Annotated in this window: 37 protein-coding genes and 1 tRNA gene; 24 read left to right on the top strand and 14 right to left on the bottom strand. The window is 63.9% G+C overall.

Translation table 11 applies throughout. From position 1 onward, the window contains the following. Nucleotides 1-45 precede the first annotated feature (45 nt). From AB5Y81_RS20530 to uvrB, 3 genes are all read right to left on the bottom strand, one after another. The gene (locus AB5Y81_RS20530) at nt 46-699 is read right to left on the bottom strand and encodes a DedA family protein (RefSeq protein ID WP_005300347.1); all 654 of its coding nucleotides are present in this window, start codon (nt 697-699) and stop codon (nt 46-48) included. Nucleotides 700-865: 166 nt separating this feature from the next. After that, on the bottom strand, nt 866-1,123 hold the full coding sequence (locus AB5Y81_RS20525; RefSeq protein ID WP_279484408.1) for a YkvA family protein: 258 nt from the start codon (nt 1,121-1,123) through the stop codon (nt 866-868). Further along, nucleotides 1,120-3,132 (bottom strand): excinuclease ABC subunit UvrB, encoded by a 2,013-nt coding sequence (uvrB, locus tag AB5Y81_RS20520; protein WP_005300340.1) that lies wholly within the window; start codon nt 3,130-3,132, stop codon nt 1,120-1,122. Before uvrB ends, AB5Y81_RS20525 begins: the two co-directional genes overlap by 4 nt. A 137-nt stretch (nt 3,133-3,269) precedes the next feature. On the opposite strand from uvrB, the gene AB5Y81_RS20515 reads away from it, so the two are divergent. From AB5Y81_RS20515 to AB5Y81_RS20490, 6 genes are all read left to right on the top strand, one after another. Then, nucleotides 3,270-3,345 (top strand) — tRNA-Asn (locus tag AB5Y81_RS20515). Between the two features lie 774 nt (nt 3,346-4,119). Then, nucleotides 4,120-5,805: an aspartate:alanine antiporter gene (locus tag AB5Y81_RS20510; protein WP_010634129.1), complete on the top strand. Its 1,686-nt coding sequence runs from the start codon at nt 4,120-4,122 to the stop codon at nt 5,803-5,805. 196 nt (nt 5,806-6,001) lie between these two features. Beyond that, nucleotides 6,002-7,516 (top strand): lytic transglycosylase F, encoded by a 1,515-nt coding sequence (locus AB5Y81_RS20505; protein ID WP_279484409.1) that lies wholly within the window; start codon nt 6,002-6,004, stop codon nt 7,514-7,516. 230 nt (nt 7,517-7,746) lie between these two features. After that, nucleotides 7,747-8,712 (top strand): tripartite tricarboxylate transporter substrate binding protein, encoded by a 966-nt coding sequence (locus tag AB5Y81_RS20500; RefSeq protein ID WP_279484410.1) that lies wholly within the window; start codon nt 7,747-7,749, stop codon nt 8,710-8,712. Nucleotides 8,713-8,769: 57 nt separating this feature from the next. Then, nucleotides 8,770-9,231, top strand: a complete 462-nt coding sequence (locus tag AB5Y81_RS20495) for a tripartite tricarboxylate transporter TctB family protein (RefSeq protein WP_005300329.1) — start codon at nt 8,770-8,772, stop codon at nt 9,229-9,231. 9 nt (nt 9,232-9,240) lie between these two features. Continuing rightward, nucleotides 9,241-10,773 (top strand): tripartite tricarboxylate transporter permease, encoded by a 1,533-nt coding sequence (locus AB5Y81_RS20490; RefSeq protein ID WP_017765438.1) that lies wholly within the window; start codon nt 9,241-9,243, stop codon nt 10,771-10,773. Nucleotides 10,774-10,851: 78 nt separating this feature from the next. Here AB5Y81_RS20490 and AB5Y81_RS20485 read toward each other — a convergent pair whose 3' ends face one another. The 4 genes from AB5Y81_RS20485 to AB5Y81_RS20470 form a co-directional block, all read right to left on the bottom strand. Next, nucleotides 10,852-11,517: a response regulator gene (locus AB5Y81_RS20485; protein WP_017780091.1), complete on the bottom strand. Its 666-nt coding sequence runs from the start codon at nt 11,515-11,517 to the stop codon at nt 10,852-10,854. After that, nucleotides 11,518-13,101, bottom strand: coding sequence for a sensor histidine kinase (locus AB5Y81_RS20480; RefSeq protein WP_279484411.1), 1,584 nt, complete (start codon nt 13,099-13,101; stop codon nt 11,518-11,520). Then, nucleotides 13,098-14,309 (bottom strand): ROK family transcriptional regulator, encoded by a 1,212-nt coding sequence (locus AB5Y81_RS20475; RefSeq protein WP_005300317.1) that lies wholly within the window; start codon nt 14,307-14,309, stop codon nt 13,098-13,100. The genes AB5Y81_RS20480 and AB5Y81_RS20475 overlap by 4 nt, the downstream gene beginning before the upstream one ends. A 130-nt stretch (nt 14,310-14,439) precedes the next feature. Next, on the bottom strand, nt 14,440-16,107 hold the full coding sequence (locus tag AB5Y81_RS20470) for a methyl-accepting chemotaxis protein (protein ID WP_005300314.1): 1,668 nt from the start codon (nt 16,105-16,107) through the stop codon (nt 14,440-14,442). A 119-nt stretch (nt 16,108-16,226) separates the two neighbouring features. On the opposite strand from AB5Y81_RS20470, the gene AB5Y81_RS20465 reads away from it, so the two are divergent. The 4 genes from AB5Y81_RS20465 (at nt 16,227) to glpC (ending at nt 21,085) form a co-directional block, all read left to right on the top strand. Further along, complete coding sequence (locus tag AB5Y81_RS20465; RefSeq protein WP_368146800.1) at nt 16,227-16,694, top strand: YchJ family protein; 468 nt, start codon at nt 16,227-16,229, stop codon at nt 16,692-16,694. 187 nt (nt 16,695-16,881) lie between these two features. Then, entirely contained in the window at nt 16,882-18,561 is a 1,680-nt protein-coding gene (glpA, locus tag AB5Y81_RS20460) for an anaerobic glycerol-3-phosphate dehydrogenase subunit A (RefSeq protein WP_279484413.1), read from the top strand. Next, nucleotides 18,551-19,831 carry a glycerol-3-phosphate dehydrogenase subunit GlpB gene (gene glpB / locus AB5Y81_RS20455; protein ID WP_279484414.1) on the top strand — a complete coding sequence of 427 codons (1,281 nt, stop codon included), beginning with the start codon at nt 18,551-18,553 and terminating at the stop codon, nt 19,829-19,831. Before glpA ends, glpB begins: the two co-directional genes overlap by 11 nt. A 51-nt stretch (nt 19,832-19,882) precedes the next feature. After that, nucleotides 19,883-21,085, top strand: coding sequence for an anaerobic glycerol-3-phosphate dehydrogenase subunit GlpC (gene glpC / locus AB5Y81_RS20450; protein WP_368146797.1), 1,203 nt, complete (start codon nt 19,883-19,885; stop codon nt 21,083-21,085). A 111-nt stretch (nt 21,086-21,196) separates the two neighbouring features. On the opposite strand, the gene AB5Y81_RS20445 is transcribed toward glpC, so the two are convergent. Next, nucleotides 21,197-31,864: a retention module-containing protein gene (locus AB5Y81_RS20445; protein WP_368146795.1), complete on the bottom strand. Its 10,668-nt coding sequence runs from the start codon at nt 31,862-31,864 to the stop codon at nt 21,197-21,199. 720 nt (nt 31,865-32,584) lie between these two features. Here AB5Y81_RS20445 and nrfA point away from each other — a divergent pair. The 9 genes from nrfA (at nt 32,585) to pbpG (ending at nt 42,211) form a co-directional block, all read left to right on the top strand. Then, a complete protein-coding gene (nrfA, locus tag AB5Y81_RS20440) occupies nt 32,585-34,030 on the top strand; it encodes an ammonia-forming nitrite reductase cytochrome c552 subunit (protein ID WP_219325839.1) in 1,446 nt (481 codons plus the stop codon). A 51-nt stretch (nt 34,031-34,081) separates the two neighbouring features. Continuing rightward, entirely contained in the window at nt 34,082-34,675 is a 594-nt protein-coding gene (gene nrfB / locus AB5Y81_RS20435) for a cytochrome c nitrite reductase pentaheme subunit (RefSeq protein WP_017780082.1), read from the top strand. Continuing rightward, a complete protein-coding gene (gene nrfC, locus AB5Y81_RS20430) occupies nt 34,672-35,346 on the top strand; it encodes a cytochrome c nitrite reductase Fe-S protein (protein ID WP_017780081.1) in 675 nt (224 codons plus the stop codon). The genes nrfB and nrfC overlap by 4 nt, the downstream gene beginning before the upstream one ends. A gap of 90 nt (nt 35,347-35,436) precedes the next feature. Continuing rightward, on the top strand, nt 35,437-36,390 hold the full coding sequence (nrfD, locus tag AB5Y81_RS20425) for a cytochrome c nitrite reductase subunit NrfD (RefSeq protein WP_279484416.1): 954 nt from the start codon (nt 35,437-35,439) through the stop codon (nt 36,388-36,390). Between the two features lie 173 nt (nt 36,391-36,563). After that, complete coding sequence (nrfE, locus tag AB5Y81_RS20420; RefSeq protein WP_279484417.1) at nt 36,564-38,525, top strand: heme lyase NrfEFG subunit NrfE; 1,962 nt, start codon at nt 36,564-36,566, stop codon at nt 38,523-38,525. Then, a complete protein-coding gene (locus AB5Y81_RS20415; RefSeq protein ID WP_279484418.1) occupies nt 38,522-39,109 on the top strand; it encodes a DsbE family thiol:disulfide interchange protein in 588 nt (195 codons plus the stop codon). The genes nrfE and AB5Y81_RS20415 overlap by 4 nt, the downstream gene beginning before the upstream one ends. Then, nucleotides 39,106-40,296, top strand: coding sequence for a heme lyase NrfEFG subunit NrfF (nrfF, locus tag AB5Y81_RS20410; protein ID WP_368146793.1), 1,191 nt, complete (start codon nt 39,106-39,108; stop codon nt 40,294-40,296). The genes AB5Y81_RS20415 and nrfF overlap by 4 nt, the downstream gene beginning before the upstream one ends. Nucleotides 40,297-40,433: 137 nt before the next feature. Continuing rightward, nucleotides 40,434-40,889, top strand: a complete 456-nt coding sequence (locus AB5Y81_RS20405) for an NUDIX pyrophosphatase (protein WP_279484419.1) — start codon at nt 40,434-40,436, stop codon at nt 40,887-40,889. A 401-nt stretch (nt 40,890-41,290) separates the two neighbouring features. After that, on the top strand, nt 41,291-42,211 hold the full coding sequence (gene pbpG, locus AB5Y81_RS20400) for a D-alanyl-D-alanine endopeptidase (protein ID WP_211050663.1): 921 nt from the start codon (nt 41,291-41,293) through the stop codon (nt 42,209-42,211). A 107-nt stretch (nt 42,212-42,318) separates the two neighbouring features. Here pbpG and AB5Y81_RS20395 read toward each other — a convergent pair whose 3' ends face one another. Further along, nucleotides 42,319-43,704 (bottom strand): tryptophanase, encoded by a 1,386-nt coding sequence (locus AB5Y81_RS20395; protein WP_279484421.1) that lies wholly within the window; start codon nt 43,702-43,704, stop codon nt 42,319-42,321. Nucleotides 43,705-44,174: 470 nt separating this feature from the next. On the opposite strand from AB5Y81_RS20395, the gene AB5Y81_RS20390 reads away from it, so the two are divergent. From AB5Y81_RS20390 to AB5Y81_RS20380, 3 genes are all read left to right on the top strand, one after another. Continuing rightward, nucleotides 44,175-44,339, top strand: coding sequence for a DUF2256 domain-containing protein (locus tag AB5Y81_RS20390; RefSeq protein ID WP_279484422.1), 165 nt, complete (start codon nt 44,175-44,177; stop codon nt 44,337-44,339). Continuing rightward, nucleotides 44,339-45,859: a cryptochrome/photolyase family protein gene (locus tag AB5Y81_RS20385; RefSeq protein WP_279484423.1), complete on the top strand. Its 1,521-nt coding sequence runs from the start codon at nt 44,339-44,341 to the stop codon at nt 45,857-45,859. The genes AB5Y81_RS20390 and AB5Y81_RS20385 overlap by 1 nt, the downstream gene beginning before the upstream one ends. A 151-nt stretch (nt 45,860-46,010) precedes the next feature. Further along, on the top strand, nt 46,011-47,264 hold the full coding sequence (locus AB5Y81_RS20380; RefSeq protein ID WP_005300281.1) for a D-amino acid dehydrogenase: 1,254 nt from the start codon (nt 46,011-46,013) through the stop codon (nt 47,262-47,264). Between the two features lie 131 nt (nt 47,265-47,395). On the opposite strand, the gene AB5Y81_RS20375 is transcribed toward AB5Y81_RS20380, so the two are convergent. Then, nucleotides 47,396-48,523, bottom strand: coding sequence for an HPP family protein (locus AB5Y81_RS20375; protein WP_279484424.1), 1,128 nt, complete (start codon nt 48,521-48,523; stop codon nt 47,396-47,398). A gap of 284 nt (nt 48,524-48,807) precedes the next feature. Here AB5Y81_RS20375 and AB5Y81_RS20370 point away from each other — a divergent pair, with 284 nt between their 5' ends. Next, nucleotides 48,808-49,929, top strand: coding sequence for a glycosyltransferase family 9 protein (locus AB5Y81_RS20370; RefSeq protein WP_279484425.1), 1,122 nt, complete (start codon nt 48,808-48,810; stop codon nt 49,927-49,929). 72 nt (nt 49,930-50,001) lie between these two features. On the opposite strand, the gene AB5Y81_RS20365 is transcribed toward AB5Y81_RS20370, so the two are convergent. Together AB5Y81_RS20365 and metE are read right to left on the bottom strand one after the other, a co-directional pair. Then, nucleotides 50,002-50,667, bottom strand: coding sequence for an ABC transporter substrate-binding protein (locus AB5Y81_RS20365; protein WP_279485544.1), 666 nt, complete (start codon nt 50,665-50,667; stop codon nt 50,002-50,004). A 425-nt stretch (nt 50,668-51,092) separates the two neighbouring features. Beyond that, nucleotides 51,093-53,357 carry a 5-methyltetrahydropteroyltriglutamate--homocysteine S-methyltransferase gene (gene metE / locus AB5Y81_RS20360; RefSeq protein WP_164464956.1) on the bottom strand — a complete coding sequence of 755 codons (2,265 nt, stop codon included), beginning with the start codon at nt 53,355-53,357 and terminating at the stop codon, nt 51,093-51,095. 182 nt (nt 53,358-53,539) lie between these two features. Between metE and AB5Y81_RS20355 the strand changes: the two genes are divergently transcribed. Next, entirely contained in the window at nt 53,540-54,460 is a 921-nt protein-coding gene (locus tag AB5Y81_RS20355) for a LysR substrate-binding domain-containing protein (protein ID WP_019838694.1), read from the top strand. 149 nt (nt 54,461-54,609) lie between these two features. Here the strand turns inward: AB5Y81_RS20355 and AB5Y81_RS20350 are convergent, their stop codons facing one another. Together AB5Y81_RS20350 and AB5Y81_RS20345 are read right to left on the bottom strand one after the other, a co-directional pair. Then, a complete protein-coding gene (locus AB5Y81_RS20350; protein ID WP_279484426.1) occupies nt 54,610-55,416 on the bottom strand; it encodes a siderophore ferric iron reductase in 807 nt (268 codons plus the stop codon). A 38-nt stretch (nt 55,417-55,454) separates the two neighbouring features. Continuing rightward, a complete protein-coding gene (locus AB5Y81_RS20345; RefSeq protein WP_279484427.1) occupies nt 55,455-57,599 on the bottom strand; it encodes a TonB-dependent siderophore receptor in 2,145 nt (714 codons plus the stop codon). Nucleotides 57,600-57,671: the final 72 nt, after the last annotated feature.

Here is a 57,671-nt window from a genome sequence, read left to right as displayed (position 1 = left end):
AGGGAGCCTGCGGCTCCCTCTCATGACACGGCCAACAAGGCTGACTCAGGAAGCCACCTTGCCGGCGTTGAGCTTGGCTTTCACCATGCCGATCACCATGGGCAGCAGCGAGATACCGATGATGCCGAAGATGAGCAGGGTAAAGTTCTGACGCACCACCGGCAGGTTGCCGAAAAAGTGGCCGGCGTAGACAAAGGAGATCACCCACAAGAGCCCTCCCACCAGATTGAACGCCAGGAAGCGCGGATAGGTCATGGCCCCCATGCCCGCCACGAAGGGGGCGAAGGTGCGCACTATGGGCAGGAAGCGGGTGATGATGATGGTCTTGCCACCGTGTCTGGCGTAGAAGGCGTGGGTCTTGTCCAGATAGTCCCGCCGGAAGATCTTGGAGTCCGGGTTGCGAAACAGCTGCTCACCGAAGAAGTGGCCTATGGTGTAGTTCACCACGTTGCCGAGCACGGCAGCGATGATCAGCACGGCCGCCAAGGTGTGCACGTCCAGTACGCTGCCCACGGTGAGGGCACCGGCGGCAAACAGCAGGGAGTCACCCGGCAGGAAGGGGGTGACCACCAGTCCGGTCTCGCAGAAGATAATGAGAAACAGGATGGCGTAAACCCAGATACCGTAGTTTTCAAACAGCTCTTTCAGATGCACGTCAACGTGCAGGATAAAGTCGATTGCAAAGAGGATCAGATCCATTTTTCCATACTCATGATGTGAACGGCGTGGAGTCTACGCCAATGCCAGGCAGGCCACAATCGCTGTGGACTGCCTCCTGTTCTCGCCGTCAGGCGTCGCTCGAATGAAACCCTTTATCCCGCCTCAGCCTCCCCCCGATATCGCAAACCTGTCGTGCCCTGACCGCTCAGGAGGCGCTCTCCAGATCCTTGCGCACCGGCGCCGGCAGACAGCGCTCCCAACCCCACAGGAGGAGCAACAGCAGGGTGGCATCATCAAGCCAACCGACAAACGGTAGCAGATCCGGCACCAGATCCACCGGGCTGATGCCGTAGAGCAGCACCAGGATCACCAGCCCCCTGGCCCACCAGGGGGTGGCAGGATGGCGAAAGCCCTGATAGAGGCGACGCAGGCGCCGCCAGATGAGCCAGCGTCTGGCGCTCATGACTCGATCAGCTCGCCGCGCAGCCGCTGGATCTGATCCCGCAGCGCCGCTGCCTGCTCGAACTCCAGATCCCGCGCATGCTGGAACATCTGCTCCTCCATTCGTTTGATCTCCTTGGCGATCTCGCTGGCGGAGCGGGCGTGGTACTCCCCTTGCGGCTCGGCAGCCTTGCGACTCCCCTTGCCGGCCTTGCCCGCGGTGCGGCTGCCCCCCATGTCCATCACATCGCCGATGGACTTGTTGAGCCCCTTCGGCGTGATGCCGTGCTCCAGGTTATGGGCGTGCTGCAGGGCGCGGCGCCGCTCGGTCTCTTCAATCGCCACCTTCATGGAGTTGGTGATGGTATCCCCGTAGAGGATCACCTTGCCGTTGAGGTTGCGCGCCGCCCGGCCTATGGTCTGGATAAGCGAACGGGTGGAGCGCAGGAAGCCCTCTTTATCTGCATCCAGGATGGCCACCAGGGAGACCTCCGGCATGTCGAGCCCTTCGCGCAGCAGGTTGATGCCCACCAGCACGTCGAACTTGCCAAGGCGCAGGTCGCGGATGATCTCCACCCGCTCCACGGTGTCGATGTCGGAGTGTAGATAGCGCACCCGCACCTCGTGATCTGCCAGGTATTCGGTCAAGTCTTCCGCCATCCGCTTGGTAAGCGTCGTGACCAGCACCCGCTCCTCCACGGCGACCCGCTTGCGGATCTCGGAGAGCAGATCGTCCACCTGGGTGCTGACCGGCCGCACTTCCACCTCGGGGTCAAGCAGACCAGTGGGGCGCACCACCTGCTGCACCACATCGCCGCCGGATTTGTCCAGCTCGTAGGGACCCGGGGTCGCCGAGACGAACACCGTCTGCGGCATCAGCGCCTCGAACTCGTCGAACTTGAGCGGCCGGTTGTCCAGCGCCGACGGCAGCCGGAAGCCGTACTCCACCAGGGTCTCCTTGCGGGATCTGTCCCCTTTGAACATGGCGCCGATCTGCGGCACGGTAACGTGGGATTCGTCGATGATGAGCAGGCCGTCCCCCGGCAGATAGTCAAACAGGGTGGGTGGCGGCTCCCCCGGCGCCCGGCCGGAGAGGTAGCGGCTGTAGTTCTCGATGCCGGAGCAGTAACCCAGCTCCTGCATCATCTCCATGTCAAACTGGGTGCGCTGGCTGATGCGCTGCTCTTCCACCAGCTTGTTGAGGGACAACAACTGCTCGCGCCGCCCCTTGAGCTCCTCCTTGATGTGCTCGATGGCCCCCAGGATGGTCTCGCGCGGGGTGGCGTAGTGGGTCTTGGGGTAGATGGTGTAGCGCACCACCGTCTGCTCGATGGCGCCGGTCAGCGGATCGAACAGGGAGAGCCGCTCCACCTCCTCGTCAAACAGCTCCACCCGCAGGGCCAGTTTGTCAGACTCGGCGGGGTAGATGTCCATCACCTCCCCCCGCACCCGGAAGGTGCCGCGCTGGAAGGCCATGTCGTTGCGGGTGTATTGCAGCTCGGCGAGGCGGCGCAATATGTCCCGCTGGTTGATGACGTCCCCCACTTTGAGATGCAGCATCATGCTGAGGTAGGCCTGCGGATCCCCCAGGCCGTAGATGGCCGACACCGAGGCGACGATCACCACGTCGCGCCGCTCCAGCAGCGCCTTGGTGGCCGACAGCCGCATCTGCTCGATGTGATCGTTGATGGAGGCATCCTTCTCGATGAAGGTGTCGGTGGTCGGCACATAGGCCTCGGGCTGGTAGTAGTCGTAATAAGAGACGAAATACTCCACCGCGTTGTCGGGGAAGAACTCCTTCATTTCCCCATAGAGCTGGGCCGCCAGGGTCTTGTTGGGAGCCAGGATCATGGTGGGACGGTTGAGGGTCGCGATGACGTTGGCCATGGTGAAGGTCTTGCCCGAACCGGTCACCCCGAGCAGGGTCTGATGGGCGAGGCCAGACTCGATGCCGTCGAGCAGCTGGGCAATGGCCCTCGGCTGATCCCCGGCGGGTTGAAACTGGCTGGCCAGCTTGAATAACTTGCTCATGACGACTCCCGGCAAAAAAATACGCAAGAGCAGAAGTGTACTCCGAGATGGGGTGGCCTGGGTATCTACTCTGGCAGCAGAAGCGGCTATTGACCTCGAAATGCGACCTCTGTATGATGCTCCTCCTTGCCTGATGTTCCCCCGTAGTTCAGTCGGTAGAACGGCGGACTGTTAATCCGTATGTCACTGGTTCAAGTCCAGTCGGGGGAGCCAATTCCTCACCATCTCGGTGCAAGTTATCCACTTTAGTGCTTTCCTCTACCAATTTTAATGCACAAGCCGCACCCTGCGGTGACCTCTCCCTTTTTCTCCCCCATCCGCCTCGACAGCGTTTTGTTCTGCTGCGCGTAACTATTTGATTTTTATAGAAACAATCTTTATCTGGTATTTTTTGAACAGCCCTTGCAGCCCAGTATTGGCGCGGGCTACAGCCTGATCACCAAGTTTCATGAACAGGGTTATCCACAGTTTCTGTGGGTAAGTAGGCCAAAGCCAATGACGGCCTAGGCTGGCAGGCCATTGCCGGCAAGGCCGGCACGTTTGACTCGCCAACCTCATTTTCTGCTGTTTTTGCCGAGCCCCCCGAATGGGTCGCCAGTGCCCCCATCAGATGCTTTTTACAGATATCTTTTCGCCATCCCGCCACGGATGGGTCACCCTGCACGGGCGGGCCGCGACCAACCGCCAGACTCATCCCATTCCCATCAGTCAAAAATGCTGCCAGAGAGCCAAATCAGCCGACCAAACAGCAGAGCGTAAAATTTCAAGCGGCCCCCAAAGACGAGGATCACAGATAGCAGGAATCACTAATTGACAACGGGGCTGACAGAGGGAAATAGAGGTCATTGCCGCAGGTGCCCCGCAGTTTCCCTCATGACCCCCATGGCGGTGGCGGGTTAGTACCGATTAATGCGCCTTTGACGCTTCTTTATTGGTGAGGGATCCGGCACAATGTCGGCCCCACTTTTTTCCTCGGTTTTTCCGGGCATGACCATAGATTTCGTGACACTGCTACATCAAAGCGACTCCCTGCTGCTGTTCGTGGTACTGGCCTTCGGCCTGCTGCTCGGTAAAGTCAGGGTTGGCAACTTTCAGATAGGCAACACCATAGGCGTGTTGTTCACCGCCCTGCTGTTCGGCCAGATGGGCTTCGAATTCAGCACCACCACGGAGAACGTCGGCTTCATGCTGTTCATCTTCTGTGTGGGGATCGAAGCGGGGCCGCATTTCTTCAGCGTCTTCCTGCGCGACGGCATCCACTACATCACCCTGACCCTGGTGATCCTGCTGACCGCCCTCTTCCTTACCGTGGGACTGGCCAAGTTCTTCAACCTGGGACCGGGCATGGCGGCCGGCATCCTGGCCGGTTCGCTCACCTCGACCCCGGCGCTGGTGGGGGCCCAGGATGCCCTGCGCAGCGGCCTGCTCAACCTCCCCCATCAAACCGACATGCAGTCGGTGCTGGACAACATGGGCATCGGCTATGCCCTGACTTACCTGGTAGGACTGGTGGGCCTGATGATGGTGGTGCGCTACCTCCCCTCGCTGGCACGGCTCGACCTCAACACCGAGGCGCAGAAGATCGCCCGCGAGCGCGGTCTCTCCGACAACGAGAGCCGCAAGACCTACCTGCCCATCATCCGCGCCTACCGGGTCGGCCCCGAGCTGGCGGCCTGGATCGGTGGTCGCACCCTGCGCGAGACCGGCATCTATCCTCACACCGGCTGCTACGTGGAGCGGATCCGCCGCAACGGCATCCTGGCGAGTCCGGATGGTGACGCCGTCATCCAGGAAGGGGACGAGATCGCCCTGGTGGGCTACCCCGAGAGTCACGAGAAGCTCGACGTCAACTACCGCAACGGCAAGGAGGTGTTCGACCGCAACCTGCTTGACCTGCAGATCGTCACCGAAGAGATAGTGGTGAAGAACGACGCCGTGGTGGGTCGCCACCTGGTGGAGCTCAACCTCACCGAGAAGGGCTGCTTCCTCAACCGGGTGGTGCGCTCCCAGATCGAGATGCCGTTCGATCGCAACATCATGCTGCAAAAGGGCGACGTGCTGCAGATCAGCGGCGAGAAGCAGCGGGTCAAGCTGCTGGCCAACAAGATCGGCTTCATCAGCATTCACAGCCAGACCACGGATCTGGTGGCCTTTACCACCTTCTTCGTGCTGGGTCTGCTGATTGGCTCCGTCTCCCTGGTGTTCGGCCAGCTGGAGTTTGGCCTCGGCAACGCCGTCGGCCTGCTGCTGGCGGGGATCCTGATGGGCTACCTGCGCGCCAACCACCCCACGGTGGGCTATGTGCCGCCAGGCGCCCTGCGTCTGGCCAAGGATCTCGGCCTTGCCGTCTTCATGGTGAGCACCGGCCTCAAAGCCGGTGGCGGCATCCTGGATCACCTGAGCGAAGTGGGGATGGTGGTGCTCTTCTCCGGCATGCTGGTAACCACCTTGCCGGTGCTGGTGGGCTACCTGTTCGGCGTCTGGGTACTGAAGATGAACCCGGCCCTGCTGCTCGGTGCCATCACCGGGGCCCGTACCTGCGCCCCGGCCATGGACGTGGTGAACGAGGCGGCCAACAGCTCCATCCCGGCGCTCGGCTATGCCGGCACCTATGCGGTGGCCAACGTCATGCTGACCCTGGCAGGCTCCTTCATCATCGGCTTCTGGTTCTAGCGCCGACCAAGTGTCGTCAAAGGGGAGCCACTGAGGCTCCCCTTTTTATTCTCTGCTCTGTTCCCCACTTCCCCGCTGCCTGCCCTCTCATCGGATAGGGCCGATGGTGCTATCCACCCCCCGCCGAGCAAACCCAATGAGCTAAAGCCCCCATCCTCCACCGCTTACACTCAATGAAACAGACGAGGGCAGTATCATGACGCGGTTATGGATCCTCCTGTGCGGACTGCTGTGTGGCCCGCTGCAGGCCGCAACGCCAGCGCAGGCCGACGCCGAGCCGGCCGCACTGACGTTCAACAGCGACCAGCTGGCCCAGCCCCAGCTTGGCGATCTCGATGCCATGCTGGCACGGCGCTCCATCCGGGTGCTCACCACCTACAACAAGACAGGTTACTTCATCGACAAAGGGATACAGCGGGGCGTCACCTATGACGCCTTCATGTTGCTGGAGAAGCGGCTCAACGAGCAGTTGCGCAAGCAAAAGAACCTCAAGCGCCATCTCAAGCTGCACCTGATCTTCATCCCGGTGGCGCGCGAGGCCCTGCTGGATGCCCTCATCGCGGGCAAGGGTGACATCGCCGCCGCCAACCTCACCATCACGGACAAGCGCAAGGAGCAGGGCGTGGCATTCACCGCCCCCCTGCTCGACAACGTGCGGGAGCTGCTCATCTCCGGCCCCCTCTCCCCCAAGGTGGAAAGTGCCGCCGACCTGGCCGGCCAGCGCATCTACGTGCGCCCCTCCTCCAGCTACTTCGAGAGCCTCATGGCCTACAACCAGGCACGCAAGGCGGCGGGAGAGCCGCTCATCGACATTCAGCCGGCCCCCGAGGCACTGGAGGACGAAGATCTGGTGGAGATGGTCAACGCCGGCCTGCTCCCTTTCATCGTCATGGACGAGCACAAGGCGCGCTTCTGGCGGAAAATCTTTCCCGCCATCCGGATCCATGAACAGCCGGTGTTCCGGCAAGGGGGCGTCATCGCCTGGGCGGTGCGCAAGGAGAGCTCGCAACTGCTGGCCATGCTCAACGAACAGATCAAGGCGCTGCGCGGCAAGGCGACCGGGGACGAGCTCCTCGCCCGCTATCTCAAGCAGAACAAGTTCGTCAAAAGCGCCGCCGCCGAGGCCGAGCGCAAGAAGTTTCTGCAGGTGGTGGATCTGTTTCACGCGTATGGCGAGAAATACGAGGTGGACTGGCTGCTGATGGCAGCCCAGGGCTACCAGGAGTCAGCCCTCAACCATCAGGCGCGCAGCCACGTCGGCGCCATCGGCATCATGCAGATCATGCCCACCACCGGCAAGGGCCTGAAGGTGGGCGACATCCGCCAGCTTGAGCCCAATATCCATGGCGGCGTCAAATACATGCGCTGGATGATCGACCACTACTATGCGGACGAGCCCATGACAGCCCTCGACAAGGCGCTCTTCTCGTTCGCCTCCTACAATGCCGGCCCCGCCCGGGTGGCACGGCTGCGCACCGAGGCCAAGAAACGAGGACTGGATCCCAACGTCTGGTTTCACAACGTCGAGTACGTGGCGGCGGAGAAGATAGGGCCCGAGACCGTCACCTACGTGGGCAACATCTACAAGTACTACATCGCCTACAAGCTGGTGGTGGAGCAGTTGCAGCGCAAGCAGCAGGCGAGCGAGGCCATCAAGCAGCAGGGCGCCAGCGGCGACCAGGTCTCCGCCGCCCCCGCATCACAGGGATAAGTCAGCCCCCTCTTTCGCGAGGCACCTCTTCTGACGGGAGCCTCGCGCCTTTTCAGCCGGCGGCGCAGTGCAGCCTGCCCCCTTCCGGCCTGCCATGAGCGAGCTGCTCTCCCTGTCATGACCAGAATGAACAAAATGGGCACAACAGCCTTAATAGCCATTACGGTCAGATTGTTTTCCAGTCAGACATGATTAATTAACCTTCCTGCAACAATCACAAGGAGAGCACCATGTTGCAAGGAACCTTCAAGCGCACCCTGATCGGTAGCCTGCTCGCACTGAGCTTCGGCGCCCACGCCCAGATCAACGAAGTCCACTTCCTGATCCCGGGCGGTGCCGGCGGCGGCTGGGATACCACGGCCCGCGGCACCGGTGAAGTGCTGGCCAAGTCCGGTCTGGTCAAGACCGTCTCCTATCAGAACATGTCCGCCGGTGGCGGCGCCAAGGCCATCGCCCACCTCATCGAGACCTCGGCCCAGTCCGACAAGACTCTGATGGTCAACTCCACCCCCATCATCGTCAAATCCCTCTCCAAGGAGCTGCCCCAGTCCTTCCGTGATCTGACCCCGGTGGCCGCCATCATCGCCGACTACCAGGCGCTGGCGGTCAAGGCGGACTCCCCTTATCAGAACTGGGCCCAGCTGCTGGCCGCCTACGAGGAAAACCCGGCCAAGGTGAAGATCGCCGGTGGCTCAGCCCGTGGCAGCCTGGATCACCTGGTCGCCGCCCTGACCTTCAAGAACGCCGGTGCCGACGCCAGCAAGCTGCGCTACGTCGCCTACGATGCCGGCGGCAGCGCCATGGCCGCCGTGTTGGCCGGGGAAACCCAGGCCATCTCCACCGGCTTTGGCGAGGCGATGGAAGCGGTCAAGTCGGGCCAGATGCGGATCCTCGGGGTCACTTCCGACAAGCGCCTGCCGGGGGCGGAGCAGATCCCCACCTTCAGCGAGCAGAACAATCCCACCATCTTCGCCAACTGGCGCGGTTACTTCGCCTCCCCCACCATCAGCCCGGAGAAATCCGCCGAGTTTGCCGCCCTGCTCAAGCAGATGTACGACAAGCCGGAGTGGGAAGTGGTCCGCAGCCGCAACAACTGGACCAACCTCTACAAGTCGGGTCCCGAGTTCACCGCCTTCCTCGACGGCCAGGAGCAGCAGATCGGCGGCCTGATGCGCGAGCTCGGCTTCATCAAGTAACCCTCGTTGTCACATCGCAGGCGGGCGCAGGCCCGCCGCTCATGTTGGAGTCAAGAGATGAACATCACCAAAGAGCGACTGGGGGGCCTGCTGTTTCTGCTGCTCTCCCTCGCCTATGGCTATTACGCCACCGAGATACCGGGCTACCCCGGCGACGAATACGAACCCTTCACCGCCAGTACCCTGCCCTATGCCCTGGCCGGGATCGGGGCGCTGCTCTCCCTGCTGCTGGTGCTCTTTCCCGGGGGTGAGCCCCTGCGCCGGGAAGAGGGGGACTGGCGCCGGGTCTTCATCCTGCTCGGGCTCATGGTCATTTACGGACTGGGGCTCACCTGGTTTGGCTTCGTGCTCTCGACCATCGCCTTCCTGAGCGTGGGCATCCGGGTACTGGGTGAGCCCAGCCTGCGCTACGGCCTGATGATCAGCGTCCCCTTCTCCATCGGTTTCTGGGCCCTGCTCACCAAGGGGCTCAACGTCTATCTGGAGCCGGGTCGCCTGTTTACCCTGCTCGGTTTCTAAGGAGTCACCATGTTAGACGGAATCTTGCAAGGACTCGGCACCGCACTGTTGCCGGTCAACCTGATGATGGTGGTGCTTGGCTGCTTCATCGGCACCTTTATCGGCATGCTGCCGGGCCTTGGCCCGGTCACCGCCATCGCCCTGATGATCCCCATCACCTACGGCCTGGATCCCTCCTCCGGCATCATCCTGATGGCCGGCGTCTATTACGGCGCCATCTTCGGGGGATCCACCTCCTCCATCCTGATCAACGCCCCCGGCTGCTCCGCCACCGTGGTCACCGCCTTCGACGGCTACCCCCTGGCCTGCAAGGGACAGGCGGGCAAGGCGCTGGCCATCGCCGCCTACGCCTCCTTCACCGGCGGCACCCTCTCCGCCATCATGCTGATGGTGGCGGCGCCGCTGCTGGCCAAGGTCTCCCTCTCCTTCCAGTCGGCGGACTACTTCGCCCTCATGGTGCTGGGGCTCTCCGCCGTGGCAGCCTTTGCCGGCAAGGGGCAGGTGCTCAAGGCGCTGATCATGGCGCTGTTCGGCATCATGATCTCCACCATCGGCATCGACCGCAGCGTCGGGGTGGACAGGTTCACCTTCGGTCTGCCGGACCTGCGTGACGGTTTCTCCTTCCTGCTGCTGGCCATGGCCACCTTCGCTCTGGCGGAGATCCTGATGGCGGTATTGCGCCCCGGCAAGGACAACAGCGAGGAAGAAGCCAGGCAGATGCAGCAGCTCGGCAGCCTCAAGCTGAGCAAGGAGGAGGTCAGGGAGATAGCGCCCCCCATCGCCCGCTCCTCGGTGCTGGGCTTTCTCATCGGCGTGCTGCCGGGGGCCGGCGCCACCATCGCCGCCTTCATGGCCTACGGCGCCGAGCGCAACATCGCCGGCAAGCAGCGCCAGGAGCAATTCGGTCAGGGCAGCCTGCGCGGTCTGGCCGCCCCGGAGGCGGCCAACAACGCCGCCTCCACCGGCTCCTTCGTGCCTCTGCTGACCCTGGGGATCCCGGGCTCGGGCACCACGGCCCTCATCCTGGGCGCCCTGGTGGCCTACGGCATCCAGCCGGGCCCGCGCCTCTTCATGGAGCATCCGGACGTCTTCTGGTCGGTGATCATCTCCATGTACCTGGGCAACGTGGTGCTGTTGATCCTGAACCTCCCCCTCATCCCCTATCTGGCCAAGGTACTGGCGGTGCCACGCCCCGTGCTTATCCCCATGGTGCTGCTGTTCTCCCTGACCGGGGTCTATCTGGTCTCCTTCAACACCATGGACATCCACGTGATGACTCTGGTGGCGCTGATCGCCATCGGCCTGCGCCTGCTCACCTTCCCCATGGCGCCCATGTTGCTCGGTTTTATCCTGGGGGGCATGCTGGAGGACAACCTGCGCCGGGCCCTGGTGATCAACGACGGCAGCCTGAGCTTCCTTTGGGAGCGCCCCATCACCCTGGCCTTCACGGTGATCACCCTGACCATGCTGCTGTTGCCGCTGTGGCAGTGGTGGCAGGCGCGCCGCGCACCGGCCGCCACACTGCAATCCGAACCAAGCTGAGTTGGCGGATCCCACACAGCAAAAGAGCGCCGACAGGCGCTCTTTTTATTGGCAAGACAGGATGGGGGGTTACGCCAGTCAGGGCTGGCGATAACGCCGCTCCGGCCGGCCGACGGTGCCGTACTCCAGCTCCGGACTCGCCAGTTGCTGGCCCACCAGAAACTCCAGATAGCGGCGCGCCGTGGTGCGGCTCACCCCGACCCGGCCACCGATCTCCTCGGCGCTGGCTCCTTGCTGGGTCAAGGCCGCCAGCACCCGCTGCAGGGTGAGGCCGTCGATCCCCTTAGGCAGGCCACCCGCCGCCACCTGCTGCAACGGCGTGCCAAACAGGGCGTCCACCGCCTGCTGATCGATGTCCGCCAGGGCCGCCAGGGCGGCGCGGCTCTGGCAATATTTGTCGAGGGTGTCGCGCAGCCGCTCGAACACCACGGGCTTCAAGATGAAATCCACCACCCCGAGCCGCATCGCCTCCTGCAGGGCACCGGCCTCCCGCGCCGCGGTGAGCAGGATGACGTCCAGACTGGCCCCGGCCTGGCGCAGCTCGCGCAACAGGGCAAAACCCTCGCCATCGGGCAGCCAGACATCCAGCAGCACCAGATCGGGCTTGAGGATGGCGATCTGCTCCCTGGCATCGAACAGGGTGAGCGCCACCCCCAATACTTCGAAACCTGCCAGCCGCTGCACGAAGCGGCGGTGGATCTCGGCGATGGCCGGATCGTCCTCGACGATCAGGATCTTGATCACTCACACCTCCTTGGGAATGTAACAGACGACGCAACTTCCCTGCGCCGTGGCTTCAATGGTGATCTGCCCCTGCAGGGCATCCAGGGTCTTGCGCACCAGAGAGAGGCCGATGCCGTGATCAGGCTCCGCCTTGCTGCTCACCCCCCGCTCAAACAGCCGATCTGCCAGCGCAGGATCGATGCCGCCGGCCCCGTCTTCCACCTCCAGAATGAGATCCTGGCCGAGATCGCTCAGGGCCACCCGCACCGGCTGGTAGGGGGCGCCGTGACGGCGGGTCGCCTCGAAGGCATTGTCGATGAGGTTGCCCAGCACAGTCACCAGCTGGGAGCCGCTGACGCGAAGGGGGATGTCGTGCAGGCGAGAATCCGGGTCCACCTCCAGTACCAGCCCCAGCTCGTGGGCCCTGTGGTACTTGCCGAGCAGCAGGCCGGCCACCTTGGGTTTGGCGATGGCCGTCATCAGGAAGTTGAGCAGGCTCTGCTCGGTGGCCGCCTCCCGCCCGATGAAGGCGAGCGCCTCGCCAGTGGCGCCCAGCTCGATGAGCCCGGCGATGGTGCCGAGCTGGTTGTGGTGCTCGTGGGTCTGCACCCGCAGCAGATCGCTGTAGGCCTGCACCTGGGAGAGCTGGGCACTGAGCTCGGCCAGCTCGTCCTTGCGCCGAAAGCTCGACACCGCGCCGATGAGCTTGCCGTCCCGCACCAGCGGCAGCCGGTTGACGATGAGGGACTGGCCGTTGAGCACAATTTCTTCATCAAACTGGGGGCGCGGATCCTGAATGAGGGAGAGCATGCGGCTCTCCGGCAGCAGCCGGGTGACCGGCTGGCCGATGGCGGCCCGGGCGGTGGCCTCGTCCAGACGCAGCAAGCGGATGCCATTGGGGTTGAGGGAGGTGAGCCGCCCCTGCTCGTCGATGGTGAGGATCCCCTCGCGCACGGTGCGCAGGGTGCAGTCGAGTTCGGTGTAGAGACGCCCCATCTGCTCGGGCTCGAAGCCGAGCAGCGCCCGTTTGTAACGGCGGGACAGCCAGGCGGCGGCCAGGCTGTTGAGCAGCACGATGAGCAAGGTCATGGCGAGACCGAAATGCAGAAAGCCCTGCAGATCGGCCTCGATATCCCGCACCAGATAACCGACCGAGACCACCCCGATGATCTGACCGAGCTCATCGTGGATGGGGCTCTTGCCACGCACCGAGACCCCGAGGGATCCTTGAGCGCGGGAGATGTAGGACTCCCCCTGCAAGGCCCGTTGCGGGTCATCCCCCATCATGGGTTGGCCGATGCGATCCGCATTGGGGTGCACCAGCCGGCGCGCGTCCTTATCGCCAACGACGATGTAGCTGGCACCGACCTCGACGCGGATCCGCTCCACCAGCACATTGAGGCGGGCGGTGTCGGCCCGTTTCACCCCGGCGATGACACCGGACTCCCGCGCCACCAGTCGCGCCACGTCGAGGGCCTGATCCCCCACCTCGCGGTAGCGCTGCTCGGACACATAGTAGTAACTGGCCCCGCTCAGCAGCACCAGCTGCAGCAGACTGACCAGACAGAGCATGAGCAGGATGCGTCCTTGCAACCCCAGCCTCATGCCTCCTTGTCGCCTCGCAACAAGTCGAGCAGCAGGCTGCCGTCGCGCAGGGCCTTGTGCACCTGCACCGAGGTGGGCTTGGTGGGATCTTCGTAGAAGTGGGTGGACTCGATCTGCAGGCGCACCAGGTACTCGGCCGGCAACTGGCTGGCCAGCGACTGGTGCAGCATGGGGAACAGCAGCCGATCGGCGCGGGTGATCTCCCCCCCCAGCAGCAACTTGCCCGGATTGAGCAGACAGATGAGGTTGGAGAGCACCCGGGAGAGCCGCCCCGCCGCCTGATGGAGAATGTCCTGGCAGAGGCTGTTGCCCGCCAGCGCCAGCTCGCACAGCTCGCGAATGGTGACGCTCTCGGGCAGATCGTGCTCCTGCATCCGCTCGCGCAGATCCCGGTATTGCGCCTCCAGCGCCTGATTGGTCACCAGGGTGCAGGCACAGCCGAAGCCGCCGCAGTAGCAGCGCTGACCGTAGGGTTCGAGCTGCAGGTGGCTGAGATCGCCGAGCAGCGCGTTCTCGCTCTCGATAAGCTGGCCGTTGACCACCATGCCGACCCCGATGTCGTTGTGCACGAACACCAGCACCGCATCGGCGCAGTTCTTGGCGGCACCCCACTCACGCTCGGCCTGGATCCAGGTGCGCACGTCGCCACTGACCAGCACGGGCACCGCGAAGGCCTCCTGCAGGGTGGGACCGAGCGGCCAGTTTCGCAGATCGTAGAAGGGAAAGTGCTTGACCATGCCGGAGTGGCGCTCCACCTGCCCGGGCAGGCAGAGGGCGATGCAGGCGAGGCGCAGCGCTTTTTTGGGCAAGAAGCCCTCGATGGCCCGCACCAGGCTGGCCAGCAGGTCGGCGCGCTCCCCTTCGCTGAACACGTGACGATGGCGAGCAAGGGAGCGACCGGCCAGATCGAACAGTGCCATGTCCACATAACCGCGACCCAGGCGCATGGAGAGAAACTGGAAGCGGCGCTCGTTGATGCGCAGCAGGGTCTGGCGGCGACCGCGCCCCACCGAGCTCTCGCCGCAGGTGACCACCAGACCGCCGTCGAGCAGCTCGCGGGTGATCTTGGTGATGCTGGCAGGCGAGAGGCCGGTCAAGCGGGAGAGATCGGTACGGGACAGCTCCTTGTGCTCCTCCAGGCTGGCGTAGACCAGGCCATAGTTGAGCTGACGGATCAAATCGATACTGCCTTTCACGATCTCATTCATAGGGTAAGGGGCAACAGCTGACACAGAGGGCGACAATTTTCACACATTATTGATCAATCCCCAAATAAAGTGCGGCCTGAACCGGGGGCCAGGCCGCATCTTGTGAGGGATATCCCCTCTTGTCACCCCATCAGTAGCGGAACTGGGAGACCAGCTTGCGCAGCTTGTCCCCGGTGCTGGCGAGATCGCGGGTGGTGCTGTTGGACTCGACCGCCGCGTCAGTCAGCTCGCTGACGATCTGCTGAATGGCCACCAGGTTCTTGTTGATCTCCTCGGAGACAGCATGCTGCTCCTCGGCGGCGGTGGCGATCTGGATGTTCATGTCGTTGATGGTGCTGACCGCCATCACCATGCTGTCGAGGGAGGTGGCGATGTGGCTCGCTTCCTGCACCGTCTCCTGGCTGCGATCCTCGCTGGCCTGCATCACGTCAACCGCCTGTTTCACCCCGCCCTGCAGACGCTGCAGCATCTCGTTGATCTCCTTGGTGCTCTGCTGGGTGCGACCGGCCAGCGAACGGACTTCATCCGCCACCACCGCGAAGCCGCGTCCCTGCTCGCCGGCCCGGGCCGCCTCGATGGCCGCGTTGAGCGCCAGCAGGTTGGTCTGCTCGGCAATGCCGCGAATGACCTCCACCACGGATCCTATCTTGGCGGTCTCCTGCGCCAGCTGCTCGATGACGCCGGAGGCGGTGTGCACCTCGCCCACCAGCCGGTTGATGCTGTTGATGGCTGTGCCCACCACGCCGCGGGCCGCGTCGGATTCGCGCGCCGCATCGCTGGTGGCGGTGGCGGCGTTGGAGGCGCTGGCCGCCACTTCCTGGGCGGTGGAGCTCATCTCGGTCACCGCGGTGACCACCTGATCCGTCTCCCGGCTGTGGCCGTGCATCTGATGGTCATAGTGCTCGCTCAGGTGGTGCAGCTTCTCCACCGCGCTGAACAGGTGGTTGCTGGTCTCCCCCACCTGGCTCACCACCGACTGGATCCGTGCCACGAAACGATTGAAGGCGGTGGCCAGCTGGCCGATCTCGTCGTGGCTCTGTACCTTGAGGCGCTGGGTCAGATCCCCCTCCCCGTCGGCGATGTCGTTGAGGGCCGATACCGCGTCCGCCAGCGGCCGGGTAACCCGGTTGCCGATCACCACGGTGGCGGCCAGGGTCACCCCCAGAATGACCAGGATCAGCAGCACGCTGCTCTGCAGCGAGTCACGCATGTTGCTCTCGCGTACGGTGCGCAGCGCCGCCAGCTCGTTGTCGATGTCGTCGATATAAAAACCGGTGCCGATGATCCACTGGTACTTGTCGAGTACCAGGTTGAAGGAGAGCTTGGGGGCGTCCCGACCGATGGAGGGCTTGGCGGTCCAGTATTCGGAGAAACCATCCCCCTGGCGCGCCGCCTTGACGATCTCCTGGATCAGCAGCTTGCCCTTGGCATCCTTGTCCTGCCAGCGGTTCTTGCCCTCCATCTCGGGACGGGGCGGCAAGAGTATCGCCGTGCCCTGAAAGTCGTAGACGAAGAAGTAGCCGTCGCTGCTGTAGCGCAGTGGACGCAGCATCTCGATCACCTGCTTGCGCACCGCCGGGCTGTCCGGCTGGCTGTAGACGGCATCGATGGCCGTCTTGGCCAGCATCAGATAGCTGCTGAGCAGTTCCTTGCGATCCTTGATCGCATTCTCCCGCGCCACCACCAGATCGGCTTCCAGATCACTCTTTGCAATCATGTAGTTGCTGAGATTGACCACCAGGGCCATCAGGAGCACGGGGACGGCTCCCAACAACAGGATTTTCTGCTTTAGCGTCATCTTTTACATCCTTGCAGCTGTTTTTATGAGTGTTCCGTTCCTACCAGACCAGTATAGGATGCTGGTCGACGGGGACCCGCTTTCGCTACAATCCCCGCCCTCTATCTCTATCGACTCAGATGGCCAGACACATGAACAAATGTCCTTGCGGTTCAACTCTTTCTCTCGAATTGTGCTGTGGATCACTGCACCAGGGGGCCGCCCCCCAGACCCCGGAGCAGCTGATGCGCTCGCGCTACAGCGCCTTCGTGCTGGGACTGGGGGAGTATCTGGTTCACAGCTGGCACCCTGACTATCTAGGGGATCTGACTGCGGAGCAGCTCTCCCGGACCGACACCCAATGGGATGGGCTCGAGATCATCACCAGCCAGGGCGGCCCCGCTGACACCCTTGGCATGGTGGAGTTCAAGGCCTGGTTCATGGAAGGTGAAGAGCGCCACTGCCTCCATGAGCGCTCCCGCTTCGTGCGCCATCAGGGGCTCTGGGTCTACACCGATGGCGAGCAGGATCCGGCACCGCTGCGGGTGGGGCGCAACGACCCCTGTCCCTGTGGCAGCGGCAAGAAGTTCAAAAAGTGCTGCGGCTGAGTGCCATGTCGACAGAGGGGGCCCCGGTGGCCCCCTCTGCTGTTATGAGAGTGTGACAACAATCACGATTTGCTCATTAACACCCCTACCAATGAGCGTTTGCGAACATTAACTTGGCCCATATCAAACATTTCTGCCCAGAGACAGGCCACACTGGCACCATCTGGAAGAGATGAGACGGGCAAGAATGAAAAGAATAACCACACAAGTCGTCATCATAGGGGGTGGCGCCACCGGAGCCGGCATCATGCGCGATTGCGCACTGCGCGGCATCGACTGCATCCTGCTTGAGCGGGACGACATCGCCGCCGGCACCACCGGCCGCAACCATGGCCTGCTTCACTCCGGCGCCCGCTACGCGGTGACGGATCAGGAGTCCGCCCGCGAGTGCATTCAGGAGAACCGCATCCTCAAGCGGATCGCCAGCCACTGCGTCGAGGACACCGGCGGCCTCTTCATCACCCTGCCGGAAGATGACATCCATTTTCAAACTACCTTCATGGACGCCTGCGCCCTGGCGGGCATCGACGCCCGCCAGCTGGATCCCGCCGATGCGCTGCGCCTCGAACCCAACGTCAACCCGGCGCTGATCGGTGCCATCCAGGTGCCGGACGGCACGGTCGATCCGTTCCGCCTGGCTGCCGCCAACGTGCTGGATGCCAAGGAGCACGGCGCCCGCATCTTCACCCACAGCAAGGTGCTTGGGCTCTTGCGCACCCAGGACAGAGTGCACGGGGTCAAGGCCATCAACACCCGCACCGGCGAAGCGTTCGAGGTGGAGTGCCAGGAGGTGATCAACGCCGCCGGTATCTGGGGCCAGCAGATCTGCGAGTACGCCGATCTCGGCATCCGCATGTTCCCGGCCAAGGGCTCCCTGCTCATCATGGATTACCGCATCAACCAGCTGGTGCTCAACCGCGCCCGCAAACCGGCGGACGCGGACATCCTGGTGCCGGGCGATACCATCTCCCTCATCGGCACCACCTCGAGTCGCATCGATTACCACAAGATTGACCAGCTCACCGTCGAGCCCGAAGAGGTGGAGGTGCTGCTGCGCGAGGGGATCAAGCTCGCCCCCATCATGGCCCGCACCCGTCTGCTGCGCGCCTATGCCGGGGTTCGCCCGCTGGTGGCGGTGGATGGCGACGAGTCCGGCCGCAACATCAGCCGCGGCATAGTGCTGCTGGATCACGCCGAACGGGACGGCCTGCAGGGCTTCAACACCATCACCGGCGGCAAGCTGATGACCTACCGGCTGATGGCCGAATGGGCCACCGATCTGCTGGCCAAGAAGCTGGGCAACAGCAAGCCCTGCCGCACCGCCGAACTGAGCCTGCCCGGCTCGCGGGATCCGGAGAAGGTTTCCGCCCCCGGTCTCTCGGTGCCGGCCGAAGGCTCGGCCCAGTACCGTCACGGCGAGCGGGTCATCGCCTTTTTCCGCGACAATCCCAAGGCCAACGCCCTCATCTGCGAGTGCGAGATGGTGACCGCGGGTGAAATCGAATACGCCCTGCGCGAGCTCGACGTGGACAACCTGGTGGATCTGCGCCGCCGTACTCGCCTCGGCATGGGCCCCTGTCAGGGGGAGCTGTGCGCCTATCGCGCCGCCGGCCTGATGCAGGAGTACGGCAAGGCCGACGGCCGCCAGGCTTGCGTCATGCTGCGCCAGTTCCTAGAGGAGCGCTACAAGGGCACCCGGCCGGTGCTGTGGGGCGATGCCCTGCGCGAAGCCGAATTTACCTACTGGATCTACGAGGGGCTGTTCGGCCTTGGCGAGTGGACGGCCCCCCACCTGGTAGCCGAGCCCGCCTTCCCGCTCGATGCCAGCACCGCCAATCCCACCAAGGAGCGCAGCCATGAAATTTGACAGCATCGTTATCGGCGGCGGCATGGCAGGCCTCTCCGCGGCCCTGCGTCTGGCCGAGGCCGGCCAGAAGACCCTGCTGATGGCCTCCGGCCAGAGCGCCCTGCACTTCTCCTCCGGCTCGGTGGATCTGCTGGAGAGCGAGGGAGATCCCCGCACCGCCCTGCCCGCCTTCATGGCCGCCAACCCCGAACACCCCTACAGCAAGGTGGGACTGGCCCATATCGCGGCCAGCCTCGATGATCTGCAGCGCCACTGCGCCGCGCAGGGCTTGCCGCTGTTTCGCCAGGAGCACAACCACCAGCGGCTGACCCCCATCGGCACCCTCAAAGCCACCTGGCTCTCCCCCGACACCTGCGCCTGTGTGACCGATGCGCCGGCCCCCGACGCCATCCTGCTGGCCACCCTGGAGGGATTTCGCGACTTTCACCCCGAGCTCGCGGCCGCCAACCTGGCGACCCACACCCGCTTCGCCCACTGCCGCATCCTGACCGGGGAGCTCCGCCTGCCCCAGCTGGCCGAGTTCAGCCGCAATCCCCACGAGTTTCGCTCCGCCGACATCGCCCGCCTGTTCGACAAGCAGGGCAATGGCCAGCATGACCTGCTGACGGATCTGGCCCGCGAGATCAGCCGCATGGTGCAGGAGAGCGGCGAGCCGCGATGCCGCCACCTAGTGCTGCCCGCCTGCCTGTCACTGGGGCTGGTCGGCCCGCGCCTGACGGAGCTGGAGCAGCGTACCGGCTGCATCATCAAGGAGGTGGCCACCATGCCGCCGTCGCTTATCGGCATGCGGATGCAGGAGGCCCTCAAGCGCCGCTTCATGGCCCTTGGCGGCACCTTCCTCACCAGCGAGCGGGTGCTGGGAGCCCGCTATGACGGTGACCGGGTCATCGGCGTGCACAGCCAGAATGGCGACGATCAACTCTTTGAAGCGGATAACTTTGTACTCGCCTCCGGCAGCTTCTTCAGCCGCGGGCTGGAGTCGCGCCTGCGCGGCATTCGCGAGCCCATCTTCAACGCCGACGTGCTGAGCCTGCCCGAGCGCGATGCCTGGGCCGGCCGCCGCCTGTTCGACCACCACCCCTTCATGGGCTTCGGGGTCAAGACCGACGACAAACTCAGGGTGCTGCGTGGCGGCAAACCGCTCGTCAACCTCTACGGCGCCGGCAGTGTACTGGCGCACTATGACCCCATAAAAGAAGGGTCAGGCTCAGGTGTCGCGGTTGCCACCGGCTGGCAGGCTGCCGGTCATATTTTGAGTTCAGCCCAATGATGATTTCGACCCATATCCCGTGCCTTCACACCCAACGGGAGGAGAACTGACATGCTACTGGATCATGCCAACCAAACCTTCGATCAGTGCATCAAATGCACCGTCTGTACCGCCTACTGCCCGGTGGCCAAGGCCAACCCGGCCTACCCGGGTCCCAAGCAGGCGGGCCCGGATGGGGAGCGGCTGCGCATCAAGAGCCCGGAGCTCTTTGACAGCGCCCTCAAGTACTGCACCAACTGCAAGCGCTGCGAAGTGGCCTGCCCGAGCGGGGTGCGCATCGGCGACATCATCGCCAAGGCCAAACACCAGTACAGCGGCTTCAAGCCGGGGATCCGCGAGTTCGTGCTCTCCCACACCGATCTGATGGGCAGCATGTCCACCCTGATGGCCCCGGTGGTAAACTTCACCACAGGCCTCAAGCCGATGAAGCTGGTGCTGGACAAGGCGCTGGGGGTCTCCTCCCACCGCGACCTGCCCAAGTACTCCCAGGGCACTTTCCGCGGCTGGTACAAGAAGCAGAAAGCGAGTCAGGCCCGCTTTGCGCGTCAAATCGCCTACTTCCACGGCTGCTACGTCAACTACAACCACCCGCAGCTTGGCAAGGAGCTGGTACAGGTGCTCAACGCCATGAACATCGGCGTCCAGCTGCTGGAGCGGGAGAAGTGCTGCGGCGTGCCGCTGATTGCCAACGGCTTCATGGACAAGGCCAAGCAGCAGGCGGCCTTCAACATCAAGCAGCTGGAGAACACCCTGCTCGGCAACGAGATGCCGCTACTGGCCACCTCCTCCACCTGCGGCTTCACCCTGCGCGACGAATACCCCCACCTGCTGGAGCAGGACAACCACAAGGTGCGCGATCGCATCTCGCTGGTGACCCGCTTCCTGTGGAACGAGTTCTACCAGGGCAACAAGCCGGCGATGAAACCGCTCAATCTGCACATCGCCTACCACACCCCCTGCCACATGGAGAAGATGGGGGGCGTCATCTATACCCTCGAGCTGCTGCGCGCCATCCCCGGCGTCAAGGTGACGGTGCTGGAGTCCCAGTGCTGCGGCATCGCCGGTACCTACGGCTTCAAGTCGGAGAACTACCAGACCAGCCAGGCCATCGGCGAGGGGCTGTTTGATCAGATAAACCGGCTCAAGCCCGATCTGGTCATCACCGACTGCGAAACCTGCAAATGGCAGATCGAGATGAGCACGGCGTTCCCCTGCGAGCACCCCATCCACCTGCTGGCCCAGGCTCTGGCTTGATCCCCTTGCCACGCCCGGCCAGACGGCCCGCTCGGCAAAAAAGCCGACAAGCAAACATCAAATGGAAAAAGAGCCGGCAAGCGCCGGCTCTTTTTATTCACATCCGCCCCATCAAGGGTGCTGGACGATCAGGCTGTGCTGATCCAGCATGCTCTGCAGGATGTCGTGGGACGAGGTACCGCCAAGCTGCCAGCTGCTCAAGTCCACCCCTTTCAGGGTGATCTGCTGGGTCACCTGACCATCCCCCGCCGGCGACACCGAGAGGTTCACATCGCTCAGGCCGTTGCTCGCGCTGGTCACCGACGCCTGCAGATGGCCCAGCAGGCCGTCCACGCTGCTGTCGGTCACCCCCTTGAGCAGGTCCGCCAGATCGATCCTGTCACCCGCCTGCGGGCTGAAATCGGTGATGGTGTCGATGGCGGGCTGGCCTGCACTCCCCGCATCCCCCTGCTGCCAGACGAAGAGATCGCTGCCGGCGCCGCCGGTCAGGATGTCATCGCCCTTGCCGCCCAGCAGGCGATCATCCCCCGCGCTGCCAAATAGCCAATCCCCCTGATCCGACCCCGTCAGCGTATGACCAGCCTGGGTATGGATGGTCACGGTATCGAGGGGGGAGCTGATGGTGGTGCCCCCCAGACTCGACTCTGCGCTCAGTCCCAGCACATGGTCTCCCGCCGTCAGGCCGTCCAGATAGAGCGGCAGCGAGTGGCCACCCGGAATGAGCCAGTCACCGTTGCTATCGGCATGGCCGACCTGCTGCCCCTGCTCATCCAGCACCTGGGCCCCCGCCAGACCGCTGATGCGCAGCGACAGCTCGCCCGGTGCCGGGTTAACCACGCTGGCGGTCAGATTGAGAGGCACCATGGCCCCCTGCAGGGCATGGATCTCGTGGGGCCCCACCGTCAGGCTCGGCAGATCCGGTTCGGCCGTCACCGTGATGATCACTTGATCGGTGTCGCTCAAGGGCCCGCCCGCACCGCTGTTGCCCTGATCCGAGGTGGTGATGGTGAGGTTGTCCTCGCCCCAGAAATCCCTGGCCGGTTCATAGTGCAGGTTGCCGGCCAGCAGCTGGTTGAGATCGGCAAGCGACCCCACCAGGGTCATCTCGTTGCTGCCCGCTCCCTGTACCGAGACCGCGCCCGCCGCCCCCAGCAGGGTCAACACCCCGTGCTCGACCCTCAGTACCATGGCCATGGGCGCACTGCCGGCATCCACATCCTTCACGCTGATGCCGGATAGCGACAGAGAGCCATCCTCTTTCACCGTCATGCTGCCCGGCAGCTGATTGACCGGCGCATCGTTGACCGCCAGCACCTCGATGGGCACTACGTCGGTGTCGCTCAAGGGGCCGCCGCTGCCGGTGTTGCCGCGATCATCGGTCACCATGGTGAGCCGATCCTGGCCGTTGAAGTCCTGCTCGCCCAGATAGGTCACGCCGCCCGCCAGCAATGCATTGATGGCATCGAGCGACCCGCTCAGCACCAGGGTTCCCGTACCGTTGCCGGTCAGGGTCACGCCGCTGCCATCCGCCAGGGTGAGGGTGCCGTGCTCCACCGAGAGGCGTACCTCTATGGTGCTGTTGCCCGCATCCACGTCTTTGACCTGCAGACCGTCAATGCGATAGGGCACATCCTCTTCGGCCACCAGCGGCGTCGTGGGCAAAATGTTCTCGGGCGCATCGTTGACCGCCGCTATGGTGACATCGATGCTGCCATTCACCTCTGGTCCCAGCGCGCCGTTGTCCAGGCTCTGGGCGATCACCTCGAGGCTCAGGGTGCCATTGACGTCGTTGGTCACCAACAGCAGATTTGCCAGGTTGCCGCCCATCGTGGTCACCTGCCAGTCGCCGTTCGGCAGTCTGATGGCCTCACCGGCCACCCCGTCCGGCAGGGCGATGGCGGCCCCCTCCGGCACGTTGCGGATGGTCACCCGCACCTGCTCGGCGCCATTTTCATGCACATTGCTCGCACTGCCGCCGGTGGCCTGGGTATCGCGGGTCTCCAGCCCCAGATTGAGCAGGATCCTGTCGCCCTCCACCCCGCTGGCGGTGGGCACCAGATCGCTGATGAGCGCATCCCCCACCGGATTGACGGTCACGGTGAAGCTACCGCTGGTTTCGAGCGGCAAGGTCAACCCCTGGTCGAGGGTAAAGGCGCTCAGGGTGAGATCCACGGTGCCGCTGAAATCAGCCGGCGGGATCAGGGTCAGCTTGGCAAAATCGGTGCCTACCGGTACCTGCCAGACGCCGCCCCCATTGTTGACTGCCGGAGCCGAAAGAGTGAAACCATCCGGTACCCCCTTGATCTGCAGCGCCACTATCTGCTCGGAGCCATCGGTGTCGATGAGGGCAGCCCCGAGGCCCGCCAGGCTGATGGCGCCATCCTCGTCGCCCGCCACATCGTGCAGCGTGAGCACGGCCGGATCGTTGACCGGTCGCACCTCAAAGCCGACCTGCCCACTCCAGCTGCCGCGATCCGTACCCGTGGTGGCGGTGTCGAGAATATCCACCGTCACGTCGAGCGGCACCTGACCGCTGAAGTGCTCTTTGGGCACAAACACCAGATCCTTGAGATCCGCCGGGTCGTTCACCGTGAGGGTAGAGACCGGCTGGCCGTGCTTGTCGAGGAAGTGACCATATTGGGGATCCACGGTCACAACCACCCGCTCCACCGTTTCCAGACCGCCGTTGGCGACCGAGGGGCTGATATCGGCCAGTTTCACCGACAGATCGAGGTGGATCTCGGTGTCTTCCTGGTTGTCCGGCTGGCCGGCGCCGTTCATATCCTTCACTTTCAGTTGCAGCTCGGGCAGGCCATCCGCCCCGCCATTGATGTCCACCTCCGGGGTGATGGAGAGGGTGATCTCTTTCTCTACCATCCTGGAGTCACCGCTGACGGTGTCGGTGTTGACCAGACGCACGTTGAAGTGCAGGCCGTCGCCGGCGTAATCCTCAGGCAAGGTCAGGGTGAGCCGGTCGAGATCATCAAGGCCACCCGGCAACTTGATCAGGTACTCGCCGTTGACGAAGTCGAAGGTGAGCCCCTGCACGTTGACGCCCGGGGGCAGACCTGTGATGACGATGCTGAGCTCGTCGTCACCGCTGTCTGCCGTACCCAGGGTCACCATCTGCTTGAGCTGACTGCCGAAATTGACGCTCTGATCCTCCACCCCGGTGATGGGGGCACTGTTGTCGAAATCGACGTCGGCGGCCACCTGGCCCGAGTGGGTCGCGCCATTAAAGTCGGCGCTGGCGGTGATCTCCCGATAGGCCGGTGCGCTCACATCCCCCTCGTTGTTGTCACCAAGGTCGATCACCCTGGCGCTGACCTTGAAGGTGACGGTACCGGTAAAGCCATCCGGCGAGCGCAGGGCATAGCTGCCGAAGGCGTCGTGGGGGATGGTCCAGTTGCCCTGACCGTCGTTGATCCCGCCCACCACCACGAAGCCCGGCGGCAGGTCGCTGATCACCAGATAATCGATGGTCTCGACGCTGCTGGGGTCCAGATCCTCGAACACGAAGACGCCGTCCAGCGGGATATCGTGCCCGTCCGGGCTCTCCAGCTGGCCGGTCTGCACCAGATTACCATCGGGCTCCACCACCGCCTGGATATCCAGATGCAGAGTGCCCTCGATCACCTTCTGGGCGGTGGCGCTGGAGTCCACGTCCACCTGCGTCACCGTGACATGGCTATGGAGGGTGGTGTCCTTGTCGCTGTCTTCGGGCCCTTTCACCAGCAACTGGCCGCCGCCGAGCAGGCTCTGCAGCTCGGCATCGCTCAACTCCACGGCGCCGCCGCTCACGGTCAGCTGGGTCTCGACCCCGCCCGCACGGATCCAGACTTCATACCCAGGCTCGATACCGGAGAGGCCGAGGTGCGTCACCTGCTCGGCGCCGTCGGTCAGGTCAGGCTGCCAGTCGAGGACGATGAACTGATCCTCCAGGCCATGGCTGGTCTTGGTGTAGTCGGTGGCGTCGATGGCCGGCTCCACCTTGATGGTGAGCGGCACCTCGAAACTCTTGCTGTCGCCGTCGTTCTCGGTCACCACAACATGACCGATGAGGTGCAGATCGGCGGTGCTGTTGGCCGGCGGCTGGATCTGCAGGTTGCCAAGGCTCGACACATCCACCTGATAGAGGGGGTTGCCCTTGCCGTCTAGCCCGGCGAAGGTGAGGGTCAGCTCCTTGCCATTGCCGTCGAACACCTTGGCCCCTGCCGGCAGCCCTTCCAGCACCAGGTTCAAGGTTTCCGAGTGATCCAGCGGGGTGTCGGTCCACTCCCCGGAGGTGAGCTTGAAGTCCAGCGGTGCCCGACCATCCTCCTGGATGGTGATGGTGTAGCCGTTGCCATCCTGGCTCCAGCCGGAGGTATTGAGGTCTAAATGGGGCTCGTCCACCACCCCCACCAGATCCACATGAATGGTCTGGGAGCCGGTCTCTTTCTCGTTCACCACGATGTGGGGCTGGCCATTGGCATCGGTCAGGGTGGCCGTGTCCTTCACTACCCCCTTGATGGTCAGATCGAAGTCGACGTTGCTGTTTTTTGGCGGCAGCAGCTTGAGGTCATTGATGCGATCGAAGGGCACCTCGTAGTAGCCGTTGGCATCCAGGGTGACCGCCACCCCGCCAAGCAGCAGGGTCGCCCCGGCAGGCAGGCCACCGATGCGCACGAACAGCTGCTCGGAGCCATCTGTGGTGTCCCCCAGGTGGGCCAGGCCAATCTTGCTGCCCAGATCGATCAGGGTGTCCTCCTTGCCCTGAATGTCGCGCACGGTCAGCTTGGCATCATCCGCCAGCGGATTGACATTGATCACCAGCTCGATGGCATCCCCAAACGCCTTGTTCTGGCCGCTGGCGACCGGCGCCTTCTCGGTACTGACCGGGGTGATGGAGAGCTTGATGTCGCCGCTGAAATCCTTGGCAGGGACCACGCTCACCTTGTTGATGTTGCCGGCCGAGACGCTGTAGAGGCCGCTGGCGTTTGGCTTGAGCTCGGCCCCGTTGAGCATCAGGGTGCCCTGACCTGCCTCCCACCGGATCTGGTAGCTCAGGGTCTCTGAGCCATCCGTATCGGTGAGCCCCGCCTGCACATTGAGCCTGATGCCGCTGCTGTCTTCATGGGTGTCGTAGTGCTGGCTGGTATGGCCGGTATCCCACAGCGGCTTGTCGGCCACGCCGCGTACCGTGATGGCGAGATCGCCGGTGACCGGCGCAGGGGCATCCCCCTCGGTCACCCCCACCTGCAACTGCACCTGGAAGTGGAGCGGCTGGCCCTGGTTGCTCCAGCTGGACCAGTCGGCCGCCGGCACAAAGGTCACTCCCTGGGCGCTGTAGTGCACGTTATCGCTGGTGACCATGGCCTCGGGCGGCACGATAAACCACTTGCCATCGGCCGTGGTGGTGAGCGCCACTCCGTTGTAATAGAAGCTGCCGTGGGCATTGGCGGGCGCCTGAACAAAGAGCTGCTCCACATGCTCGCCCCGGTCGAAATCGCCGATGTCGAGCTGCATCTGGATGGGGATACCGGCGCTCGGATCCTGCGCTCCCTGATCTTCGTTGCCCAGGGCCGCAGTGACGGTGAAGCTCACCGGCTCATCCTGCAGATGAAGGGTCAGGGTGCTGTCGGCCCTGTCACCGTCGCCATCCACCAGATGGGCGGTGATGACCTGGCTCAGCTGTGCATTGTCGTGATCAAACCCGGCCGCCGGGGTGAAACGGTAGCTGCCATCGGCCGAAATGGTGAGAGAGCCCATCACCTGCTTGCCATCCGGGCTCATCACCTCCTGAGTGAGGGTGTCATTGACGGCATAGGTCTGGCCGTTGATGGTGATCGACTCGACCCGGGCACCATCGGCGCCTTCGTTGGCGGCCGGCAGCAGGTCGCCGCTGACGGGGGAACTCCCCTCGTTCAGGGTATGCGCCAGCACGGTACCGATGGGCATGTCATCCTCTACCGTCACGGTCACGCTGACATTGGGGCTGCGATCGCCATCGTGATCGGTGACAAAGAGCGGCACCTCGATGGCAAGATCATCTTTACCCTGCACGCCGTGATCGAACTGACCCACCAGATAGACGCTGTAGCTGCCGGTGACGTCGAGGTGAACCCAGAAGACCGGTTTGCCACCCTCTGCCGTGGCCAGATACCAGCCCGGGCTGTGGGCCGCCAGGGTTACCTCCTTGCCACCCGAGGTGAGGTGGTTTGCCTGATTGAAGGCCGCCACGTCAAGCTCGAGGGAGGCGACCCGATCCGAGCCAGCGCTGATGGTCACCTTGCCGCTGGCCACCTCGCCCTGATCCGCCGGCGTGGTGCCCGGATGCTGGCTGGCGGAACCATCGAGGGCAGACTCCTTCACCGCGACCGCGTCGATGGCCGAGATGAGGGGATCCACGCCGTCCGTCACTCTGATGGTGGCAGACCCCTGGCTCTGGCTGCCGTCGCTGTCGGTGACCTGCACCGGCAGTGTCAGCTCAAGCTGGTCATCGGCGCCGTGATCCAGGTTGGTATGCACCGTCACCTGATAGTCGAGGGTCGCAGTGGTGTGAGCGCCGATAGTCGCCGGCACCTGCACCAGGGTCACCGTCATCACCACCAGTCCGCCGGCCGTGACAGCCTGGAAGCTGTGGCCATCGCTGCCCACCGGCTGCCAGGTCAAGGCTTCGCCATTATGGGTGATGGGGTTGCCATTGGCATCCACTACCTGGCCCACCAAGGTCAGACGCACATCGACCACGGGGTCGGAGTCGGCGGTGATGGTGATCTTGCCGGTGGCCTGCTGATCGTCCGCACTCTGGTTATTGGCGGCGCCATCGAAGCGCCCTTCACCGAGAGTCACGCCGGTCAGCGTCAGCGTCGGTTTCTCCCCCTCGCCAATCCGGATGGTGAGGGTGCCACTGGTGCTGTCATTGTTGCCGCCCGCCTTGTCGTAGTCGTTGACGATCACCTTGATGGGCAGCTCGGTCACGGCGTTGGCGCCCTGATGGAGCCCCTGATAGAGGGTCACCTGATAGTCAAAGCCGTTCTTGTCCGCCTGATCCAGCGTGCCGACCAGCCGCACCTCAAACACCTCGACCCGCTGGCCATCCACCATCACGAAGCCCTTGAGCAGCTGGCTGCCCGGGATCTTCGGATCCCCATCCACCAGCTGATATTGCACCGGCTGACCGAGCGCGGTGAGCGCCGGCTGCTGGCCGGCATCGGCAAAGGCCACTTCGACCACCCGATCCGACCCTGCCTGCACATCGAAATGGCCGGTCTGGCTCAGGTTGTTGTTGCCGGTGAGCTCCCCTTCATTCAGGGTGACGCCGCTGCCTGCCACAAAGGTGGGGGCGCGGCCATCGTGAATGGTGAGCGGCAGCGTGGTGCCGATCTCGTCGCCATCCTGGTCGGCCAGTGTCACCGCCAGCGGCAGCGAGAGGGCATCGCTCCCCAGATGATCCAGCTCACCCGCGAGGGTGACCCTGGCGCTCACGCTCCAGTTGCCGCTTTGCTCGACCAGGCTCAACTCGGCGCGCAGGATCTCGCGTCCATCCGCCGTGATGCCCACCAGCTGGCCATCGGCCGCGAGGGAGAAGCTTACCGGACTACCCTGGCTGGTGAGCCCGGTCAGGGTGCGCTGGATGGTGGCAATGTCAAAACCGAGGGAGGCAGGATCGAGTGCATCACTGCCGTGGGTCACCACGAAACTCATGGTGCTGACCGCTGCCGCCTCCCCTTGCGCCATCTCGGTGACGGCGGTGCCGGTGGCGGCGGAGATGGTCGGATTAGCACCATTGCCTACCGCCACCCTGATGGTTGTGGCCACCTTGTCACCGTCGCTGTCGGTCAGGGTCAGCCCCGCCGTCAGCAGTGCATCCGCACTGCCCTGATCCAGCGGCTGATGGAGGGTAAAGCTGTACTTGCCGTCGTTCCCCAGAGTCAGGGTAAAGACCAGCTGGCCATCGGGAGTACGCCCCTCAATGAGGTGATCGGCCACCGTCACCGTCACGCTCTGCTGGCCCGAGCTGAGCCCCTGCAGGCCCGGCTGATTGGCATCAAACGCGATGCTCACCAGCGGGTCGCTGCCCGCCGTGATGGCAAGCTCGCCGCCAAGGGTCTGACCTTGCTGCCAGTCGCTGTCCTCGGTGAGGGTCAGGGAGACAGGGTCAACCTGCGGCAAGGCGCCGTCGGTGATGGTGATGTTGAGGGTGCCGAGATTGCTCCGATCGCCGTCAAAGTCGCGGCCCACCACCTGCAGCCCCAGATTGACGCTGTCGGTGGCCACCGGCTGATCCAGCACGCCGTCGAGTTCAAGATGGTACTTGCCATCGAGATCCAGGGTGACGGTCAGAATGCGCTGGCCGTCTGCGTCCAGCAGGGTGATGAGGTTGCCGTTCACCTGATAGCTGGTCGGCTTGCCACCGCTGGTGAGGCCCGCCAGGGCCGGCTGGCTCGCCTCAAAGCTGAGAGAGACCAGGCGATCGCTGCCTACCGTCACCGGCAGCTGACCATCGATGCTCTGCTGGCCCCCCTCTTGCAGCGAGACCCCCTTGTCCAGACCGAGCGAAGGATCGCGGCCGTCGTCTATGGTCAGGGTCAGGTTGGCACTGGTGGTGTCACCATCAATCTCGCTGGCGCTCACCTGCAACCCCAGCGAGAGGCTGTCGCTGCTCTGATGATCGAGCGGACCTGTGAGGGTGACCACCACCCGGCCGCCCACATCGCTCCCCTGCTGGTCGGCCAGCAGTTGGGCACGCAGTACTTCAACCCGCTGACCATTGCTGCCCGGGTAGTAACCCAGCAGGGTACGATCATCGGCAAATTCGAAGGCAAGCGGATGACCATCGCTGGCAAGGCCTGCACTGTTGAGACTGGCCAGGGTGTCATTCTGGTTGCTGAACACCAGCGAGTCGGCCAGCAGGGGATCGGCGGTGTGGCCAACCACGAAACGGCTCTCCCCGACCACGGCTGCGCCGTTGGTAAAGTCATCCTCGGTGAGGGTAATGGCCGGGATCTCGAAGCCCGGCGGGTTGCTGTCCAGCAGAGTGATCACCAGCGGCGCTTTGACCAGATCACCGTCGCCATCGCGGTATTCAAGGTTGAACGGCAGACGCAGGGCATCAACCCGAGTGTGATCCAGACTCTGGTGCCAGACGATGCGATAGCTGCCGTCATTGCCAAGGGTCAGGCTAAAGACGGTGGCGCCAGCGGCGCTGGCGGTCAGGGTCTGGCCACCCCAGACATAATCCAGTGCTACACCCTGACTGGTGAGTCCCAACCCCTCGAAAGCACTCTGGTCGGCGGCGAAGGTGACCTGCAGGTTGCCATCGATGCCGGCACCGGTATTGAGGCTGCCGGTCGCCGTGACCGGCCCATCGGCCAGTCCGGCTTCGGAGAGCGTGAGCGTCTCGCTCTGGCCGATCAGCGGCGCGCCGTCCAAGGCCGAATTGCCCGCCAGATCGGTGACGCTGGCGCGCACCTCAAAAGATTGCGTGACACCAGAGAGATCAAGATCTGATACCTGCCAGCGGCCATCGGCCCCCACCAGTGCGGAGGTTGTGAGCAGCGCCTGCCCGTTGCTGCCAACCAGGGTGATGGTCACGCTCTGGCCTGTTTCCACGTTGGCGGTGGTGCCGCTCAGGGTGGCATTGTTGTTGCCAAAGAGGGTGGCGGCGTCGAGATCATCGATATCGATGGTGGCCTGGGTATCGACCTCGATGGTGAGGGTATCGCTGGCCCGGTTGCCGGCGATATCCACCGAATCGACCCGAAAATCATGAGCTCCGTCAGCCAGCGCATCGGGCAGCTGATATTGCCAGTTGCCGTTGCCATCGACGGTGAGAGTGGCGAGCACCTTGCCGCCAAGGGACAGAGTGACGGTGGCGCCGGGCTCCCCCTTGCCCTGCAGCAGCGGGGTATTGTCGCGGGTCAGGTCATCGGTCTGGCTGGCGCCGGTGTCGCTCTCATCGGCCAGATCCAGGGTGATGGTGGTGATGGTGTCGAGCAGGGTCTGGCCCAGATCGCTGGCGCGGTTGCCGGCGGCATCCTGGGTATCGGCCTGAATGATGAGGGGGCCATCCACCAGCTTGCCGGTAAGGTCGCCAAAGTTGGCCTCCCAGACCAGGCCGGGCAGCACCACAGTAGTGACGGTGAGCCGGTTGCCATCCTGATCCAGCAGGGTGACGGTAACCGGCTGGCCAACCTCCACATCCTCCACGGTGCCGCGGATGATGACGCCGGTCGCCTCGTCGGCATTGATGATGTTGTCGTCGGTCTGCGGCTCGGTGATGGTGATGGCGGCAAACAGATCCCGCTCCCCCTCCAGCAGCGGCTCGTCGACCCGCGGCATATCGGCGTGATCCGTATCGAAGCCGGCCTCGGCCAGGGTGGCGTCATTGGTGCGATCGACCACCACGAAGCCCCCCGAACTGGAGCCGGCCACGCCGCCGATGGTACCGCCCGCCGCCGGGTTGCCGGCGGCGCTCGCCTCGAACTGGGCAGTGGGGTCGGTGCCTGCGCGGATCGCCGCCTGCAGGGCGGCCAGCTCGCTGTCAGCCGCTGCTGCCGGATCGGCGGGCTGCGCGGTGGGCGCCGCAGCCCCACCAGCCGCCCCCTCCTCCTGATGGGAGAGCTCGATGGCGTCGGTCAGCTGGTAGCTGCCTTCACCACTGAGGATCCGGTCGCCCGGTTGCAACAAGACGCCGGCCCTGGCGCGTACTACTGTGCCATCGTCATGAATGACGAAGACGGTTCCCTCCAATTGGGTCATGACGGTGGGTTTTTCGATACGCAGCTCTGCCATACAACCTCCAGCAAATAGTGAGCGGGCCCCGGATGCCAATTCGAGTCAAATTTTGAGCGATTATTTTATAAGCATGTTACTTGCGGATCTCCCCATAATTTCGATAGAAAATGCGCTCACGTAGCGGATCCATCCGCATTTTTTCATGTAAAACGTTTCAATACCGAAACAAGATCCCAATTGAAGACCGCCAGGCAGGATCTGCCTCTCTCCTGCCGGATCCAGTATGGCAAAGGCTGACGCATCTTCCCCCACTCCCCCTGATTGAATCGGACTGCCAACGGGAACCTTGACGCCCTCTTCCGCGCCGCTCATACAGCATATTTATTCACATGGATTTTATTATCCCCAAATAGATAGAAAACCGGCCGCGTGGAGGGCGTCCCCTTGCCGGACGGGGGCTGGCGGGCAACTGTGCCCACTGTCGCCAGGCAGCGGCGTTAACAATGGTGCAATAAGTTGAGTTTCCTCATAATTTAACCGGGATCTCATTTCCGCTTGTTGCCTGCTCCGCCAATTGATCTAGCGCAATCCCGCTCCCGATAAATCATCATTCGTTTTACCCATTTGGTAATATCCAGCTCGAGCAATCGCATAAATACATGGGTTTTATTCACTAATAACAATTAATCGGCCTGCCTGCTCCTGCCTTGCGCGGGGGCTGACGCCCAGCTCCAGGATGGAACGGTCAGGCTTGGCAATGAGATCGATTTGGGAGTGATGATCGTGAGTTCACACAACAGACAGACCAGGCTGGGCCTCGCCGCCCTGCTGCTTACCACCTGCCTTGGCACCAGCGGCTGGGCACAGGCGGCCGACGAAGCTCAGCCCAAGGGCAAGGTAGAGGCGCGCAGCGAGCTGTTCGCCAAGGATCACGCCGATCAGTTCAGCAGCTGGAAGGCCACCGGCGAGAGCCGCGAGCGCACCGATGCCCTGGCCGAGGACCCCAACATGGTAGTGCTCTGGGCCGGCTACGCCTTCGCCAAGGATTACAACAAGCCGCGCGGTCACTTCTATGCGCTGACCGACGTGCGGGAAACCCTGCGCACCGGCGCCCCCAAGAGCGCCGAAGACGGTCCGCTGCCCATGGCCTGCTGGAGCTGCAAAGGCCCGGACGTGGCCCGCGTCATCGACGAGAAGGGTGAGGATGGCTACTTCAAGGGGATGTGGGCAAAAGGCGGACCCGAGATCGTCAACACCATCGGCTGCGCCGACTGCCACGACACCGCCTCGAAAGAGTTCAAGGAGGGCAAACCCGCCCTGCACCTCTCCCGTCCCTATGCCGACCGGGCCATGACCGCCATCGGCAAGCCGTTCAAGGAGCAGGGGCGCTTCGATCAGCAGTCCCAGGTGTGTGGCCAGTGCCACGTGGAGTACTACTTCACCGGCCCTACCAAGGCGGTGAAATTCCCCTGGGACAAGGGCACCACAGTGGAGCAGATGGAGCAGTACTACGACGAGATAGGCTTCGCCGACTGGACCCATGCCCTCTCCAAGACCCCCATGCTCAAAGCCCAGCACCCCGAGTACGAGACCTGGCGCGCCGGCATTCACGGCCAGAACAACGTCGCCTGCGTCGACTGCCACATGCCCAAGGTGCAGAACGAACAGGGCAAGGTCTACACCGATCACAAGGTGGGCAACCCCTTCGATCGCTTCGACCAGACCTGCCGAAACTGCCACACCCAGAGCAAGGAGATGCTGCAAGGGGTGGTCAAGCAGCGCAAGGATGCCATTCACGATCTCAAGCTCAGAGTCGAGAAGCAGCTGGTGCACGCCCACTTTGAAGCCAAGGCCGCCTGGGATGCCGGCGCCACCGAAGCCGAAATGAAGGACATCCTGCAGGACATCCGTCACGCCCAGTGGCGCTGGGACTTCTCCATCGCCTCCCACGGGGTGCAGATGCACGCCCCGGAAGTGGCGCTGCGCATGCTGGGGACCGCCCTGGACAAGGCCGCCGATGCCCGCACCAAGCTGGCACGCCTGCTGGCCGCCAAGGGGCTCAGCCAGGAGATCGCCATTCCTGACATCTCCAGCAAGGAGAAGGCCCAGGCCGCTCTTGGCATGGACATGAAGCAGATGAACAGCGACAAGGCCCAGTTCCTCAAGACCACAGTCCCCGCCTGGGATGCCGAGGCCAAAGCGGCCGGACGGCTCGCACAATGACGAGGCAGGCGGGCCCGTAGTGTCGGGCCTGCCGCCGGAAGGAGGCTTCCTATGGGTGATTTAACGATGGATTTCTTACGACTGATGCTGATGGCAGCCATGCTGCTGACCAGCCTGCAGGGCCAGGCCGCCGATGCGGCAACCGCCCCGGCACCGACTACACATGAAGTGGAATTTCTGCGCAGTGCCGACAAGGCCTGTACCGACTGCCACAAGGAGCAGGCATACGGCATGCACGGCAAGCATGGCCAGGCGACCAACCCCAACAACCTGGCGCCGGTCACCTGCACCAACTGCCATGGTCAGCCCTCCCCCAAACACAGGGAAGGGGTCAAGGACGTGATGCGCTTTAGCGACAGCTTCAACAACAAACAGAGCACCGAGAGCTACCCCATCGCCGAGCAGAACGGGGTCTGCATGAGCTGTCACGAGCCCAAACCGCTGCGCGAGGCGCTCTGGGCCCACGACGTGCACGCCACCAAGCTCACCTGCACCAGCTGCCACCAGCTGCACCCGGCCAAGGAGCCCATGGTGGCAATTCCGGAGAAGTCCCGCATCAAGCTCTGCGTCGACTGCCACAGCAAGCAGCATGAGGCCGTCAAGGCGGCCAAGGCGAACACCACCTCGGGCAAGGAGGCACAATGAGCTGCTCTCGCCGTCACTTCATGGCGGGGATGAGCGCGGGGGCCCTCATCATGATGACGGGGGCTGCTCGTGCCACCACCCTCGCCCACAGCCAGACCATCGACGGGGTCCGCTTTGGCATGATCCACGACGAGACGGCCTGCATCGGCTGTACCGCCTGCATGGATGCCTGCCGGGAGGTGAATCAGGTGCCAGAGGGGGTCTCGCGCCTCGAGATCATCCGCTCCGGCCCCATCGGTGAATTTCCCGATGCCGAGTACCACTTCTTTCGCAAGTCCTGCCAGCACTGCGACAACGCCCCCTGCGTGCACGTCTGCCCGACCGGTGCCTCCCATATCCGCAAGGAGGATGGCATCGTCGACGTCAACCCGGATCTCTGCGTTGGCTGCATGTACTGTCTGGCCGCCTGCCCCTATCAGGTGCGCTTTATCAACCCTGTGACCAAGGTTGCCGACAAGTGCGACTTTTGCCGCAAGACCAACCTGGCGGCGGGCAAGGAGCCGGCCTGCGTGGAGTCCTGCCCCACCAAGGCGCTGGTGTTCGGCAATCTGGATGACCCGGACAGTCCCATCGCCAAACGGCTGGTGAAGGAGACCACCTATCGCTACAAGCAGGCACTCGGCACTTCGCCCAAGATGTACCGCGTGCCCAAAGGGGAGATAAAGTCATGACCATGCAAGAGGCGTTTCACTTCCCCTCGCTGGTGTGGGGATTTGCCCCATCGCCATCTACCACGGCAATAACCGATGGAGGGAATGACCATGTGGCATGACGCATTTCACTTTCCTTCCCTCGTGTGGGACTGGCCCATCGCCATCTATCTCTTTCTGCTCGGCATCTCCGCCGGGGCCACCACCCTCTCGGTGCTGCTGCGCCGCAAGGGGGCCGGCAGCGAGAGCGGCATCATCAAGGCGACCGCCATTCTGGCGCCGGTGAGCGTGGTGCTGGGGTTACTGATCCTCATCTTCCATCTGGCCCGCCCCTGGACCTTCTGGAAGCTGATGTTCCACTACCAGTTCGACTCCGTGATGTCGATGGGGGTCATGCTGTTTCAGGTCTACATGGCGGTGCTGTTCGCCTGGCTGGCGGTGGTGTTTCGGGCCGAGATCGAGACCTTGCGCCGTCACCTGCTGCAAGAGAAGTTCGCCTTTGTGGATGATCTCATCGCTTGGCTTGCCCGCATCGAACGGTTGCTGGCGCCGCTCTTGCTGCTGCTTGCCGTGCTGTTGGGGGCCTACACCGGCTTTCTGCTGTCGGCGCTCAAGACCTATCCGCTGTTGAACAACCCGGTGCTGCCGGTGCTGTTCCTCATCTCCGGCATCAGCTCCGGCATCGCCTCCACCATCTTGCTGGCGGTCACCCTGTTCAAGGAGAACCACCACAGCCAGGGAGTGAGCTTCGTGCACAGCTTCGAGCGGCCGGTGCTGGCGGTGGAGGTGTTGCTGCTGGTCTGCTTCTTTACCGGCCTCTACTTCGGTGGCGGCCAGAAGGAGGCAGCCATGTGGGCCGCCATCGGCAGCGGCTTCTGGGCTCAGGTGTTCTGGCTCGGAGTGGTGGGCATAGGCATGCTGCTGCCCCAGTTGCTGGCCCTGCTGGCCCCCGCACCGCTGCGGGCAAAAAACGGCTATCTGGTGCTGGTCTGCAGTCTGACCCTGGTGGGGATCCTGCTGCTGCGCTACTTCGTGCTATACGCCGGCCAGATGACAGTAATTTAAAGGCATGACCACCAGCGCCAGCCGCCCTCCGGTGACTGGCGCTGATTTGTTGCTGGCCCAATGAATTTCTGGTGATGCCACACCCGTTGCTTGGCAATGTTTTCCCCCAAAGGAAGGCGACGCGGCGTGTGTGGCATGACATGAATGACATCAAAGATTGAAACGGAGGTTGTGTGCTGGCAGAGCTCGGCTATCTCTCACTGTTGCTGGCGACCGGGCTCGCCCTGCTGCAAGGGCTGCTGCCCTGGCTGGGGCTGCGGCTCGCCTCACGCCCGCTGCTCGGCTGCGCAACACCGCTGGCCCTCCTGGTCGCGCTCCTGCTCGGGGCCGCCCTGCTGCTGCTCGCCAACTGTTTTGGCCAGGATGACTTTACCTTGGTCTATGTGGCCCAGCACGCCAACAGCGCCCTGCCCCTTGGCTTCAAACTGGCGGCCGTGTGGGGTGGCCACGAGGGCTCCATGCTCTTTTTCGTCTTTGCCCTAGGGCTGTGGGGCGCCCTAGTGGCCCTTTGCTCCAAGCGGGTCGATCCGCTGATCACAACCCGGGTACTGGCCATCATGGGGCTGCTCGTCGGGCTGTTCGGCCTCTATACCCTGATCTTCTCCAGCCCGTTTGACCGCCAGTTTCCGGGGCCGCTGGAGGGGCGTGATCTCAACCCCATGCTGCAGGACATCGGCCTCATCATCCACCCGCCCCTGCTCTATCTCGGTTATGTCGGCTTTGCGGTCAACTTCGCCTTCGCCATGGCGGCGCTGCACTCGGGTCGGCTCGATGGCGCCGTGGCCCACTGGAGCCGCCCCTGGGCGCTCGGCTCCTGGGTCTTTCTCACCGCCGGCATAGTGCTCGGCTCCTGGTGGGCCTACTACGAGCTAGGCTGGGGCGGCTGGTGGTTCTGGGATCCGGTGGAAAATGCCTCTCTCTTGCCCTGGCTGCTCGGCACCGCCCTGCTGCACGCCCTGGTGGTGTGCGAGAAGCGCGGCGCTTACGGCCACGCCGTGCTGCTGCTCTCCATCTTTACCTTTGCCTTAAGCCTGCTCGGCACCTTCGTGGTGCGCTCCGGGGTGCTCACCTCGGTGCACGCCTTTGCGGTGGACCCCAGCCGCGGCCTCACCCTCTTGTTGCTGCTCGGCTTGCTATTGACCTGCGCCCTCACCCTGTTTGCCCTGCGGGCAGACATTCGCGCCCCCTATACCCGCTTCAGTTTCTGGTCTAAGGAGGGGCTGCTCGGCGCCGCCATCCTGCTGCTTTGCGTGGCCTGCGCCAGCGTGCTGCTCGGCACCTTCTACCCCATGGTGTTCCAGTCGCTCCATCTGGGCTCGCTCTCGGTGGGCGCCCCCTATTTCAATACCATCTTCGTGCCGCTGGCCCTCTGCATGATGGCGCTGATGACCCAGCTGCCGCGCCTGCGCTGGCAGCATCTGGCAGTCCAGCGCCGCATCAAGGTGCTGCTCCCATGCCTGTTCGGCCTGCTGGGGGGCGCCTTGCTGAGCCTCGCCTATCCCGAGCCGCTGCGGGCAAGCTGGCTGGGGCTCGCGGCCAACGTGCTCAGCCTCTGGCTGATGGCCAGCCTGCTGCTCCCGCTCTTGCAACCGGTCGCCCTGCGCGAGCTCACCCTCAATCGGTTCGGCAGCCTGCTGGCCCACCTCGGGGTGGCGGTGTGCGCCCTCGGCATTGCGCAGGTGAGTCACCACAGCCAGGAGGGGGGCGCCGTGCTCGCCGCAGGCCAGCCCTATCGGCTCGGCGCCTTCGAGTTTCGCTATGAGGGGAGCGAGCCGATCATCGGCCCCAACTACACCGCCGAGCGCATCACTCTCGGCGTGCATAAGGACGGTAAAGAGGTGGCCAGGCTCACCCCGGAGCGGCGCCACTACAGCGTGCGCACCATGAACATGAACGAGCCCGGCATTGCGTGGGGAATGCTCGGCGATCTCTACGTGGTGCTTGGCGAGAAGATGGGGCCCGGCGCCTATGCCATGCGGCTGCACTACAAGCCGCTGGTGCGCTGGATCTGGCTCGGCGGCCTGTTGATGATGGCGGGCGGCACCCTGCGCCTGCTCGCCCGCCGGCCGCTGCTGGCTAGCCATCCTGCGCCAGCTACCGCCCCCTACCCCCGACTTGAACAGGAGTCCTTATGAACGCCCGTCTGCGCCTGTTCGTACCGCTCGTGCTCACCCTGGGGCTCGGTGCCCTGCTCTGGCTCGGCCTTGGCAACAACCCCTACAGCCAGGATGAGGCAGTCGCCGGGCGCACCCTGCCTGCCTGGCAGAGTGACGATCTGCTTGGTGGCCCCTCCATCCACACTGCGGCGCTCAAGGGGGAGCCCTTCGTGCTCAACGTCTGGGCCAGCTGGTGCCCCAACTGCCGCGCCGAGCATCCGCTACTGGGTGAGCTGGCCAGTACCGTGCCCCTCTATGGCCTCAACTACCGGGACAAGGGAGACGCTGCTCGCGCCTGGCTCACCGAGGCGGGCAACCCCTATCGCGCCGTGCTGGCCGACCCCGACGGCCGACTCGCGCTGGAGCTCGGCGTCTACGGCACGCCGGAGACCTATCTCTTCGCCAGTAACGGCACCCTGCTGACCCGCCATACCGGCCTGCTCACCCGGGAGATCTGGCAACGCCAGTTTGCCCCCCTGCTTGCAAAGGCCCGCAGCAACACAGCCAGCCAGCCCGAAGTGGAAAGAGAAGTGGAGAGAGAAGTGCAGGAGAGCAAGCCATGAGCCGTCTCGGCCATACCCTTATCGCGCCACTCTTGCTGGCCTTGAGCCTCGGGGCCCTTGCCAGCGGGGTCGACACCTATGAGTTTCGCCACCCCGAGCGGCAGACCCGCGCTCAGGAGCTGGCCCGCGCCCTGCGCTGCCCACAGTGCCAGAACCAGAACCTGGTGGAGTCCAACTCTCCCATCGCCCGGGATCTGCGGCTCGAGGTCTATCGCTGGGTGGACGAAGGACAGTCTGATGAGCAGGTGATCGCCCGCATGACGGCGCGCTTCGGCGATTTCGTGCGCTACGATCCCCCCTTCAAAGCCAGCACGGCGCTGCTGTGGTGCGGCCCCGCCCTCTTGCTGTTGCTGGCGCTCAATCGCCTGCGCAGGAGCCTGTATCGCCGGCAACCGGCGCGGGTGCCACTTGTCGGCGACAGAGCCGAGGGGGCGCTCGCCCAGGACCCCAGGGCCGAGCTGAACCGGCTGATCATGGCCGAGCAGCAGGCGGGGCTTGCCCCCCACAGCCGCCTCTACCGGGAGCTGGAGCTGGCCCGTCTCGCCAACGCCACCCCCACCGCCGAGCAGGCCCTGCGCGACCGGCTGATAAGAGATAGCACCGCCCGTCCGCAGCTTAGGCTGCGCACCTGGATACTACTTGGGACCCTGCTGCTGGCGCTGATGGCCGGCATTTATGCCGGCACCGGCCGCTATCAGGCGTGGCAGGCTTATCAGTTGCGCCCCGATCCGCTGGCGGGATTGAGCCCGCGGGATCTGCAGGACAAGGAGCTGGGCGTCCTGCACCAGCGTCTGCAAACCAACCCCGCCGATCTCGACGGCTGGGCGGCGCTCGGTCAGTTGTATCTGTATCGGGACGAGTACGCCAACGCCCTGCTCGCCTACCAGCGCCTCGCCCTGCAAGAAGGGGGGGCCAGCGCGGCGACCCAGGCCGCCCAGGCCACCGTGCTCTACTACCAGGCGGGCCAGCAGCTCACCCCCGAGGCGCAGCGCCTGCTGGGTAGCGCGCTCAAGCAGGACAAGGGCGAGGTGAGCGCCCTGATGCTGCTCGCCTCCGATCACTTCCTGCACGGCCGCTACTCCCGGGCCATCGCCCTCTGGCAGCAGTTGCTGGACGAGGAGCGCCCCCGCATCAACCGGGCCGCGCTGATCGAGGCGATCCAGACCGCCCGCATGATGGGAGGCTGACCGCACGCGTGACCGGGGCTGAATGCCCCTGTCACGTTGGGCCCGCACAAACGCCGCCGGCAGGGAAATCACTTGCCAAGCTCCTGTCGGCGGCCGAACAATAGGCGTCCATTGAACCTTATTTTGGAGCCACTCCCATGATCCCCATTCGCTGTCACACCGTCTCCGGCGTCGCGCTCTCCACCGGCCAGGACGAGACCAGGTTGTTGATGATGAAACGGGTCAAGGGCAGCTTCTGGTGCCATGTGGCGGGCACGGTCGAAGCAGGGGAAACCGGTTGGCAAACCATAGTGCGCGAATTTCGCGAGGAGACCGGCATCGTCGTGCACGAACTCTACAACGGCCAGTATCTGGAGCAGTTTTACGAGCACGCCACCAACACCGTCTGTCTGGTGCCGGTGTTCGTGGTCTACTGCCCGCCCAATCAGGTGGTCACCCTCAATGATGAGCATACCGAATATCGCTGGTGCACCTTGGCCGAGGCCAAGGCACTGGTGAGTTTCCCCGGCCAGCAGGCACTCTATGATCATCTCTGGCACTATTTTGTCGAAAACAGCCCCTCGGCGCTGATGCGGGTGGCCATGACGCCATAGCGCGTGAATGCTATGAGCCCTCTCGTTATCTTCTTGATCCTGTTGTGATCCGTCGCCAGCCATGGCCGCCATCAGCACATGTTGCCCCCCTGATCAGGCCGTTTTCAACAGAGATGATCACCAGGAATGAGTGAAGATAGAGACGCAGGCAATAGAGACCGCTAAAAGATCGATCATCTGACGGCAAGAGGGCGCCACCAGCCGCACACTGCAGCCATGTTTCTCACGCCGACCAGCCCCATCATTACTCGTATGAAGCCGCCCATAGCGCCCATTACCGTTATTTCAAGGTGCGCCATCCCATAAAATTGAAATATCGGGCCATTAGACGTTGTGAAGCGTCAATTACCGTCATATAACTTAGCCAAATATCCCTGTCAGCCGTACGGTAGCGTCAAATCATGATTACTCGCCCTTTTCTTACCCTGTTGCTCGGTGCCTTCCTCGTTCCCGTCAGCATGGAGAGCGCCCAGGCCAATCCGTTTTCAGCCCAGTCCCACTCCCCCAACAGCTTTCTGGAGCAGCGCAACGATCTGGCGCTGAGCTCCGCCGCCTTCGTAGTGGCCAACCCGCGCACCGGTGAAGTGTTCTCCGAGCGCAACGCCAACCGGGTGATGCCGATAGCCTCCATCACCAAGCTGATGACGGCGCTGGTGGTGCTCGATGCCAATCAGCGGCTCTCCGAGATGCTGACCGTCACCATGGCTGACGTGGATCGCCTCAAGGGCACCGGGTCGCGGCTGGCGGTGGGCTCGCGCCTGAGCCGGGCCGACATGCTGCACATCGCCCTGATGTCGTCGGAAAACCGCGCCGCCTCGGCGCTGGCCAGAAACTACCCGGGTGGCCAGCGCGCCTTCATCGAGGCGATGAACGCCAAGGCCCGCATGCTCGGCATGTGGAGCACCCAGTTCTCCGACAGTACCGGCCTCACCCCCCGCAACGTCTCCAGCGCCCACGATCTCGCCAAGCTGGTGGCGGCGGCATCCACCTATCCGCTCATTCGCCAGTACTCCTCCACCGAGGAGCGCATGGTGCGCAACGGCAAGCGTCAGCTGCACTACCTCAACTCCAACCGGCTGGTGCGCGAAGGGAGTTGGCCCATCTCCCTCTCCAAGACCGGCTACATCCGCGAGGCGGGGCGCTGCCTGGTGATGGCCACCCAGATCAACCGAGAGCCGGTGATCATGGTGCTGCTCAACGCCGACACCCCCAACGCCCGGGTGGCCGATGCCAAGCGGATCAAATCCTGGCTGGAGACTTCCGGTCGCATGAGCCTGACCGCCCAGTCCAGCCCCCAAACCAAGCTGTTCAGCAGCCAGTAAGGCTCCCGGCCATCCTCGTCAAAAAAGCCCCCGCATCCAGGTGCGGGGGCTTTTGTTATTGAGCCTTGTGGCCAAGCCTGCTGGCCACGGCGCCGAAGTGCTGGCGATCAGATCGGCTTGAGCCGCGCGGTGAAGTGGCGTAGCAGCGGCGGCTCGTAGTCAAAGGTGAGCCCGCGAATGTCGCTGGCCCGCGCTTTCACCGCGATCAGGCAGTCGGCCACGTAGTCCATGTGATCCCGGGTGTAGACCCGACGCGGAATGGTGAGTCGCAACAGCTCAAAGTCCGCCGCCTCCTGCTTGCCGGTGACGGGATCGCGCCCCAGCAGCAGGGAGCCTATTTCCACCCCGCGCACGCCCCCTTCCAGATAGAGCTCGCAGGCAAGCGCATGGGCCGGGAACTGCTCGGCTGGAATATGGGGCAGCAACTTTTTGGCATCCACAAACACCGCATGACCGCCGGTGGGCGTCTGGATGGGGATCCCCGCCTCGACCAGCCGCTCGCCGAGATAAGCCACCTGACTGATGCGGTAGGTGAGATACTCCTCATCCATCCCCTCGCGCAGGCCGATGGCGAGCGCCGCCATGTCCCGCCCGGCAAGGCCGCCATAGGTGACAAACCCCTCCATCGCCACGCAGCGCACCTGCACCGCGCGAAACAGCTCGAGATCCTCTTTGAAACAGCAGAGCCCGCCGATATTGACCAACCCGTCCTTCTTGGCCGACATGGTGAAGATATCCCCCAGCGCAAACATCTGGCGCACTATCTCCTGGATGCTGCACTTGGCATAAGCCGGGTCCCGCGCCTTGATAAACCAGGCGTTCTCGGCAAAACGGGCGGCATCGATCACCACCGGAATATGGTGGCGACGGGCCAGCGCCGAGACCACCTCCATATTGGCCATGGAGACCGGCTGGCCGCCGGCGCTGTTGCAGGTGACCGTGATGATGATGCCGGCCACGTTGTCGGCCCCCAGCGTCTCGATGGTGTCGGTCAGGCGAGGAAGATCAAAATCCCCCTTCCAGGGGTAAGGGGCCGTGGTGTCGAGGGCTTTCGGGGTGAGCAGGTTGATGGCCCGCGCCCCGGCCAACTCCACGTGGGCCTTGGTGGTGTCGAAGTGGTAGTTGGAGATAAAGACCGGCGCCTTGCCCTGGCAGCGCTTGACCAGTTCGGGGAAGAGGATCTGCTCGGCCCCGCGCCCCTGGTGGGTGGGCATCACATGCTGATAGCCAAAGATCTCGCGCACCGTGCGCTCCAGCTCGACGAAGTTACGGCTGCCCGCATAGGCCTCGTCCCCCATCATGATGCCGGCCCACTGACGGTCGGACATGGCACCTGTGCCACTGTCGGTCAGCAGATCGATGTAGACATCCTCGGCCAGCAGCAGGAAGGGGTTCCAGCCAGCGGCCTCGAGGGCGACGCGGCGCTCGGCGCCAGTGGTCTGCTTGATGGGCTCGACCATCTTGATACGAAACGGCTCGGGTATACGACGCATAAAAGACTCCTCACCGGCGCAAGGCCAGTGTGTTTGAAATTGGAATTGGTAAAGAGGCCGGGGCGATCAGGGTCGTCCGGCTGACAAATTCAAACGGCGGCTGCCGCCAATCAGCGGTGAGGAAAGTCGAGGGTCAGAATGGGATCCCGGGTATACCAGTGGGCGAGCAGGCAGGCTGCCCGGGGCGTAGCTGTCACGATTGGCATCACTCCCCTCCATGTCGGTTGTAACCAGTCGGTGGCCAATAAGATCCATTGATGGGTGCTGCCAGCAGGCAGCCTCGCCAAGTTAACAACTGGTTGCCATGCAAACAATCTGAGTGTCGACGGGTTGTGCGTCCGCTCACAAAGCGCCCATTCAGCAGACTCGATACCGGCGACAGTGATCCCCCCAGCACCCCGCTTCGTTAAGCTGTTATCCCGTTGACTTGACCCTGTTCACGCCGCCCCTTGCCAACCATCGGAAGTCCCATGCATCGCAAAGCCCATCTGCCCGAGAAGATCTGCCCCGTCTGCCAGCGCCCCTTTAGCTGGCGGCGCAAGTGGGCACACAGCTGGGAGGCTGTGCGCTACTGCAGCGAGCGCTGTCGCCGCGCTCGTCACCGCAGTCATCCACATAATGGGGAGCCAGTCTGATGGAGCTGCGCCTCGTACTCGGCGATCAGTTGAACGCCGGTCACAGCTGGTTTCGCACCCCGGATCCAGCGGTCTGTTATCTGATGGCGGAGCTGCGCCAGGAGACCGACTACTGTCGCCACCACCGCCAGAAGGTGCTGGCCTTCTTTGCCGCCATGCGCGCCTTCGCGGCGGCCCTCGGCAAGGCGGGCCATCGCGTCTGTTACCTGGCCCTCGATGAGAGCGCCCGCTGGCCCGACTTGCCCAGCTTGCTGACGGCCCAACTCGAAGCGCATCAGGCTGACAGCTTCGCCTGGCAGAGCCCGGACGAGTGGCGCCTCGCCAGCCAGTTGAAAAGCTGGGCGGCGGGCCTGACCATCCCTGCCACCGAGGTGGATAGCGAACATTTTCTCACTCCCCGTGATGGCTGGCAGCGCTACCCCCACAGCCGGATGGAGTTCTTCTACCGCGCCCTGCGCAAGCAATATCAGGTACTGCTCGATGAGCGCGGCCAGCCCCTTGGTGGGCGCTGGAACTTTGATGATGAGAATCGCGCCAAATTGCCGGCGAGCCAGCCCATCCCGGCCCCCCTCACCTTTGCCAACCAGGTGAGCGACATCAATGCCATGCTGACCCGCCACGGGGTCAGCACCATCGGCGAGGCGGATGCCAGCAAGCTGCCGTGGCCCATCACAAGGCGCCAGAGCCGCGAGCTGCTGGCCCATTTTCTGGCGCACTGCCTGCCCCACTTTGGCCGCTATCAGGATGCCCTGAGCGAGCGGGGCTGGAGCCTGTTTCACAGTCGCCTGTCGTTTTCCCTCAACAGCAAGATGCTCCACCCCCTCGAGGTGATCCGCGCCGCCGAAACCCACTGGCAGGCCAATCAGGCCGCCATCACCCTGGCGCAAGTGGAGGGCTTTATCCGCCAGGTCCTCGGCTGGCGCGAGTTCGTGCGCGCCCTCTACTGGGAGAAGATGCCCGACTATCGGCGCAGCAATTTTCTCGGGGCCGAGCGGCCGCTACCCGGCTTTTTCTGGAGCGGCGAAACAAACATGGCCTGCGTGCGTCACGCCATTCGCCAGTCTCTGGAGCACGCCTACGCCCACCATATCCAGCGGCTGATGGTGACCGGCAACTTTGCCCTGCTGGCGGGGATCCATCCTGACGAGGTGGATGCCTGGTATCTCGGTATCTATGTGGATGCCATCGAGTGGGTCGAGCTGCCCAACACCCGCGGCATGAGCCAGTTTGCCGATGGCGGCCTGATGGGCAGCAAGCCCTACGCCAGCAGCGGCGCCTATCTCGAGCGGATGGGCCACTACTGCAAGGGGTGCCACTATCAGGTGAAGGCCCGCAGCGGCGACGGGAGTTGCCCCTTCAACAGCCTCTACTGGCATTTTTTATGGCGCAACCGGGACAGACTTGGCAGCAACCCTCGCCTCGCCCTGCCCTATGCCAACTGGGATGGCCAGGCCGCCGAACAGCAGCACGCCATCCTGACGACGGCGGAGCAGTACCTGATCCGGCTGGAGCAGCTCTGACTGCCACAGCTAATGCCAACAAGTCCACAAATTTCAACATTGAAAACCAGTTAAATAATTGTAAATAGATATATATCCCAATTATATCTACACCAGTTGAATATCCTGTGGCGGCTGATTAATGTGAGGGCCCCAGTCAAGGAGAGACAAGATGGACATAGTGGTACTCGGTGGTGGCGTGGTCGGCGTGACCAGCGCCTGGTATCTGGCCAAGGCGGGTCACAAGGTGACCCTGCTGGAGCGGCGTGACGGGGTGGCCCTTGAAACCAGCCACGCCAATGCCGGACAGATCTCCCCCGGTTACGCGGCCCCCTGGGCGGCCCCCGGCATTCCCCTCAAGGCCGCCAAGTGGCTGCTGCAAAAGCATGCTCCCTTCACGGTGCGACCGACCTCGGATCCCTTCCAGCTGCGCTGGATGCTGAAGATGTTTGCCAACTGCACCCCGGCGGCCTATGCGGTCAACAAGGGGCGCATGGTGCGGCTGGCCGAATACAGCCGCGACTGCATGAAGCTGCTGCGCGACGAGCTGAGCATCGATTATGAAGGGCGCCAGCTCGGCACCCTGCAGCTGTTTCGCAGTCAGGCCCAGCTCGATGCCAGCAAGCGCGACATCGAGGTGCTGGAAGAGTATGGCGTGCCCTACCAGTCCCTCGATGCCGCTGGCTGTGAAGGGGCAGAGCCGGCGCTGGCCCGGGTACGCGGCAAGATAGTGGGCGGCCTGCGCCTGCCGGGTGATGAGACCGGCGACTGCTTCCGCTTCACCAAGGCCATGGCAGCAGAAGCGCAGCGACTGGGGGTCAAGTTCGTGTTCAACTGCGCCATCGACGAGATCGAGCTGGCGCAGGGACGCGCCGTGGCGGTGCGGGCCGGCGAGCAGCGCTTCAAGGCCGACGCCATCGTCTGTGCCCTTGGCAGCTATGCCACCGGCTTCCTGCGACCGCTCGGGCTCGATCTGCCAGTCTACCCGGTCAAGGGCTACTCCCTCACCCTGCCGATGATCAACGCCGAGGCCGCGCCGCGCAGTACCGTGCTGGACGAAACCTACAAGGTGGCCATCACCCGTTTCGATGAGCGGATCCGGGTCGGCGGCATGGCGGAGCTGTCGGGCTACAACCTGGCCCTCAACCCGAAACGGCACGACACCCTGGCCATGGTGGTCGGTGATCTCTTCCCCGAGGGGGGCGACATCAGCCGCGCCGACTTCTGGACCGGGCTACGCCCCATGACGCCGGACGGCACCCCGCTGGTGGGCCCAAGCCCCATCCCCGGCCTCTGGCTCAACACCGGCCACGGCACCCTGGGCTGGACCATGGCGGCAGGCTCGGGTCAGCTGCTGTGCGATCTCATCAGTGGCAGCGATACCGCCATCAGCGATGAAGGGCTCACCCTGGCCCGCTACGGCTGAGCCTTGTCCTCCGTCTCTCTTATCCCAACGAGGGAGTGCCTGGCACTTCCTCGTTCTTTGAACTTGTTCAGTTTGTCCAGCCATGCAGTGCCAAGGCACAGACAACAAAAAGGCCCCGTGAGGGGCCTTGCTTATGAACTGACCGGTGCACCGGTTTCACCCAGCGCCGGGTGCAGCGTCAGGTTGAACAGTGCAGCGACCATGTCCGACTGGGTCAGGATCCCCACCAGTTGCTCGCCATCCACCACCGGCATGTGGTGCAGACCGCCATCGGAGAAGGCGCCCACCAGATCGTAGAGCGGCTGATCGTGGCGGGCGGTCGACACCTTGCGGGTCATCAGGTCGGCGACCCGCAGCTCAGCCAGATCCGCGGCGCCCCGCGGCTGTTGCAGTGCCCGGTCGATCATCAGGTCGTGCAGGGTGATGATGCCGGTCAGCCGGCCGGCCTCGTCCACCACCGGCAACGCCTTGACCTGATGGTGGGAGAGCCGTTGCCAGGCCGCCATGGCCGGCTGCTGCGCCTCTATCAGGATCAGATCCCGCGACATCACCTCCTGCACCCGCACAGTGCCCACCCTGGCCCGCAGCGCATGCAGCTGGGCCTCCTGCAGCAGCGCCTGCAGATCCTGGCGGCTGATGTCGAGCAGCTCGCCGTGCTTTTCCAGCGCAAAATCGATGTCCGCCGCCTGGGTCGCCACCCGCTCGCTCGGCTGGGGATCGGCGGTCTGATGGCGGTTGGGCCGGGCCTGACCGCTGTTGGGATAACGGCGCCCCAGCAGCCGGTTGTAGCAGAGCGCCAGTAGCAGCAACAACAGCGAATTGAGCAGCACCGGCAGCAGCACATAACCGACCCCGAGCTGGCGGATCCCCTCGCCGCCGATGACCGCGGTCAAGGCCACGGCGCCGCCGGGCGGATGCAGGCTGCGGGTGAGCAACATGGCGGCGATGGCCAGCATCACGGCAAGGGCGGCGGCCTGCGCCGGATCCGCCACCAGACTGGCACTCAGCACTCCCATCAGCGCCGAGACCCCGTTGCCCACCAGGATGGACCAGGGCTGGGCCAGCGGGCTGGCCGGCGCGGCAAACAGCAGCACGGCGGAGGCCCCCATGGGGGCGATCAGCCAATGGGCCTCAAGCCCCAGCCCCCAGCGGCACAAGAGGGCAGTTCCCAACAGCCCGACGAAGGCGCCAAGGGCACCGTAACAACTCTCTTTGAGACTGGTATTGGTGGATACCGGAAAGAAATCCCTGAACTGCATGGGGCTCCTGCGAGGATAACATTCATTTCAAATGCGCGATTTTAACGACATAACGCTGGCAAATACCACCAGGAGGTGCGGTCTACTCCGTTCAGCCATCCCGCACCAGGAAAACAGGAATCATACGGAAACACCCCTGTTCCATCCGAGCACTCTGAAACTGTGACTCAGCAACAAATTCTTACAAAAAATGGCGTACCCCCCTCATTTTTCTCTTTTCTTAACCTCGGCTTAAGAAATGTCGTGTCACCTTGAGGCCATATTCATGCACGGAGCCACTACTTATGAGCACTATCAGAGATGCCCTGCGCCGCTTCGACGGTCAGCGCCGCTGCTGGACCGCCGGGCTGGAGCGGGCCGCCCTCGCCTGGCTCGCGCGTCAAGGCCGACTGCCGGCAGCCAGCCAGCCTCCCCAGCGGATCCTGGTCATTCGCAGCACCTGCCGCATCGGCAACAACCTGTTTCTGCTGCCCTTCCTGCAAAAGGTACGCAGTGCCCACCCCCATGCCGAGATAGAGCTGGTGTGCATCGGCGGCCAGCTGCTCCCCTTCCTGGCCGATCTGCAGCTGCAGCGCATTCACCCGGTCAGGTTGCAGGGCAAGCGGCTGCTGGCCTCCCTGTCGGTGCTGTGGCAACTGCGCCGTCAGCATTACGATCGGGTCTATGTGCCCTTTGCCTCCAGCACCGATCACCTCATCGCCGGCTGGGTAAAGGCCCGCGAGAAGCTGGGCTTTGACGATGCCAAGGGGGATGCCCTGTTCCCCCAGCCCCTCACTCCCAACAATCACTGCCACTACGCCCACCAGCCGCTGCAACTGCTCGGCATGCACGGTCATCTCGCCGATCAGATTGAGCTCGGCAGCTTGTTGCACAGCGCCAGCCCGCGGCTGCTGGCGCTCAGGCAGGACTACCCGGAACGGCCGCTCATCGGCTTTTTCACCGGTGCCCGCAAGGGCAAGGGGCTCTCCCTGCCCCAGTGGCAGCGGCTGCTCGGGGATCTGCGCCGCCACTATCCCGCCGCCCTGCTGATCCAGCTCGAGGATCCCGCCGATCCCCAGCCCCCACTGGGGGACGTGCAGGTTGCCCTCAGCAGCCTGAGCGAGCTGGCCCGCTTTGCCGGCGGCCTTTCCCTCTTCGTCAGCGGTGACACCGGGCCATTGCACCTGGCCGCCGCCAGCGGCGTGCCCTGCCTCGGTCTCTTTACCCAGACCGATCCCGCCCGCTACGGCTGCCTCGGTGCCCAGCACCTCAATCTGGTGATCGGCGATCGCAATGCCATCCCCCTCGATCATCACTGGCTGGCCGGGGTCATGGCACGCACCCCGCTCAATCAGGAGAGGCTACCTGCGCCAACCCCGGCCCCTTGCTTGCCAGGTGCGCCCTTGCCGCTCCCTGCTGCGGGCTGATCCAGCCAGCGCCCACACCGGCAAGGCGATTCAGCTCGTCCTGCCGTTCCATTCCTCTTTTCATCATCAGCGTCAACGATAGCGAGCCTCCATCCTGGCCAGCTCGCCACTTTGCCGCAATCGCGCCAAGATGCGAGTCAACTCGTCCACCCTGGCGGCGAAGGGGGATGAGTTGGCAATACAGAGGTGGAGCGGCGTCAGCTCCAGTTGCAGGGGGACTTCCGTGATCGTCCCCGCTAATCCCAGCTGAGCCAGCTTGAAGCTCGCCACCAGAGGATCCGTGATCATCAGATCCCCCCGACCGGCCGCCAGCAACTTGAAGACATTGTCCACATTGCTGGTGAGATGGACCTTGAAACCGACCAGGTTCTCCTTGCCCCAGCCATTGCCGATGTAGTCGAGAATGGTGAACGCCTTGAGATCGCTCAAGGCGCGGGCCTGGTTGAGACGGGCCAGGGCCGGATGGCCGGTTTGCGTGAACAGGGTCAAAGGTGAAAAGGCCACCGGGGCCTCGACCACCCGGGTATAGGCTCGCCGCTCCCGGGTCGGCACGGTGACGAAGCCGTCGGCTTGACCGGCACGGACCAGTTTCTGCGCCCGCAACCAGGGATATCCCTCATGATGCACCTGAACCCCAAGCTCGAGCCCGACCCTGTCCATCACATCCACCATGAGTCCACGCATCTTGCCCTCCTCGTCACGCCATGAGTAGGGGGCAAAATCATCGAAATAGACCATGTTGAGCGAAGAGACGGCAACCGCCTGGGGAGATGCCGCCAACAGCAGCCCCCATAAACACCAAAACCAGAGACCCGCTTTCATCATGTCAGCCCCGCCGTCATCACCCTGCCCTGAGCCTAGCGCAAGCGCATCGAATGAAAAAATGGGCGAGGCCTCGCCGGCGCAGGCGGGGTGATATCGTCAAGCTGCCACGCTTGCTGGCCTAGGATCCAGCCTTGCAAAACAGGGGGAACATGGCGGGGGTTATGGGGGCTGCGTCCAGTATTCCGGGACCGACGTGCCACCCGGCCTGCCCGCGCCGTCATTGCTACAACCCCTCCCCCGGCCAACATCAACGGTTGATCCGGCATAAAAAGAGAGGGAAGGCTTGCGCCTTCCCTCGTTCGTTATGCCCGTACTCTCTTGTTGTTTGCAGATGGTCTTCAGGCCAGCTCGGCACGCAGCGCCTTGGTGGCATCGACCATCACCTTGAGGGCGGCCTCGGTCTCTTCCCAGCCGCGGGTCTTGAGGCCGCAGTCCGGGTTGACCCACAGCCGCTCTGCCGGGATCTGCTTGGCGGCCTTGCGGATCAGATCCTCAATCCAGCCCTGGCTCGGCACGTTCGGCGAGTGGATGTCATAGACGCCCGGGCCGATTTCGTTGGGGTAGTTGAAGCGCTCGAACGCTCCCAGCAGCTGCATCTGGCTACGGCTGGTCTCGATGGTGATCACGTCCGCATCGAGCGCCGCCACCGCCTCTATGATGAGGTTGAAGTCGCTGTAGCACATGTGGGTGTGGATCTGGGTGCTGTCCACCACCGGGCTCGCGCTCAGGCGGAAGGCGCGCACCGCCCAGTCGAGGTACGCCTGGTGATCCTGTTTGCGCAGGGGCAAGCCTTCGCGGATCGCCGGCTCGTCGATCTGGATGATCTTGATGCCGGCGGCTTCCAGATCTGCCACCTCGTCGCGAATGGCCAGGCCAATCTGCAGGGCGGACTGTTCGCGGCTCACGTCTTCGCGCGGGAAGGACCAGCAGAGGATGGTCACAGGGCCGGTCAGCATGCCCTTGACCGGCTTGTCGGTCAGGCTCTGGGCAAACTGGGTCCACGCCAGGGTCATGGGGGTCGGCCGGTCGATGTCGCGGGTGATCACCGGCGGCTTGACGCAGCGGGAGCCATAGCTCTGTACCCAGCCGAAGCGGGTGATGGCAAAGCCATCCAGCAATTCACCGAAGTACTCCACCATGTCGTTGCGCTCGGCTTCACCGTGCACCAACACGTCCAGCCCGATGGCCTCCTGACGCTCGATGGCATCCTTGATCTGGGCCTGAATGCCCGCCTCGTAGGCGCCATCGTCGATACGACCGGCTCGCCAATCCTGGCGCAGCACCCGAATTTCCGAGGTCTGCGGGAAGGAGCCGATGGTGGTGGTCGGCAAGAGCGGCAACTTGAGATCCGCGCGCTGTGCCTCGGCCCGCACCGGGTAGGCGCTGTGGCGTTCGAAATCGCTGTTGGTGAGGCTGGCGAGGCGTGACTGCACCGCCTTCTTGTGCACCCGGCTGTCAGACTCCCGATCCACGATGGGCTGGCTGTAGGCATTGATCTTGTCCAGCTCCCCGCCATTGAGATGGTCGGCCAGCAGCCCCAGCTCGTAGCATTTTTGCAGGGCAAAGGCGAACCAGCTGCGGGTCTGGGGATCCAGCTCGTGTTCCAGGGTCAAGTCCACCGGGCTGTGCAGCAAGGAGCAGGAGGAGGCCACCCAGAGCCGCTCGCCGAGCTTGGCTTTCAGTGCCTTGAGGGTCGGTACCAGCTTGGCCAGATTGGCACGCCAGACGTTGCGACCGTTGATGACCCCGGCCGAGATGACCCACTGGGCCGGCAGGTGCGGGACCAGGGTCTCCAGCTGCTCGGGGGCCGCCACCAGATCCAGGTGCAGGCCATCCACCTTCAGGCTGGTGATGATGTCGCGCTGATGAGCCACCGAACCGAAGTAGGTGGTGAGCAGCAGCTTGCAGGGGCCTGCCAGACGCTCATAGGCGTTGAGGTAGGCGAGGCGCCACTCGTCCGGCAGGTCCAGCGCCAGCGCCGGCTCGTCGATCTGCACCCACTCCACCCCCTGGGCGGCCAGTTTCGCCAGGATCTCCTGGTAGACGATGAGCAGGCGGTCGAGCAGCTCGAGGCGGGAGAAGCCGCTCTCTTTCTCCTTGCCAAGCCACAGGTAGGAGACGGGCCCCAGCAGTACCGCCTTGACCGGCAGACCCAGCGCCTTGGCCTCTTCCACTTCGTCAAACAGCTGGCTCCAGCCCAGTTTGAAGCGCTGGTCGCGGCTGAACTCGGGCACCAGGTAGTGGTAGTTGGTGTTGAACCACTTGGTCATCTCGGCGGCGGCGGCGGCCGGACCGGTCGGCGCACGACCACGGGCGACCCGGAACAGGGTATCGAGATCGGTGTCGCCATGGCGGTGGCGGGCGGGGATGGCATCCACCAGCAGGCTGGTGCCAAGCACCTGATCGTACCAGGCGAAGTCACCCACCGGCAGCAGGGTCACACCAGCCTGTTGCTGGGCCTGCCAGTGACGCTCACGCAGGCTCTTGCCGGTGGCGATGAGTTCGGCCTGGCTGGTTTCGCCGCGCCAGTAAGATTCGAGGGCAAATTTCAGCTCGCGCTTGGCGCCGATACGGGGAAAGCCCAGGGTGTGTGCGCAGGTCATAGGTTCCATTCCTTATGCTCATTCATCTGATGGTGAACTGGATGATTTAGCCATCCAGATGTTTACACATCCAAAATGACAAGATAAGGTGGCGTTGGCTATTGAATCCTTTTCAACTGGCTCTCAAGAAATTCTCAAGGCGGGCAACAAACCGCCGCCCAGGCATAACAAGGAGGGATACCATGGCGGTGTCAAACAACCCGGGGATCGACATCAAGCACCTGAAGACGGTGAGCGCGCTGGCCGAGCAGGGCTCGCTGGCCGGGGCGGCGCTCTGCCTTAACCTCACCCAGTCCGCCCTCTCCCACCAGCTCAAGGAGCTGGAGACCCGCCTCAACCTGGAGCTCTATCTGCGCAAGAGCCGGCCGCTGGTGCTGACCGCGGCCGGCAACCAGCTGCTGGGGCTGGCCCGCCAGGTGCTGCCGGCGCTGGCCCAGACCGAGAAACAGCTGCAGGCCCTGCACAGCGGCGACGCCGGTCGCCTGCACCTGGCGCTCGATTGCCACAGTTGCATCCAGTGGCTGCTGCCGCTGTTGCCCGATTTTCGCCGTCAGTGGCCGGGGGTTGACCTGGAAGTGGAGTCGGTGCCGGGCTTTGATGCCATCAGCGCCCTGCTCGGCGGCCAGCTCGACCTGCTGCTCACCTCGGACGTGCAGGCGCGCGGCGATCTGCACTTCGAGCCGCTGTTCGCCTTCGAGCTGGTGCTGGTGATGGCGCCGGACCACCCCCTCTGTGGCCAGCAGACCATCAAGCCTGAGGATCTGCGCCCCGAGGTGCTGCTGGTCTACCCGGTGGAGCGGGCACGGATGGACGTGTTCAGCCGCTTCCTGCAGCCGGCCGGCATCGAGCCCGCCCGCTGCAAGCCGGTGGACAACACCTCAGTGATGCTGCAGATGGCCGCCGCCGGCCTTGGCGTCGCCGCCCTGCCGCGCTGGGCCTGCGAGGAGTTTGTCCGCCAGGGGCTGCTCGAGGCGCGCCCGCTCGCCGAGGGGGTGCGCCGCCACATGTATGGCGCCGTGCGCGCCGCCGACCGGGATCAAGCCTGTCTGCAGAGCCTGTTTGAACGTATTCGCAGCAAGATGGGCGATGTAAAAACGCAGTGACTTGCAAGAGAAGGGCGCTACGCCGACCAGGATCATCTGAACCTGCAAACGGCAGAGCCTGTTCGAGCGCATTCGCAGCAAGATGGGCGACGTAAAGGCGCAGTAAAAAGCCGCCAGAGGGCGGCTTGTCATCACGCAGGACTTCTTATTCAAGCCCCCTCTTCACAGCTCACCGCCCCCTGCCGCCGAGGGCAGTTTGCGCACAGCTCACCATCGCGGCGCTTGTAGTGCAGGCAGCAGCGCTGGCGCACGTAACCGACCAAGCCGGCCGCTGGCGGCCAGGGCGCCGGCTGCCAGCCCGCCAGATGTTCGGTCGGCAGACCGCAGGCGGCAAGCCAGTGCGGCGCATGGGCCGCCACCTCGGCGGGGCTTATCTCGTCAAAGAACGCGGGCACCCGCACCAGCGCCGCCAGCAGATCGTCCGCCAAGAGCGGCCGCACGAAACCGGGCCGCAGCCGCTGCACCTGCCCGAGCGCTGTGAACAGCGCCTGCCAATGGGCCTGCAGCCGCTCACCCGCCACCTTGATCAAGAGCTCCAGCTCCCCCTTGATCATGGGCTCGGCCGGCAGAGTAAAGCCGGATACCAGCCCATCCTGATAACCCAGGCCCAGCCTCTCCAGCGCCGGCACGGCCCGCAGCCGATAGACGGCCACCATGGCCAGATAGATGGATTGCCAGCAGAGCATGCCCCAGCTGCGGGTGAGCCAGTAGGCGGGACCTGCCTCCGGATGGGCCAGTCGCCAATACTCGTGCAGTGCGGCCGCCACCTCGGCCGGCGTGGCCTGCTTGGTCGTCGTCAACAGTGCCGCAGCTTCGCCGGCGGCCACCAGCCGCCCCTTGAGGGATGGGATAAGCCCGGCGGCGGCCGCGAACAGGGCGCCGTGATCCGCCAGTGACTGCAGATCCGGCTCGCGCCGCGCCACCGAAGTGCGGGCACGACGGCCGGCGCCGCTCATGGGATGAGAGAGTCCCGGGCGCGGCCCGGGACGCAGGGTCAGAATACGTATTTGAGTCGCGCCTCCACGCTGCGCTCTGCCCCGAACCAGCAGTTGTTCTGGTCGTAGCAGGAGTAGTAGGTCTTGTTGAACAGGTTGCTGGCGCTGAGTGACGCCTCCACCCCTTGCAGGCGCTGGCTAAGCTGGGCCAGATCGTAGGAGGCAGCCATGTCCATCAGCAGGTAATCCGGCACGGTGTCAGTGTTGGCGGCATCAAGCTGGGCCTCCCCCACGTAGCGCAGGCCAGCCCCCAGGCGCGCCCCTTCCAGCGGGCCGGCCAGCAGGTAGTTGCTCCACAGCGAAGCCATTTGCTTGGGCACCCAGACCGGGGTCTTGCCCTGCAGGCTGGTGGTGTCGCGGGTGATCTCCATATCTTGGCGGGTATAGCTCAGCGCCAGATCCCAGCGGCTGGTGAGATCGACGCGCCCCTCCAGCTCGATCCCCTTGGAGACCATCTCGCCGGTCTGCAGCTTGGGCCCGTAGACGTTGTCCGGATCCGTCACCAGGGCATTTTGCTTGGTGATGTGGAACGCCGAGAGAGTGGCGGTCTTGCTCATGTCCTCGGAGAGGAACTTGAGCCCCCCCTCCCACTGCCGGCCGGTGGCCGGTTTGAACGCTTGACCTTGCTTGTCTGCCCCCGCCACCGGCTCGAAGCTCTCGGCATAACTCACATAGGGCGAGAGGCCATGATCCAGCTCGTAGAGGGCGCCGAGGCGCAGCGAGAGGTTGTCCTGATCAATCTGGGCCAGGGTGTTGCTCGCCGCCCCCTGATAGAGGGTCCGGCTGTCGGTGTCCATCCGGTAGCGGTCGTAGCGTGCACCGCCGATGGCCACCAGCCGATCGAGACGCACCTGATCCTGCAGGTAGAGACCGCTCTGGTACTGGCGGATGGTGCGGTTGTCCTGATAGTTGAAGGCCAGATCTGCCGGCACTATCTGCTGCTGGTTCGGGTTGAAGATGTCGATGGCCGGGGCAGAGTAGTCGAGGGTATCCCGGTAGAGAATACGCGCATCCAGATACTGGTAATCGACCCCCAGCAGCAGGTTGTGCTGGGCCTTGCCGGTCTGCACCTTGCCCGCCAGCTGGTTGTCGATGACAAAGCCGCGGGACTCTTCATTGGTCAGGTAGGCGTTGCGGGCCAGGGTGCGGTTATCGGCCGCCAGTGCCGCGTTGTAGGTGTTCTGCTGGTTGGCCGAGGCATCCATGTAGCGGGCGTTTTGCAGCAGCTGCCAGTTGGCGTTGAAGTCGTGGCTCAGCTTGTAGCCGAGCAGGGTCACCTCCCGGCTGTAGTGATTCCAGTTTTCATCGCCAAGGAAGGTATCGCTACCCAGCTGGCCAAGCGGGTTGGATTTGACCGAGCCGCTGGCCGGCACAGTGGTGTAGATGCCGGCTTGCGGGTCTTTCTGGTAATAGAGGTTGAGGTTTAGCAGGGTGCGGTCACTCAACTGCCAGTCGAGAGAGGGCGCCAGCACGTAGCGCTCCTCCTCTGAGGTCACCGCCTGACCCTCTTTCTGACGAGCCAGCCCCACCAGCCGATAGGCAAACTGATCGTTGAGGGCACCGGTGCTGTCGAGGGTCAGCTCCTTGAGGGTGCCCGTCCCGCTCGCCACGCTGACGCTGTGCCTAGCTTCCCGCTGGGGGCGCTTGGCGATGAGGTTCACCATGCCGCCGGGGGGCATGCTGCCGTAGAGCACGGAGGTGGGCCCCTTGAACACCTCCAGCTGCTCGATGGCCACCGGATCGATCTGGGGCTGCAGGTTCCAGTCGTTGTACTGCAGCAGCAGGCCGTCGTAGAAGTTCTGGTAGTTGTCAAAGCCGCGAATGTTGAACAGATCCAGCCGGTTGACCGCCCCGCCCCGCAGCTCGGTGTTGACGCCGGGCACATAGCGCAGCGCCTCGCTCACCGAGCTGACGCCGCGCTGTTCCAGGGTGTCACCCTCCACCACCGAGATGGCCTGGGGCGTCTCCAGGGGGTCGAGCCGGGTCTTGGTCGCGGTGTTGCGATAGGTCTCGCCGAGCACGGTCAGGGTCTCGTCGGCCCGGGTCTGTGTCGGGTGCTCGGTGGCGGCTGCCTGCACGGGGCCAGCCAACAGGGCGGAGATAGTCGCGGCGACCAGGGTCAAAGGGGGGTGAGTGGCGTACATCTGATCCTCTAATGCAATGAGTTAATAGTAACAAATCTCATTTGCATTTTATTGGGTCATTTTGCCCTTGAA

The sequence above is a fragment of the Aeromonas sp. s2 genome (assembly GCF_040907935.1).
Taxonomy (GTDB): domain Bacteria; phylum Pseudomonadota; class Gammaproteobacteria; order Enterobacterales; family Aeromonadaceae; genus Aeromonas; species Aeromonas dhakensis.
The sequence above is the reverse complement of the archived record's forward strand: the minus strand, read 5'-3'. Positions and strand labels throughout refer to the sequence as shown.

Bases quoted from the DNA above. Each gene is read 5' to 3' on its own strand.
- AB5Y81_RS20530 (WP_005300347.1), bottom strand. From the start codon at position 699: ATGGATCTGATCCTCTTTGCAATCGACTTTATCCTGCACGTTGACGTG.
- AB5Y81_RS20525 (WP_279484408.1), bottom strand. From the start codon at position 1,123: ATGAGCGCCAGACGCTGGCTCATCTGGCGGCGCCTGCGTCGCCTCTAT.
- uvrB (WP_005300340.1), bottom strand. From the start codon at position 3,132: ATGAGCAAGTTATTCAAGCTGGCCAGCCAGTTTCAACCCGCCGGGGAT.
- AB5Y81_RS20510 (WP_010634129.1), top strand. From the start codon at position 4,120: ATGACCATAGATTTCGTGACACTGCTACATCAAAGCGACTCCCTGCTG.
- AB5Y81_RS20505 (WP_279484409.1), top strand. From the start codon at position 6,002: ATGACGCGGTTATGGATCCTCCTGTGCGGACTGCTGTGTGGCCCGCTG.
- AB5Y81_RS20500 (WP_279484410.1), top strand. From the start codon at position 7,747: ATGTTGCAAGGAACCTTCAAGCGCACCCTGATCGGTAGCCTGCTCGCA.
- AB5Y81_RS20495 (WP_005300329.1), top strand. From the start codon at position 8,770: ATGAACATCACCAAAGAGCGACTGGGGGGCCTGCTGTTTCTGCTGCTC.
- AB5Y81_RS20490 (WP_017765438.1), top strand. From the start codon at position 9,241: ATGTTAGACGGAATCTTGCAAGGACTCGGCACCGCACTGTTGCCGGTC.
- AB5Y81_RS20480 (WP_279484411.1), bottom strand. From the start codon at position 13,101: ATGAGGCTGGGGTTGCAAGGACGCATCCTGCTCATGCTCTGTCTGGTC.
- AB5Y81_RS20475 (WP_005300317.1), bottom strand. From the start codon at position 14,309: ATGAATGAGATCGTGAAAGGCAGTATCGATTTGATCCGTCAGCTCAAC.
- AB5Y81_RS20470 (WP_005300314.1), bottom strand. From the start codon at position 16,107: ATGACGCTAAAGCAGAAAATCCTGTTGTTGGGAGCCGTCCCCGTGCTC.
- AB5Y81_RS20465 (WP_368146800.1), top strand. From the start codon at position 16,227: ATGGCCAGACACATGAACAAATGTCCTTGCGGTTCAACTCTTTCTCTC.
- glpA (WP_279484413.1), top strand. From the start codon at position 16,882: ATGAAAAGAATAACCACACAAGTCGTCATCATAGGGGGTGGCGCCACC.
- glpB (WP_279484414.1), top strand. From the start codon at position 18,551: ATGAAATTTGACAGCATCGTTATCGGCGGCGGCATGGCAGGCCTCTCC.
- glpC (WP_368146797.1), top strand. From the start codon at position 19,883: ATGCTACTGGATCATGCCAACCAAACCTTCGATCAGTGCATCAAATGC.
- AB5Y81_RS20445 (WP_368146795.1), bottom strand. From the start codon at position 31,864: ATGGCAGAGCTGCGTATCGAAAAACCCACCGTCATGACCCAATTGGAG.
- nrfA (WP_219325839.1), top strand. From the start codon at position 32,585: ATGATCGTGAGTTCACACAACAGACAGACCAGGCTGGGCCTCGCCGCC.
- nrfB (WP_017780082.1), top strand. From the start codon at position 34,082: ATGGGTGATTTAACGATGGATTTCTTACGACTGATGCTGATGGCAGCC.
- nrfC (WP_017780081.1), top strand. From the start codon at position 34,672: ATGAGCTGCTCTCGCCGTCACTTCATGGCGGGGATGAGCGCGGGGGCC.
- nrfD (WP_279484416.1), top strand. From the start codon at position 35,437: ATGTGGCATGACGCATTTCACTTTCCTTCCCTCGTGTGGGACTGGCCC.
- AB5Y81_RS20415 (WP_279484418.1), top strand. From the start codon at position 38,522: ATGAACGCCCGTCTGCGCCTGTTCGTACCGCTCGTGCTCACCCTGGGG.
- nrfF (WP_368146793.1), top strand. From the start codon at position 39,106: ATGAGCCGTCTCGGCCATACCCTTATCGCGCCACTCTTGCTGGCCTTG.
- AB5Y81_RS20405 (WP_279484419.1), top strand. From the start codon at position 40,434: ATGATCCCCATTCGCTGTCACACCGTCTCCGGCGTCGCGCTCTCCACC.
- pbpG (WP_211050663.1), top strand. From the start codon at position 41,291: ATGATTACTCGCCCTTTTCTTACCCTGTTGCTCGGTGCCTTCCTCGTT.
- AB5Y81_RS20395 (WP_279484421.1), bottom strand. From the start codon at position 43,704: ATGCGTCGTATACCCGAGCCGTTTCGTATCAAGATGGTCGAGCCCATC.
- AB5Y81_RS20390 (WP_279484422.1), top strand. From the start codon at position 44,175: ATGCATCGCAAAGCCCATCTGCCCGAGAAGATCTGCCCCGTCTGCCAG.
- AB5Y81_RS20385 (WP_279484423.1), top strand. From the start codon at position 44,339: ATGGAGCTGCGCCTCGTACTCGGCGATCAGTTGAACGCCGGTCACAGC.
- AB5Y81_RS20380 (WP_005300281.1), top strand. From the start codon at position 46,011: ATGGACATAGTGGTACTCGGTGGTGGCGTGGTCGGCGTGACCAGCGCC.
- AB5Y81_RS20375 (WP_279484424.1), bottom strand. From the start codon at position 48,523: ATGCAGTTCAGGGATTTCTTTCCGGTATCCACCAATACCAGTCTCAAA.
- AB5Y81_RS20370 (WP_279484425.1), top strand. From the start codon at position 48,808: ATGAGCACTATCAGAGATGCCCTGCGCCGCTTCGACGGTCAGCGCCGC.
- AB5Y81_RS20365 (WP_279485544.1), bottom strand. From the start codon at position 50,667: ATGGTCTATTTCGATGATTTTGCCCCCTACTCATGGCGTGACGAGGAG.
- metE (WP_164464956.1), bottom strand. From the start codon at position 53,357: ATGACCTGCGCACACACCCTGGGCTTTCCCCGTATCGGCGCCAAGCGC.
- AB5Y81_RS20355 (WP_019838694.1), top strand. From the start codon at position 53,540: ATGGCGGTGTCAAACAACCCGGGGATCGACATCAAGCACCTGAAGACG.
- AB5Y81_RS20350 (WP_279484426.1), bottom strand. From the start codon at position 55,416: ATGAGCGGCGCCGGCCGTCGTGCCCGCACTTCGGTGGCGCGGCGCGAG.
- AB5Y81_RS20345 (WP_279484427.1), bottom strand. From the start codon at position 57,599: ATGTACGCCACTCACCCCCCTTTGACCCTGGTCGCCGCGACTATCTCC.